The organism is Citrobacter sp. CF971, assembly GCF_006385635.1.
GTDB lineage: Bacteria > Pseudomonadota > Gammaproteobacteria > Enterobacterales > Enterobacteriaceae > Citrobacter > Citrobacter freundii.
This window is the reverse complement of the sequence record NZ_CP041051.1, coordinates 4,833,150-4,890,820: the sequence shown is the minus strand read 5'-3', so window position 1 is coordinate 4,890,820 and position 57,671 is coordinate 4,833,150. Positions and strand designations below refer to the sequence as shown.

The 57,671-nt window shown below is 51.1% G+C and carries 54 protein-coding genes and 1 tRNA gene (2 of these 55 cut by a window edge); 34 read left to right on the top strand and 21 right to left on the bottom strand.

What is annotated here, in order from left to right; translation table 11 throughout:
* The 7 genes from uhpB to nepI all read left to right on the top strand — a co-directional run.
* Window positions 1-1,249 carry the 3' portion of a signal transduction histidine-protein kinase/phosphatase UhpB gene (uhpB, locus tag E6P06_RS27200; RefSeq protein WP_057101855.1) on the top strand. 254 nt of this gene lie to the left of the window's left edge, so 1,249 of the gene's 1,503 nt are visible here — the last part of the coding sequence; its start codon lies off the left edge, out of view; its stop codon occupies window positions 1,247-1,249.
* Between the two features lie 9 nt (window positions 1,250-1,258).
* Window positions 1,259-2,587 (top strand): MFS transporter, encoded by a 1,329-nt coding sequence (locus E6P06_RS27195; protein ID WP_057101854.1) that lies wholly within the window; start codon window positions 1,259-1,261, stop codon window positions 2,585-2,587.
* A gap of 142 nt (window positions 2,588-2,729) precedes the next feature.
* Entirely contained in the window at window positions 2,730-4,121 is a 1,392-nt protein-coding gene (gene uhpT / locus E6P06_RS27190; RefSeq protein ID WP_139935880.1) for a hexose-6-phosphate:phosphate antiporter, read from the top strand.
* Window positions 4,122-4,246: 125 nt separating this feature from the next.
* Complete coding sequence (locus E6P06_RS27185) at window positions 4,247-4,699, top strand: DUF1198 family protein (RefSeq protein WP_003023933.1); 453 nt, start codon at window positions 4,247-4,249, stop codon at window positions 4,697-4,699.
* 100 nt (window positions 4,700-4,799) lie between these two features.
* Window positions 4,800-5,162: a type II toxin-antitoxin system RelE/ParE family toxin gene (locus tag E6P06_RS27180; protein ID WP_049000674.1), complete on the top strand. Its 363-nt coding sequence runs from the start codon at window positions 4,800-4,802 to the stop codon at window positions 5,160-5,162.
* The gene (locus E6P06_RS27175) at window positions 5,149-5,448 is read left to right on the top strand and encodes a helix-turn-helix domain-containing protein (protein WP_049000676.1); all 300 of its coding nucleotides are present in this window, start codon (window positions 5,149-5,151) and stop codon (window positions 5,446-5,448) included. The genes E6P06_RS27180 and E6P06_RS27175 overlap by 14 nt, the downstream gene beginning before the upstream one ends.
* 118 nt (window positions 5,449-5,566) lie before the next feature.
* On the top strand, window positions 5,567-6,760 hold the full coding sequence (gene nepI / locus E6P06_RS27170; RefSeq protein ID WP_003840662.1) for a purine ribonucleoside efflux pump NepI: 1,194 nt from the start codon (window positions 5,567-5,569) through the stop codon (window positions 6,758-6,760).
* 49 nt (window positions 6,761-6,809) lie between these two features.
* On the opposite strand, the gene E6P06_RS27165 is transcribed toward nepI, so the two are convergent.
* Together E6P06_RS27165 and E6P06_RS27160 are read right to left on the bottom strand one after the other, a co-directional pair.
* Complete coding sequence (locus E6P06_RS27165) at window positions 6,810-8,192, bottom strand: glycoside hydrolase family 1 protein (RefSeq protein WP_139935879.1); 1,383 nt, start codon at window positions 8,190-8,192, stop codon at window positions 6,810-6,812.
* 94 nt (window positions 8,193-8,286) lie between these two features.
* Window positions 8,287-8,580 (bottom strand): YicS family protein, encoded by a 294-nt coding sequence (locus E6P06_RS27160; RefSeq protein ID WP_003840665.1) that lies wholly within the window; start codon window positions 8,578-8,580, stop codon window positions 8,287-8,289.
* Window positions 8,581-8,710: 130 nt separating this feature from the next.
* On the opposite strand from E6P06_RS27160, the gene E6P06_RS27155 reads away from it, so the two are divergent.
* The 10 genes from E6P06_RS27155 to nlpA all read left to right on the top strand — a co-directional run bounded on the left by E6P06_RS27155 (window position 8,711) and on the right by nlpA (window position 18,695).
* Window positions 8,711-9,127, top strand: coding sequence for a GNAT family N-acetyltransferase (locus tag E6P06_RS27155; RefSeq protein WP_003023951.1), 417 nt, complete (start codon window positions 8,711-8,713; stop codon window positions 9,125-9,127).
* Between the two features lie 90 nt (window positions 9,128-9,217).
* Window positions 9,218-12,016, top strand: coding sequence for a transcriptional regulator DagR (dagR, locus tag E6P06_RS27150; protein WP_139935878.1), 2,799 nt, complete (start codon window positions 9,218-9,220; stop codon window positions 12,014-12,016).
* A 211-nt stretch (window positions 12,017-12,227) separates the two neighbouring features.
* Window positions 12,228-12,653, top strand: coding sequence for a PTS sugar transporter subunit IIA (locus E6P06_RS27145; RefSeq protein WP_003840671.1), 426 nt, complete (start codon window positions 12,228-12,230; stop codon window positions 12,651-12,653).
* A gap of 12 nt (window positions 12,654-12,665) precedes the next feature.
* Window positions 12,666-13,151 (top strand): PTS system mannose/fructose/N-acetylgalactosamine-transporter subunit IIB, encoded by a 486-nt coding sequence (locus tag E6P06_RS27140; RefSeq protein WP_003023959.1) that lies wholly within the window; start codon window positions 12,666-12,668, stop codon window positions 13,149-13,151.
* 25 nt (window positions 13,152-13,176) lie between these two features.
* A complete protein-coding gene (locus E6P06_RS27135; RefSeq protein WP_003023960.1) occupies window positions 13,177-13,926 on the top strand; it encodes a PTS sugar transporter subunit IIC in 750 nt (249 codons plus the stop codon).
* Window positions 13,923-14,783, top strand: a complete 861-nt coding sequence (locus tag E6P06_RS27130; RefSeq protein WP_005121522.1) for a PTS system mannose/fructose/sorbose family transporter subunit IID — start codon at window positions 13,923-13,925, stop codon at window positions 14,781-14,783. The genes E6P06_RS27135 and E6P06_RS27130 overlap by 4 nt, the downstream gene beginning before the upstream one ends.
* 3 nt (window positions 14,784-14,786) lie before the next feature.
* Window positions 14,787-15,896, top strand: coding sequence for a D-glucosaminate-6-phosphate ammonia lyase (gene dgaE / locus E6P06_RS27125; protein WP_139935877.1), 1,110 nt, complete (start codon window positions 14,787-14,789; stop codon window positions 15,894-15,896).
* Complete coding sequence (locus E6P06_RS27120) at window positions 15,883-16,626, top strand: 2-dehydro-3-deoxy-phosphogluconate aldolase (RefSeq protein WP_057063287.1); 744 nt, start codon at window positions 15,883-15,885, stop codon at window positions 16,624-16,626. The genes dgaE and E6P06_RS27120 overlap by 14 nt, the downstream gene beginning before the upstream one ends.
* Window positions 16,627-16,837: 211 nt before the next feature.
* Window positions 16,838-17,752, top strand: a complete 915-nt coding sequence (locus E6P06_RS27115) for an Rpn family recombination-promoting nuclease/putative transposase (protein ID WP_139935876.1) — start codon at window positions 16,838-16,840, stop codon at window positions 17,750-17,752.
* Between the two features lie 124 nt (window positions 17,753-17,876).
* Window positions 17,877-18,695, top strand: a complete 819-nt coding sequence (gene nlpA / locus E6P06_RS27110) for a lipoprotein NlpA (RefSeq protein ID WP_139935875.1) — start codon at window positions 17,877-17,879, stop codon at window positions 18,693-18,695.
* A 28-nt stretch (window positions 18,696-18,723) separates the two neighbouring features.
* Here the strand turns inward: nlpA and E6P06_RS27105 are convergent, their stop codons facing one another.
* The 3 genes from E6P06_RS27105 to E6P06_RS27095 all read right to left on the bottom strand — a co-directional run bounded on the left by E6P06_RS27105 (window position 18,724) and on the right by E6P06_RS27095 (window position 21,058).
* A complete protein-coding gene (locus E6P06_RS27105) occupies window positions 18,724-19,626 on the bottom strand; it encodes a carboxylate/amino acid/amine transporter (protein ID WP_003023973.1) in 903 nt (300 codons plus the stop codon).
* Between the two features lie 117 nt (window positions 19,627-19,743).
* Window positions 19,744-20,049 (bottom strand): putative quinol monooxygenase, encoded by a 306-nt coding sequence (locus tag E6P06_RS27100; protein ID WP_049015886.1) that lies wholly within the window; start codon window positions 20,047-20,049, stop codon window positions 19,744-19,746.
* Between the two features lies 1 nt (window position 20,050).
* The gene (locus tag E6P06_RS27095) at window positions 20,051-21,058 is read right to left on the bottom strand and encodes a zinc-binding alcohol dehydrogenase family protein (protein WP_016151205.1); all 1,008 of its coding nucleotides are present in this window, start codon (window positions 21,056-21,058) and stop codon (window positions 20,051-20,053) included.
* A gap of 104 nt (window positions 21,059-21,162) precedes the next feature.
* Between E6P06_RS27095 and E6P06_RS27090 the strand changes: the two genes are divergently transcribed.
* Window positions 21,163-22,077 carry a LysR family transcriptional regulator gene (locus E6P06_RS27090; RefSeq protein ID WP_057101849.1) on the top strand — a complete coding sequence of 305 codons (915 nt, stop codon included), beginning with the start codon at window positions 21,163-21,165 and terminating at the stop codon, window positions 22,075-22,077.
* Between the two features lie 349 nt (window positions 22,078-22,426).
* A complete protein-coding gene (locus tag E6P06_RS27085; RefSeq protein ID WP_057101848.1) occupies window positions 22,427-23,263 on the top strand; it encodes a helix-turn-helix domain-containing protein in 837 nt (278 codons plus the stop codon).
* A 60-nt stretch (window positions 23,264-23,323) separates the two neighbouring features.
* On the opposite strand, the gene E6P06_RS27080 is transcribed toward E6P06_RS27085, so the two are convergent.
* From E6P06_RS27080 to E6P06_RS27065, 4 genes are read right to left on the bottom strand one after another with little or no spacing between them, the layout of a single operon-like run.
* Window positions 23,324-24,271, bottom strand: a complete 948-nt coding sequence (locus E6P06_RS27080; protein ID WP_139935874.1) for a fimbrial protein — start codon at window positions 24,269-24,271, stop codon at window positions 23,324-23,326.
* A complete protein-coding gene (locus E6P06_RS27075; protein WP_139935873.1) occupies window positions 24,262-26,724 on the bottom strand; it encodes a fimbria/pilus outer membrane usher protein in 2,463 nt (820 codons plus the stop codon). Before E6P06_RS27075 ends, E6P06_RS27080 begins: the two co-directional genes overlap by 10 nt.
* Window positions 26,725-26,742: 18 nt before the next feature.
* Entirely contained in the window at window positions 26,743-27,450 is a 708-nt protein-coding gene (locus tag E6P06_RS27070; protein WP_044714211.1) for a molecular chaperone, read from the bottom strand.
* Between the two features lie 53 nt (window positions 27,451-27,503).
* On the bottom strand, window positions 27,504-28,082 hold the full coding sequence (locus tag E6P06_RS27065) for a fimbrial protein (RefSeq protein ID WP_044714208.1): 579 nt from the start codon (window positions 28,080-28,082) through the stop codon (window positions 27,504-27,506).
* Window positions 28,083-28,564: 482 nt separating this feature from the next.
* Here E6P06_RS27065 and E6P06_RS27060 point away from each other — a divergent pair, with 482 nt between their 5' ends.
* Window positions 28,565-29,215 (top strand): LuxR C-terminal-related transcriptional regulator, encoded by a 651-nt coding sequence (locus tag E6P06_RS27060; protein ID WP_044714207.1) that lies wholly within the window; start codon window positions 28,565-28,567, stop codon window positions 29,213-29,215.
* Between the two features lie 74 nt (window positions 29,216-29,289).
* Here the strand turns inward: E6P06_RS27060 and E6P06_RS27055 are convergent, their stop codons facing one another.
* From E6P06_RS27055 to E6P06_RS27045, 3 genes are all read right to left on the bottom strand, one after another.
* Window positions 29,290-30,786 (bottom strand): C69 family dipeptidase, encoded by a 1,497-nt coding sequence (locus E6P06_RS27055; protein WP_139935872.1) that lies wholly within the window; start codon window positions 30,784-30,786, stop codon window positions 29,290-29,292.
* 342 nt (window positions 30,787-31,128) lie between these two features.
* Entirely contained in the window at window positions 31,129-31,593 is a 465-nt protein-coding gene (locus E6P06_RS27050) for a hypothetical protein (RefSeq protein WP_003840687.1), read from the bottom strand.
* Window positions 31,593-32,363 carry a winged helix-turn-helix domain-containing protein gene (locus tag E6P06_RS27045; RefSeq protein WP_072271954.1) on the bottom strand — a complete coding sequence of 257 codons (771 nt, stop codon included), beginning with the start codon at window positions 32,361-32,363 and terminating at the stop codon, window positions 31,593-31,595. Before E6P06_RS27045 ends, E6P06_RS27050 begins: the two co-directional genes overlap by 1 nt.
* 577 nt (window positions 32,364-32,940) lie before the next feature.
* Here E6P06_RS27045 and E6P06_RS27040 point away from each other — a divergent pair.
* Complete coding sequence (locus E6P06_RS27040; RefSeq protein WP_003023988.1) at window positions 32,941-33,558, top strand: helix-turn-helix transcriptional regulator; 618 nt, start codon at window positions 32,941-32,943, stop codon at window positions 33,556-33,558.
* A 74-nt stretch (window positions 33,559-33,632) separates the two neighbouring features.
* Window positions 33,633-36,458 (top strand): intestinal colonization autotransporter adhesin MisL, encoded by a 2,826-nt coding sequence (misL, locus tag E6P06_RS27035; RefSeq protein ID WP_139935871.1) that lies wholly within the window; start codon window positions 33,633-33,635, stop codon window positions 36,456-36,458.
* Between the two features lie 115 nt (window positions 36,459-36,573).
* On the opposite strand, the gene E6P06_RS27030 is transcribed toward misL, so the two are convergent.
* The 3 genes from E6P06_RS27030 to E6P06_RS27020 form a co-directional block, all read right to left on the bottom strand.
* Complete coding sequence (locus E6P06_RS27030) at window positions 36,574-36,948, bottom strand: Rap1a/Tai family immunity protein (protein WP_003844485.1); 375 nt, start codon at window positions 36,946-36,948, stop codon at window positions 36,574-36,576.
* Between the two features lie 405 nt (window positions 36,949-37,353).
* Entirely contained in the window at window positions 37,354-37,530 is a 177-nt protein-coding gene (locus E6P06_RS27025) for a hypothetical protein (protein WP_003844487.1), read from the bottom strand.
* A 117-nt stretch (window positions 37,531-37,647) separates the two neighbouring features.
* On the bottom strand, window positions 37,648-37,938 hold the full coding sequence (locus E6P06_RS27020; RefSeq protein WP_139935870.1) for a SymE family type I addiction module toxin: 291 nt from the start codon (window positions 37,936-37,938) through the stop codon (window positions 37,648-37,650).
* Between the two features lie 125 nt (window positions 37,939-38,063).
* Between E6P06_RS27020 and E6P06_RS27015 the strand changes: the two genes are divergently transcribed.
* Both E6P06_RS27015 and E6P06_RS27010 read left to right on the top strand, forming a co-directional pair.
* Complete coding sequence (locus E6P06_RS27015) at window positions 38,064-38,255, top strand: toxin-antitoxin system HicB family antitoxin (RefSeq protein WP_086538653.1); 192 nt, start codon at window positions 38,064-38,066, stop codon at window positions 38,253-38,255.
* Between the two features lie 35 nt (window positions 38,256-38,290).
* Entirely contained in the window at window positions 38,291-39,499 is a 1,209-nt protein-coding gene (locus tag E6P06_RS27010) for a DUF3644 domain-containing protein (protein ID WP_139935869.1), read from the top strand.
* 6 nt (window positions 39,500-39,505) lie between these two features.
* On the opposite strand, the gene E6P06_RS27005 is transcribed toward E6P06_RS27010, so the two are convergent.
* A tRNA-Sec gene (locus E6P06_RS27005) sits at window positions 39,506-39,600 on the bottom strand.
* Window positions 39,601-39,890: 290 nt separating this feature from the next.
* Here E6P06_RS27005 and E6P06_RS27000 point away from each other — a divergent pair.
* The 9 genes from E6P06_RS27000 to E6P06_RS26960 all read left to right on the top strand — a co-directional run bounded on the left by E6P06_RS27000 (window position 39,891) and on the right by E6P06_RS26960 (window position 49,964).
* Window positions 39,891-41,273, top strand: a complete 1,383-nt coding sequence (locus E6P06_RS27000) for a glycoside-pentoside-hexuronide family transporter (RefSeq protein ID WP_139935868.1) — start codon at window positions 39,891-39,893, stop codon at window positions 41,271-41,273.
* A gap of 10 nt (window positions 41,274-41,283) precedes the next feature.
* Window positions 41,284-43,602 carry an alpha-xylosidase gene (yicI, locus tag E6P06_RS26995; RefSeq protein ID WP_139935920.1) on the top strand — a complete coding sequence of 773 codons (2,319 nt, stop codon included), beginning with the start codon at window positions 41,284-41,286 and terminating at the stop codon, window positions 43,600-43,602.
* 322 nt (window positions 43,603-43,924) lie between these two features.
* Entirely contained in the window at window positions 43,925-45,478 is a 1,554-nt protein-coding gene (locus E6P06_RS26990) for a transcription antiterminator (protein ID WP_003844519.1), read from the top strand.
* A 26-nt stretch (window positions 45,479-45,504) separates the two neighbouring features.
* On the top strand, window positions 45,505-45,975 hold the full coding sequence (locus tag E6P06_RS26985; protein ID WP_008786490.1) for a PTS sugar transporter subunit IIA: 471 nt from the start codon (window positions 45,505-45,507) through the stop codon (window positions 45,973-45,975).
* 19 nt (window positions 45,976-45,994) lie between these two features.
* Window positions 45,995-46,315: a PTS fructose transporter subunit IIB gene (locus E6P06_RS26980; protein WP_003844521.1), complete on the top strand. Its 321-nt coding sequence runs from the start codon at window positions 45,995-45,997 to the stop codon at window positions 46,313-46,315.
* A gap of 26 nt (window positions 46,316-46,341) precedes the next feature.
* Window positions 46,342-47,433, top strand: a complete 1,092-nt coding sequence (locus E6P06_RS26975; RefSeq protein WP_139935867.1) for a PTS fructose transporter subunit IIC — start codon at window positions 46,342-46,344, stop codon at window positions 47,431-47,433.
* Window positions 47,434-47,444: 11 nt separating this feature from the next.
* On the top strand, window positions 47,445-48,296 hold the full coding sequence (locus E6P06_RS26970) for a class II fructose-bisphosphate aldolase (protein ID WP_032937159.1): 852 nt from the start codon (window positions 47,445-47,447) through the stop codon (window positions 48,294-48,296).
* Between the two features lie 80 nt (window positions 48,297-48,376).
* Window positions 48,377-49,237, top strand: coding sequence for a ketose-bisphosphate aldolase (locus E6P06_RS26965; protein ID WP_003024018.1), 861 nt, complete (start codon window positions 48,377-48,379; stop codon window positions 49,235-49,237).
* 49 nt (window positions 49,238-49,286) lie between these two features.
* On the top strand, window positions 49,287-49,964 hold the full coding sequence (locus E6P06_RS26960; protein WP_003837587.1) for a D-lyxose/D-mannose family sugar isomerase: 678 nt from the start codon (window positions 49,287-49,289) through the stop codon (window positions 49,962-49,964).
* 42 nt (window positions 49,965-50,006) lie between these two features.
* Here the strand turns inward: E6P06_RS26960 and E6P06_RS26955 are convergent, their stop codons facing one another.
* Both E6P06_RS26955 and xanP read right to left on the bottom strand, forming a co-directional pair.
* Window positions 50,007-51,716 (bottom strand): AsmA family protein, encoded by a 1,710-nt coding sequence (locus E6P06_RS26955; protein WP_139935866.1) that lies wholly within the window; start codon window positions 51,714-51,716, stop codon window positions 50,007-50,009.
* Window positions 51,717-51,837: 121 nt separating this feature from the next.
* Window positions 51,838-53,229 carry a xanthine/proton symporter XanP gene (xanP, locus tag E6P06_RS26950; protein ID WP_003024026.1) on the bottom strand — a complete coding sequence of 464 codons (1,392 nt, stop codon included), beginning with the start codon at window positions 53,227-53,229 and terminating at the stop codon, window positions 51,838-51,840.
* Between the two features lie 225 nt (window positions 53,230-53,454).
* On the opposite strand from xanP, the gene gltS reads away from it, so the two are divergent.
* Window positions 53,455-54,660, top strand: coding sequence for a sodium/glutamate symporter (gene gltS / locus E6P06_RS26945; RefSeq protein ID WP_048233043.1), 1,206 nt, complete (start codon window positions 53,455-53,457; stop codon window positions 54,658-54,660).
* Window positions 54,661-54,702: 42 nt separating this feature from the next.
* Here gltS and recG read toward each other — a convergent pair whose 3' ends face one another.
* The 3 genes in view from recG to spoT are tightly spaced (at most 10 nt apart) and all read right to left on the bottom strand, a layout consistent with a single transcriptional unit that may run on beyond the window.
* A complete protein-coding gene (recG, locus tag E6P06_RS26940; protein ID WP_003837591.1) occupies window positions 54,703-56,784 on the bottom strand; it encodes an ATP-dependent DNA helicase RecG in 2,082 nt (693 codons plus the stop codon).
* A gap of 5 nt (window positions 56,785-56,789) precedes the next feature.
* Window positions 56,790-57,479, bottom strand: coding sequence for a tRNA (guanosine(18)-2'-O)-methyltransferase TrmH (trmH, locus tag E6P06_RS26935; RefSeq protein ID WP_139935865.1), 690 nt, complete (start codon window positions 57,477-57,479; stop codon window positions 56,790-56,792).
* Between the two features lie 10 nt (window positions 57,480-57,489).
* Window positions 57,490-57,671, bottom strand: partial view of a bifunctional GTP diphosphokinase/guanosine-3',5'-bis pyrophosphate 3'-pyrophosphohydrolase gene (gene spoT / locus E6P06_RS26930; RefSeq protein WP_003024038.1) — the final stretch only. The gene runs 1,933 nt beyond the window's last position; 182 of the gene's 2,115 nt are visible here — the last part of the coding sequence; the start codon falls outside the window, past its right edge; the stop codon is at window positions 57,490-57,492.

Here is a 57,671-nt window from a genome sequence, read left to right as displayed (position 1 = left end):
TTTGATGATCGGCAGCTTCCTCACGTTACTCCCGGTGATGCTGATATCGCGATACCGCCACCAGCGTGACTGGCGTACGCTGCTGTTGCAGGGCGCGGCGCTTACGGCGGCGGCATTGCTGCAATCGCTGCCCTGGCTTGGGCAGGGTGAAGAGGCATGGAACGCGCTGCTGCTGACGCTCACCGGCGGATTAACGCTGGCGCCGATCTGTCTGGTGTTCTGGCACTATCTGACCAGCACCACCTGGTTGCCGCTGGGCCCTGCGGTGGTGTCGCAGCCGGTGAACTGGCGCGGGCGGCATCTGGTCTGGTACCTGCTGCTGTTTAGCGTCAGCCTGTGGCTACAGCTCGGTTTACCCGCCGAGCTTTCGCGCTTCACGCCGTTTTGCCTCGCGTTGCCGATCATTGCGCTGGCCTGGCACTACGGCTGGCAGGGGGCGCTGATTGCGACGCTGATGAACGCCATCGCGCTGATTGCCAGCCAGACCTGGCACGATCATCCCGTCGACCTGTTGCTCTCGCTGCTGGTGCAAAGCCTGACCGGGCTGCTGCTCGGCGCGGGCATTCAGCGTCTGCGTGAGCTTAACCAGTCGCTGCAAAACGAATTAGCGCGCAACCATCGTCTGGCTGAACGCCTGCTGGAGACCGAAGAGAGCGTGCGCCGGGACGTGGCGCGCGAACTGCATGATGATATCGGCCAAACCATCACTGCCATTCGTACCCAGGCGGGTATTGTCCAGCGCCTGGCGCCGGAAAACGCAGGGGTGAAGCGTAGCGGGGCACACATCGAACAACTTTCTCTCGGCGTGTACGATTCGGTGCGTCGCCTGTTAGGCCGCCTGCGACCACGCCAGTTGGACGATCTCACGCTGGAACAGGCCATCCGCTCATTGATGCGCGAAATGGAACTGGAAAGCCGCGGCATCGTCAGCCATCTGGACTGGCGAATTGACGAATCTGCACTCAGCGAAAGCCAGCGGGTGACGCTGTTTCGCGTCTGTCAGGAAGGACTGAACAACATCGTTAAGCACGCCGACGCCAGCGCGGTGACGCTTCAGGGCTGGCAACAGGATGAACGGCTGATGCTGGTGATTGAGGACGACGGCAGCGGCCTGCCGCCGGGGTCGAGTCAGCATGGATTTGGCCTCACCGGGATGCGTGAACGGATTAGCGCCCTCGGAGGATCGCTGTCGATTTCCTGTACGCACGGCACGCGGGTCAGCGTGTCACTGCCTCAACGTTATGTGTAAGGAGCGGCCATGTTTGCGTTTTTAAAAGCCCCGGCCAATGCGCCGCTCATCACCGACAAGCAGGAAGTGGATGCCCGCTATCGCTATTGGCGGCGGCATATTCTGACCACTATCTGGCTCGGCTACGCACTGTTCTATTTCACACGCAAAAGCTTCAATGCCGCCGTACCGGATATCCTCACCAGCGGCGTGCTGACCCGCAGCGATATTGGGCTACTGGCGACGCTGTTTTACATCACCTACGGCCTGTCGAAGTTTGTTTCCGGTATCGTCAGCGACCGCTCCAACGCCCGCTATTTTATGGGCATCGGGCTGATCGCCACCGGCGTGGTGAACATTCTGTTTGGATTCTCTACCTCACTGTGGGCCTTTGCGGTGCTGTGGGCGCTGAACGCCTTTTTCCAGGGCTGGGGGTCGCCGGTCTGCGCGCGTTTATTGACCGCGTGGTATTCGCGTACCGAGCGCGGCGGCTGGTGGGCGCTGTGGAATACCGCGCACAACGTCGGCGGGGCGCTGATCCCTATCGTGATGGCGGCGACAGCGCTGCACTACGGCTGGCGCGCCGGGATGATGATTGCCGGGTTGCTGGCGATTGTGGTCGGTATTTTCCTTTGCTGGCGGCTGCGCGACAGGCCGCAGGCGATTGGTCTGCCGCCGATTGGCGACTGGCGGCATGATGAGCTGGAAATTGCTCAGCAGCAGGAAGGTGCAGGGCTGAGCCGCAAAGAGATCCTCACCCGCTATGTGCTGCTGAATCCTTATATCTGGCTGTTGTCACTGTGTTATGTGCTGGTGTACGTGGTCCGTGCAGCGATTAATGACTGGGGCAATCTGTACATGTCTGAGACGCTCGGCGTGGATCTGGTGACTGCCAATACCGCCGTGACCATGTTCGAACTGGGTGGATTTGTCGGTGCGCTGGTGGCGGGGTGGGGCTCGGACAAGCTGTTTAACGGCAACCGCGGTCCAATGAACCTGATTTTTGCCGCCGGAATTTTGCTCTCCGTTGGTTCGCTGTGGCTGATGCCGTTCGCCAGCTACGTGATGCAGGCAGCGTGCTTCTTCACGACCGGATTCTTCGTCTTCGGCCCGCAGATGCTGATCGGCATGGCGGCAGCGGAGTGTTCGCACAAAGAGGCGGCAGGTGCAGCAACCGGTTTTGTTGGTCTGTTTGCCTATCTGGGGGCATCGCTCTCCGGCTGGCCGCTGGCGAAGGTGATGGAGGTCTGGCACTGGACCGGGTTTTTTGTGGTGATCGCCATTGCGGCGGGGATTTCCGCGCTGCTGCTCCTGCCGTTTTTAAACGCCCAGGCTCCGCGCGATCTCAACGAAGCGTGATGCACCTCACCTTTTTGCCCTGAGTGGGGCAAAACTAAGAAATTTTCCCGGTTTCACCTGGACGCTGTCTCAGGCACGTCTCCCGGCTGATTTTTACAATGCCTGCTATTCGCAGGTATAAAAATTAGCTCGGGAGTGTCAAATGCTGGCCTTTCTCAACCAGGTGCGCAAGCCGACCCTGGATCTGCCGCTCGATGTGCGGCGCAAAATGTGGTTCAAACCGTTCATGCAGTCCTATCTGGTGGTATTTATCGGCTACCTGACCATGTACCTGATCCGCAAAAACTTCAACATCGCGCAGAACGACATGATCTCCACCTACGGGCTGAGCATGACGCAACTGGGGATGATTGGCCTGGGCTTCTCCATCACCTACGGCGTGGGAAAAACGCTGGTTTCCTACTACGCGGACGGCAAAAACACCAAGCAGTTCCTGCCGTTTATGCTGATCCTCTCTGCCATCTGTATGCTCGGCTTCAGCGCCAGCATGGGCGCGGGTTCAACCAGCCTGTTCCTGATGATTGCCTTCTATGCGCTGAGTGGTTTCTTCCAGAGCACCGGCGGCTCGTGTAGCTATTCCACCATCACCAAATGGACGCCGCGTCGCAAGCGGGGCTCTTACCTCGGTATGTGGAACATCTCCCACAACCTCGGCGGTGCTGGTGCGGCAGGCGTGGCGCTGTTTGGCGCTAACTATCTGTTCGACGGTCACGTCATCGGGATGTTTATCTTCCCGTCGATTATCGCGCTGATTGTTGGTTTTATCGGCCTGCGCTACGGCAGTGACTCCCCGGAATCTTATGGTCTTGGTAAAGCTGAAGAGTTGTTTGGCGAGGAGATCAGCGAAGAAGACAAAGAGACCGAAGAAAACGAGATGACGAAATGGCAGATCTTTGTTGAGTACGTGCTGAAAAACAAAGTGATCTGGTTGTTATGTTTCTCGAACATCTTCCTGTACGTAGTGCGTATCGGTATTGACCAGTGGTCCACTGTCTACGCTTTCCAGGAGCTAAAGCTCTCCAAAGAAGTGGCGATTCAGGGCTTTACCCTGTTTGAAGTGGGCGCGCTGGTCGGCACGCTGCTGTGGGGCTGGCTCTCTGACCTGGCGAATGGTCGCCGTGCGCTGGTGGCCTGCGTGGCGCTGGCGTTGATTATCGCCACCCTGGGCGTTTATCAGCACGCCAGCAACCAGTACGTTTATCTGGCTTCGCTGTTTGCACTGGGCTTCCTGGTATTTGGTCCGCAGCTGTTAATCGGCGTTGCGGCAGTCGGATTTGTACCGAAAAAAGCGATCGGCGCAGCCGATGGGATTAAAGGTACCTTTGCTTATCTGATTGGTGACAGCTTCGCCAAGCTTGGTCTGGGGATGATTGCCGACGGCACGCCGATTTTCGGCCTCACCGGCTGGGCAGGAACCTTCGCCGCGCTGGACACCGCCGCCATCGGTTGTATCTGTCTGATGGCCATCGTGGCCGTGTTTGAAGAACGTAGAATTCGCCGCGAGAAAAAGATTCAACAATTGAAAGTCGCTTAAGTTAAGTGTGCATTGGTAACTTTTGCCCGCCTTAATGGCGGGCTTTTTTATGCCGTGGCGTTCATCCATCGACAGCGATAAATTTGCCGCTATGATGGGCATCCTGTCTGGTAATGGATGTGCGCATGATTTGGATAATGTTGGCCACCCTGGTGGTTGTTTTTGTGGTGGGATTTCGGGTGCTGACGTCCGGTTCACGGCGGGCAATTCGCCGTCTGAGCGAGCGACTGAACATTGATGTCGTGCCAGTAGAATCGATGATCGATCAGATGGGAAAAGTACAGGGTGAGGCTTTTTTACAGTACCTCCACCGCCCTGATGAATCACATCTGCAAAATGCGGCCCAGGTGCTGTTGATCTGGCAAATCGTGATTGTCGACGGCAGTGAGCCGAATCTGCTGCAGTGGCACCGTTGGCTGCAAAAAGCTCGGCTGGCAGCGCCGATTACCGACGCGCAGGTGCGTCTGGCGCTCGGTTTTTTGCGCGAAATGGAGCCGGACATGCAGGAGCTTAATGCGTTTCAAATGCGCTATAACGCCTTTTTCCAGCCCGAAGATGGTGTGCATTGGTTGCATTGAGAATCAGGTCTGATGGCGAATAAATTATGCAAATAACGATTGATTCAATAGCTAATAAGCTATAATTTCTCTATAGCTTATTAGCTATGAGGGATCGTTGATGTGGGAAGTGGAAACAACGGATGCTTTCGATAAATGGTTTGACGTACAGACCGAAGCGCTCAAGGAAGATATGCTCGCAGCAATGATGATTTTATCCGAGTATGGTCCTCAGTTAGGTAGGCCGTTTGCTGATACGGTAAATGCTTCTGCTTTTTCAAATATGAAAGGGTTGCGAGTACAGCATCAGGGTAGTCCGATTCGGGCGTTCTTCGCGTTTGATCCTTCTCGCCATGGCATCGTGCTATGCGCTGGAGATAAAACAGGGTTAAACGAAAAGAAATTCTATAAAGAGATGATCAGGCTTGCGGATGCTGAGTACCGAAATCACCTAATAAGTAAGGAAAATTATGGCTACCCTTAAAGAATTGATGGCGAAACAAAGCGCGGAAAGCCAGGAGCGTATTACCGAAAAAGTAGAAATACTACGTCAGGCGGTTGCGTTAAATATGTTAAGGGAAGAACTGAATCTCTCTCAGGCTGAACTTGCCTCGGCAATGGGTGTTAAGCAGCCAACAATCGCAAAAATGGAGCAGGCAGATAACGATCCTCGTCTGTCGACGCTCAAGCGTTATGTCACGGCACTGGGTGGTGAACTTAGCATTGATGTTAAGCTACCTACAGGTAAAAGAGTCGCGTTCTATCTTTAAAAATCCGAGTAACAGATATTCTTTGTTAAATGAAACTAGTTGCTGAAACGTTAAATACGTCACAAATTTAATGTTACACTGCGTAACTTTTCTACAATAACCCCACGCAGGTAACAAAATGAGTGAAGCTGTTGAACAAAAATCCCGCGCTGAGGCAAATTCCCGACCTAACTGGTCGGCGGTATTTGCCGTGGCGTTCTGCGTTGCCTGCCTGATAACCGTTGAGTTTCTGCCCGTTAGCCTGTTAACGCCGATGGCGCAGGATCTGGGGATTTCTGAAGGTGTGGCGGGGCAATCGGTGACCGTGACGGCATTTGTCGCCATGTTCGCCAGCCTGTTTGTGACGCAAATTATTCAGGCGACCGATCGTCGCTATGTGGTGATCCTGTTTTCGGTGCTGCTGACGCTTTCCTGTCTGCTGGTTTCCTTTGCCAATTCTTTTTCGCTGCTGCTCGTTGGCCGCGCCTGCCTCGGTCTGGCACTTGGCGGTTTCTGGGCGATGTCGGCGTCGCTGACCATGCGTCTGGTTCCTGCACGTACGGTGCCGAAGGCGCTGTCGGTTATTTTTGGCGCAGTCTCCATCGCGCTGGTGATTGCCGCGCCGTTGGGGAGCTTTTTAGGCGGCATTATCGGCTGGCGTAATGTGTTTAATGCGGCGGCGGTGATGGGCGTGCTGTGCACAATTTGGGTGGTGAGAGCGTTGCCTTCGCTGCCTGGCGAGCCTTCGCATCAGAAACAAAACATGTTCAGCCTGTTGCAGAGACCGGGGGTGATGGCCGGGATGATTGCCATCTTCATGTCCTTTGCCGGGCAGTTCGCCTTCTTTACCTATATTCGCCCGATCTATATGAATCTGGCGGGCTTTGACGTTGATGGCCTGACGCTGGTGCTGCTGAGCTTCGGTATTGCCAGCTTTGTTGGTACGTCGCTTTCGTCGATGATTTTGAAGCGTTCGGTCAAACTGGCGTTAGCCGGTGCGCCACTGGTGCTGGCGCTCAGTGCACTGGTCCTGATTCTGTGGGGCAGTGACAAAGTGGTGGCGGCGGGGATTGCGATTATCTGGGGACTGTTGTTTGCGCTGGTACCGGTCGGCTGGTCGACGTGGATCACGCGCTCGCTTGCCGATCAGGCAGAAAAAGCCGGATCGGTGCAGGTCGCAGTGATCCAGCTTGCCAATACCTGTGGGGCTGCGGTGGGAGGCTATGCGCTCGATACTCTCGGACTGCTGTCGCCCCTGATGCTTTCCGGCAGCCTGATGCTGCTGACAGCGCTTCTGGTGGCAGCAAAAGTTCGCATAAAGGGTATGCAATAAACTAAAGCTCGGTATGCCGGATTGCTATCCGGCATCCTGGTTATTTTTTTTAATTAAAACCATTGTTTTCGGCAGTATGGGCAAACCATTCGCCGCTCTTTTTCACCGTACGTTTTTGCGTTTCTAAATCTAACTGGACAAAACCGTAGCGGTTTTTATATCCGTTGAGCCAGGACCAGTTATCAATAAAAGTCCACATATGGTAGCCAAGACAATTACAACCTTCGCTGATGCCTTTATGTAGCCATTTAAGATGCTCAGAAACAAATTCAATGCGGTAGCTGTCGTTGATCTGGTCATGCTCAACGAAACGCTGCTCATTTTCCACACCCATACCGTTTTCAGAAATAAAGCAGCGCGGGTTGCCGTAATTATCACGAAGATTAGTAATAATATCGTAAATACCAGGCTCATAAATTTCCCAGCCACGGTAAGGGTTCATTTTACGCCCCGGCATTTCGTAATAATCAAACAGCCACTCCGGCATAAACGGCGCGTTTGGATTGACCGCAGTATCACGACATTTCACGCGACGCGGCTGATAATAATTGATACCGAGCAGGTCGATTTTCCCCTCGGCGATGAGCTGACTATCGCCTGGCTGACAGGTTGGTAGCTGATCGTACTCTTTCAGCAATTCGACCAGATCCGCCGGATATTCCCCTTTTAGTACCGGGTCAAGGAAGCAGCGGTTAAACAGCAGATCCGCATGGTGCGCGGCTTTCACATCCGCCGGGTGCTGAGAGCGTGGATAAGAGGGCGTCAGATTTAGGATCACACCGATCTCACCGCCGTAGTTTCCGGCGCGATACGCCCGTACCGCCGTGGAATGCGCCAGTACAGTGTGATACGCCACGGTGGCCGCGCGTTTGAAATCCACCACGTTTGGGTAATGGAAGTCATACAGATAGCCGCCTTCCACCGGGACAATAGGCTCGTTAAAGGTGAACCAGTGCTTCACCCGGTTGCCGAACAATGTAAAACACGTCTGCGCGTAGCGGCCAAACGCCTCAACCACCTCACGGTTTTCCCAGCCGCCTTTCTCCTGCATCACCATTGGCATATCGAAGTGGAACAGGGTGAAAAATGGCGTAATGCCTTGCGCCAGCAGCTCGTCGATGACGTTGTTATAGAATTCGACGGCTTCCGGATTCACCTCGCCGGTACCGTCCGGGATCAGGCGTGACCAGCTCAGAGACGTACGGAAGCTGTTGTGCTTCAGCTGCTTGAGCAGTGCGATGTCCTGTTTCCAGTGCTGATAAAAGGTTGAGGTGTTTGCCGGACCAACCCCCTGGTGGAAACGACCTGGCTGACGGTCGAACCACACGTCCCACGTGGTCTGGCTTTTGCCGCCGTTCAGACTATCCCCTTCGGTTTGCAGTGCCGAGCAGGCACTGCCCCACCAGAAGTTTTCTGGAAAACGGTATCGCATTGTTATTGCTCCATTGCTATTTATACGTTCTGGCAACAATACGTGTTTTTGCGACACAGAAACCGGTTACAGCGCTCATTTTACAACAAGATGCTTATAAATCCGGGCATTCAACTTTGCCAAGTGCTTCCCAGTAGTTGTTCTGGTTATTTCTTTGTATTGCCAGAATAGCCTCGCGGATATGCTGCTGATTACGTGTATCAGACATAATCGTTTTTTCCCACACGTCATCGGATGGCGACCCCTGCGGGGTGCAAATCTTGCGTAAGTCCTTCAATACAGTATTTTTTTCATGAACGGACTGTAGAGAGCCGTAAGCCGAATCGGCCTGCGCTAAACCCGGCAGCGTGAAAAGAATGGCAATAAGCGGTAAAGCGGCTCGTTTCATGATAATAATCCTTGTTGTCGATGCGCATCATCTCAAGAGTAAGTGTAGACGGCATGCGTCTCACTCATCAGCCTGTGTTAATTTCTAAACAAATAATCAGCCAGAAGTTGTAGTTTTTCAGGAGGATAGGATGCAAATACAGATTACAGATACCATTACCGAAGACGATCAAAATGCCCTGCTTGCCGGATTGCGCGCCTACAACCGCCAGTTCCTGAGAACCACCAATTTTGGCGACCTGGCGGTGTACTGGCGCGATGAAAGCAATGAAATTCTGGGCGGGCTGATTGGCAAAATCAAAGGCGAATGGCTGTGTATTGATTTCCTGTGGATGCATGATTCGCTGCGCAAAGGCGGTTACGGCACAAAATTGATGCAGGCTGCCGAGCAAACAGCGCGTGAGAGAGGATGCCTGCATGCATTGGTGGATACCATGAGTTTCCAGGCGCTGCCGTTTTATCAGAAAAACGGCTATCAGCTGCAAATGACCCTCGATAACTTTCCGGAAACCGGCTCCGCGCGGCATTATTTGTCGAAAACGTTTTGATGACCGTAAGGTCTGGACGCCGCCTCACTTTCTTGCGCAGCAGAATAGTGTATGTTCTGAACAATCATTTATTTCTTAAGCGGTAAAGAGATGAGACGGATTGAGATAATACTGGGGGAGCTGGAACGGCTGACGCGAGGACTGAATCTTGCCCATCTGGCGCAGGAAACGGCGTTCACAGCGGAAGCTATCGGCTTTAACCTCGGACTGGCGCGCAACTCGGTCAGTAAAGATCTCAATCAGCTCTGGAACGACGGCCTGGCGATTAAAAGCCGCGGACGCCCTGTCTTCTTTCTGCATCGTCAGGCGATTGAAACGCTGCTGGGACGCAAACTGGATGAGTCCGAGCGCGAAGTGCAAACCGTTGCCGACCTGTTACCTGTTCAGGAAAACCAGGCGACAGACGATCCCTTTTCTGGCCTGATTGGTTACGAGCGCAGCCTGCGCGACGCGGTGGAAAAAGGCCGCGCGGCGGTGCTGTATCCCCACGGGCTGCACGTTCTGCTGACCGGTCCCTCCGGCGTCGGCAAAACCTTTTTTGCCGAACTGATGCACCGTTTTGCCTGCGAACGCGCAGTGGGAGCGTCGCCGCCGCTGGTTTACTTTAACTGCGCGGAATACGCCCATAACCCGGAGCTGCTTTCTTCGCACCTGTTTGGTCATCGACAGGGGGCATTTACCGGCGCAAATGAAAATAAACCCGGTCTGGTCGAGCAAGCCGACGGTGGCTATCTGCTGCTCGACGAAGTGCATCGTCTGCCGTATGAAGGTCAGGAAAAGCTATTTTCTATTCTCGACAAAGGCGAATACCGGCCGCTGGGTTCCAACGCCGTGGCGCGGTCTATTTCGGTGCGTCTGATTTGCGCCACCACCGAACCGGTAAGTTCGGCGTTGCTGCGTACCTTCCAGCGACGTATTCAGGTGTGTATCGATTTGCCCGGCATCCGCCAGCGTTCAGTGGAAGAGCAGGTTGAACTGATCGTTGGCTTCTTACAGCGTGAGAGCCGCAAAATCGAGCGTACGATAAGCATCGACCGTACCCTGCTGCTCTGGCTGCTGAACAAGCCGCTGGAAGGCAACATTGGTCAGCTTAAGAGCGACATTCAGTTTCTCTGCGCCCAGGCCTGGGCCTCGGGGATGACCGAGCACAGCGACACGCTACAACTGGATAAACGTCTGACCGAGATCCCCTTTAACGCCACGCCGGAACAACGTCTGTTGGTTGGAGCGCTGTTCGAAGGCAAAGAACACCTGAGCATCGATGCCCGCACGCTGCCCGCGCTGAAAAATTCGCTGGCCACCGGAGCCGAAATTGAAGAGAGCGATCTTTTCTACAGCTTCCTGACCCGCGAATATATCAACCTGCGTAACAGCAACGTGCCGCCAGCCGAAACGCTGGCAATCCTCAAAAACAAGCTCAGTTCGATATTTGAATATGGTCTCTACAGCCGCGACAGCGTGGCGCATCCTCCGCGCTATGGCGATCAGATTGAAGAGCGAGTCACGCTGTTGATCGGCTGTGTTGAGCAGGTGCTTGGTTTTACGCTGCCGGACAATCTGGTTAACCCGCTGCGCAAACACTTCCTGGCGCTGATTGGCTATGTGCAGCGCGGCCTTATTCCGCAACTTTATTCTTCCAGCCTGATCCTCGATCGCTGCAAAGATGAATACGAAAACGCTACGCTGTTATGCCGAAAAATCAATGAACTGCTGCATATTCAGTGTCCGGCGACGGAGGTGGTCTGGCTGTGCCTGTTCCTCAAAGAGTGTCGCCATTACCGCCAACGGATTGACGCCAGTCCTGACTGCGGGGTGATTTTGATTGCCCACGGTGCGACGACCGCCACAAGTCAGGCGCAGTACGTGAATCGCGTGCTGGAGCGCGAGGTGTTCAGCGCTATCGATATGCCTTTCGAGCAGTCGGTGCATGACACGCTGGAAGCCCTTACGCAGATGATCCAGACCCGGCAATATCGCCGATTGATCCTGATGGTGGATATTGGTTCACTGGTCCATTTTGGCAGCACGATCAGTAAGTTATTCCAGATAGACGTACTGCTAATGCCCAATATCACGCTCACCAGCCTGCTGGAGATTGGGCTGGATTTAAGCTACGAAACCAGCGACTTGCTGCAGCTGGCGGCGTTGATGCAGAGCAAAAATATTCCCTGTCAGCTCTGTACTCCGCAGCAGGAAAATAGCGGTAAAGTGCTGGTTATCTCCTGCATCACTGGGATGGGAACGGCAGAAAAAATCAAAAAGGTGCTGGAAGAGAGCTTCGGTGAGTTGATGTCGCAGGATACACGGATGGTGATCCTCGATTACAACGAAGTTCGCAGCCTGGAGCGTGTTCAGCAGGCAATTAACGCCAGTGAACGCCTGGCGGGAATAGTGGGCACTTTCCAGCCAGGACTGCCGGATATTCCGTTTATCTCGCTCGAGGAGCTGTTCTCTGAGCAAGGCCCCGAGCTGGTACTCAGCCTGCTGACGCCAGATCTCTCCAGCAGCGAACGCCGTCTGGAGATGGAGCGCAGCGCGATGCGCTTTATCAGCGCGTTGACTATGGAGAGCATCATTAACCATATTTCGGTGCTCAACCCGCAGCGTATTCTCAAAGAGATGGAAGGCGTGCTGAATCATCTGACCACCGCGCTTTCGCTCAAACCGAGCCGTCAGGTGACACTGCGCTTCCTGATCCACTGCTGCTGTATGGTCGAGCGTATCGTGATTAACCGCAAACCGTTACAGATGGCGCTGGAGAACAAGCCGGATCTGGATAATCGCGCGTTTAGTGTCATTAAATCCGCTTTCCTGCCGATCGAAGAGGCCTATGCTATTCGCTTATCGGACGCGGAGTATTTTTATATCTACGAACTGCTGTATAGCTAATCCCTTTACTGGCGCGGCTTCCTGCCTCGCCAGCGCTCCTCTCTTCCCCGCGTGACACAAATTCTGGCACAGCCTTTGCTCTTACTTTGATGAGTTTGCCGGATGGCGGCATAAAACGCCTTATCCGGCCTACAAAGCACTTGCCGTAGGCCTGATAAGCGAAGCGCCATCAGGCATTGCAAGTCTCATGTAATCGAGCCAGGAGGCCATTTTGACTACCACTGAATCCTTGCCCCAGATCCTGCTGCTGACCCATGGCGGCTGGGGGCAACAGCTTTGCAACAGCCTGCGCATGGTGATGGGTGAAATCAAAGGCGTGACGGAAATTGCGCTGATGCCCGTTGATACGCTCGGCGAGTTTTATCAGCGCGTTGAAGCCGTAGTGAAAACCATGCCGGAAGGCTCATTGATCCTGACTGATTTTATTGGCGGCACCACCTCCAACGTGGCGGCGCGGCTGAGCGCCGATTATCCGGTGGCTGTTATTTCCGGGCTCAACGCCTCTTTGCTGCTGGAGGCGCTCGACAAACGCGAGCATGGCCGGTTGACCACCTGCGTGGCTGAACTGGTCGACGCCGGGCGTAGCAGTTGCCTGGACGTTGTCGCCCACGTGCGTCAATTACAACAATCACAATAAGGAATAAACATCATGGCAAACATCGTCTTATGTCGTATCGATAGCCGTCTGATTCATGGACAAGTGGTGACCAAATGGGTTGGGCAATCTCAGGCAAACCGGATTGCGGTGGTTAGCGATGAGCTGGATGCCGATCCGTTTATGAAAAACATCTACCTGATGGCCGCGCCGCCAAACATCAAAGTGGATTGTTTCGGTAACCAAAGTTTTGCTGCCGCCTGGAAAGAAAACCAGCTTGGTGACGGCAAAGTGCTGGTGCTGTTCCCTTCTCTGGCGGCGGTTCAGGAAGCGGTCCAGTTGGGGTTTGACGTCACTACCATTCAGGTCGGTGGGCTGGGCGGTGGGCCAAACCGCAAAGCGGTATTCCAGAACATTACGCTGGATGAAAAAGACGTCGGCATTCTGAGCGACCTGAAAAATCGTGGGATTCAGGTGTTCTTCCAGACTATCCCGGAAGATAAGCCTCAGTCGCTGGACGATATCCTGAAAAAATTCTAATTCTTTGATAACAGGGTAACTAATTATGGATACTTTAGTCTTTGCAAGCCTGATGGGGTTGTATTACTGGTTTGCCCGTTTACGCCTTGGCTACACCTTCTCCGCTATGCTGCTACAGCCGGTCGTGATTGCCGTATTCGTTGGCTTGCTGTTAGGCAATATGGAAACGGCGATGATCATCGGTGCCGGTATGCAGCTGGTTTATCTCGGCGTGACCTCTACGCCAGGCGGTAACGTCCCGTCGGATCCGGCGCTGGCCGCCTGTATTTCAATTCCTATCGCTGTGAAGGCCGGAATGGACCCGAACCTGGCTATCGCGCTGGCGATCCCGTTTGGCGTCATCGGCGTGTTCCTCGACCAGTTGCGCCGCACGTTAAACGCAGCGTGGGTGCATATGGCCGACAAGCATGCGGAAACGGCCAATATGGCGGGCATTATGCGCTGTGCATTCCTCTACCCGGCGTTGCTTGGCCTTGTACTGCGTTTCCCGGTGGTTTTCGCCGCCAACTATTTTGGTCAGGACGTGGTGGAAAGCTTCCTCAAGCTGATGCCGCACTGGCTGACGCACTCCTTTGAAATTATGGGCGGCATTCTGCCAGCGTTGGGCTTCGCCATCACCATTATGGTGATCGGTAAAAAGAGCCTTCTGCCGTGGTTTATCGGCGGTTTCTTTGCGGTGCTGTACCTGAAGGTAGACATCATGGCGATGGCAATCTTTGGTACCTGCGTGGCTTTCCTGATTAAAGGTCTGGCGAAAAATGAAGGAGCAGCATGATGAGCAGCGACGTAATGCAACATGAACTGGTGGAGCGTGCGCGTGAAAGCGGCACGCTGACCAAAGCAGACATCACCAAAGCCTGGTTTATCTACTGGCTGGGTGCAGAAGTTTCCAGCTCCTATGAGCGTTTGCAGAGCCTGATTTTCTGCGCCTCGATGACGCCGATCATCAAAAAGCTCTACCCGCAAAAAGAGGAACAGGTAGAAGCGCTGAAACGCCATCTGAACTTCTTCAACTCAGAGCAGACGTTCGGGGCGGTGATTCAGGGGATCTCCATTGCGATGGAGGAACAGAAAACCCGCGGCGAGCCGATCAGCGATGCTTCAATTACCGGGATTAAAACCGGGCTAATGGGACCGCTGGCCGGGATGGGGGACTCGATCATCTGGGCCGCCGTGATGCCGCTGTTAATTGCTATTTTTATCCCATTCGCGGCAAATGGCAGCGCGATGGGCGGAATTGTACCGTTAATCCTCTACCCGGCCATTACGTTGGCAATCAGCTACGGTATGGTGCACAAAGGCTATACGCTGGGACGTGACTCGATAATTGGTCTGCTGCAGGGAGGGCGAATAAAGGAACTGATCTACGGCGCGAACGTGCTGGGCCTGATCATGATGGGTGCGCTTTCTGCGAGCTACGTCAAGATCACCACGCCGTTAAAACTCAGCGCCCTGAAAGGCTCTGAAGTGGTGGTTCAGCAAATCCTCGACTCTATTGCCCCCGGTCTGTTGCCGCTGGCGGCGGTGTTCGCCATTTATTTCTATCTGGTGAAGAAAGGGCCGCGTTACACCACGATTTTGCTATCGATTGTTGCGCTCAGCGTGGTCTGCTCGCTACTGGGAGTGCTGTAAGCCATGACACAGAATATCTACCAACAATTGGGGCTAAAACAGGTGATTAACGCCTGCGGCAAGATGACGATTTTGGGCGTTTCCAGCGTCGCGCCGGAAGTGATGCAAGCCACCGCGCGGGCAGCTTCGGCCTTTGTTGAAATTGACCGGCTGGTGGACCGTACCGGTCAATTGGTTTCCCGCTACACCGGCGCGGAGGACAGCTATGTTACTTCGTGCGCCTCGGCGGGTATTGCGATTGCCGTTGCCGCCGCCATTACCCGCGGTGACCAGGCTAGTGTCACGCTGATGCCGGACAGCGCGGGTATGGCCAATGAAGTGGTCATGCTGCGCGGGCATAACGTTGACTACGGTGCGCCCATCACCAGCGCGATCCGCTTAGGCGGCGGACGCGTGGTGGAGGTTGGCTCAAGTAATCTGGCGGCCCGCTGGCAGCTGGAGAGCGCGATTACCGATAACACCGCCGCGCTGCTGTACGTGAAATCGCACCACTGCGTGCAGAAAGGCATGTTGAGCATTGCAGACTTCGTACGGGTTGCGCAGGTTCATAACCTGCCGCTGATTGTCGATGCCGCCGCCGAGGAAGACTTATACGCCTGGGTGGCGAGCGGGGCGGATATGGTGGTCTACAGCGGGGCAAAAGCCTTTAACGCGCCGACCTCCGGGTTTATCACCGGAAAGAAACAGTGGATTGCCGCGTGTAAAGCGCAGCACCACGGAATTGCTCGGGCGATGAAGATCGGCAAAGAGAATATGGTCGGGCTGGTGTATGCCCTGGAAAACTATCATCAGGGGCAAACTGTGGTCACCGCTGAAGAACTGCAACCTGTGGTGCAGGCGATTTCAGCGATTCACGGACTAAAGGCGGATATTGAGCAGGACGAAGCCGGGCGCGCCATCTGGCGGATTCGTATTCGGGTGAATGCACAAGAGCTGGGGATGGATGCTTACGCCGTAGAAGCGCAGCTGCGAGAGGGTGATATCGCGATTTACGCTCGCCGTTACAACCTTCATCAGGGCGTCTTTAGTCTTGACCCGCGTACGGTTGCAGAAGGGGAAATGGCACTGATCGTGGCCCGACTAAAGGAGATTGCAGACCATGCAGCACATTAATTTTTATCGCAATAAAGTGGCTATTAACGTGCTGGCGAAGGATATCGCCAACGCCCGGGAAATCTATGACGCTGCCGAAGGTCACGCGGTGATCGGCATTCTTTCGGCGCAGTTCTCCTCGGTTGAGGAAGGGGTTAAGGAAGTGAAACGCTGGATGGTCGACGTGCCGTCGATTTCCGTGGGGCTGGGGGCGGGCGACCCGGCGCAGTATTACAAAGCGGCAATGATTGCCTCACAGGTCCATCCGGCACACGTCAACCAGACCTTTACCGGTTGTGGGTTTGCGGCAGGCGCCTTGGCGGCAACGGGCGGTGAACAGACCCATATCAACGCGTTAGTCAGTCCCACGGGCACGCCGGGGGAAGTGTTGATCTCCACTGGCGTCAGCAGCAGCCAGGGCACGCCAGCCCACGTTTCCTGTGATGCAGCGGTACGTATGATGCTGGACTCTGGCGCGCATGCGGCGAAGTTCTTCCCAATGGGCGGTGAGCAGTCCCTGCCTGAGTTGTACGCACTGGCGACGACAGCGGCACGCAACGGCATGACGTTGATTGAGCCGACCGGCGGTATCGATCTCGATAACTTCGGCATTATCCTGCAATCCTGTCTGGAAGCAGGAGTACCGCGCGTCATGCCGCATGTTTACAGCTCGATTATCGACCCACAGACCGGTAATACCCGGCCTGCAGATATCATCAGGTTGATGGAGATAGTCAAAGCCCTGGTGTGATGTTGCTATCGCCGGATGGCACACAAAAAATGCCCGGTAAGCGTTAGGTGCTACCGGGCATTTTTGCGAACACCCTTCCCTGAAAATGAATATATTGCACCAGCATGTATTTATCCTCGAAAGCGCCTCGCAGAGAGATAATTTCCCTGATGTCGTCTGTGCCACTGGCGAGTAATGTCCCGTCATCTTGTTCTTCCGGTGACGGACCGCCATGCAAAAACCAACAACATCTACACCGCATGATGCGGTGTTTAAAAAATTCTTAGGCCATCCAGATACGGTGCGGGATTTTCTTGATACCTATCTTCCTGCGTCATTACATGAGCTTTGCGATCTGGATACACTGAAACTGGAACCCGGGAGTTTTATTGAGGAGGATCTGCGTGCCAGTTATTCCGATATTCTGTGGTCGCTAAAAACTAGAACCGGTAAAGGCTATATCTACGCGTTGATTGAACACCAAAGCTCGCCAGATGCTCATATGGCATTCAGGATGATGCGTTATGCCATTGCTACGATGCAGAAGCATCTTGATGCAGGACACAAAACGCTGCCGCTGGTGGTGCCGATACTTTTTTATCATGGCGTTGACAGCCCGTATCCATACTCGCTGTGTTGGCTGGATGAATTTGATGATCCACAAACTGCGCGGCAGCTTTATGGTTCTGCCTTCCCGCTGGTAGACATCACGGTGGTGTCTGATGATGAGATTATGCAGCATCGGCGGATGGCGCTACTTGAACTTGTCCAGAAGCATATACGTGAACGTGACCTGATGGTGCTGGTGGATAACCTGGTTGCTCTGCTGGTTAAGGGATACGCTAATGACAGCCAGGTAGAAACGCTATTTAATTATCTGATGCAGTCTGGCAGCGCACCGCGTTTCGAGGCGTTTATTCGCGAGGTGGCTTTACGCGTTCCCCAACACAAGGAGAGATTAATGACTATTGCAGAATGCTTACGCGAGTCGGGGCGAAGAAGGGGTTTATTAGAGGGTAAACTCGAAGGTAAACAAGACGAAGCGTTGCGGATAGCCCATGCCATGCTGGAGAAGGGTATTGATCGTGAACTGGTGCTGATTATTACCGGACTTTCGTTGGACGAACTGGCGGCACATTCAGACTAATCCTTCTCTTTCCCTGTTATGCCTTTTTCTTCTTGCTGATGCTTTTTCGTTTTTTAAACCGCAGCGACCTTGCCGCTATAGTCATTTCATTACTCATCAGGCGGTTATTGCAAAAGGATAGAACGTGAAGCTGAAGATACCTTTTTTTGGGGCCGGGGCGGCGGTATTACTGGCGGGGTTATTGCTGGCAGGATGCGATCAACAGAGCAGTGATGCAAAGCATATCAAAGTGGGTGTGATTAACGGTGCCGAGCAGGATGTGGCGGAGGTCGCGAAGAAAGTCGCTAAAGAAAAATATGGCCTTGAGGTGGAGCTGGTGGGTTTTAGCGGTTCTCTGCTGCCCAACGATGCCACTAATCATGGTGAGCTGGATGCCAACGTCTTCCAGCATCGTCCGTTCCTCGAACAAGATAATAAAGCACACGACTATAAGCTGGTTGCGGTGGGCAATACCTTTGTGTTCCCGATGGCAGGGTATTCGAAGAAAATCAAAACCGTCGCTGAACTAAAAGACGGTGCAACGATTGCGATACCTAACGATCCAACCAACCTCGGGCGGGCGCTGTTGCTGCTGCAAAAAGAGAAGTTAATTACGCTGAAAGCGGATACCGGCCTGCTGCCAACAGCGTTGGATATCACTGATAATCCGCGGCATCTGAAAATTATGGAACTGGAAGGCGCGCAGTTGCCGCGCGTATTGGACGATCAGAAAGTGGATGTAGCGATTATCAGTACCACCTACATCCAGCAAACCGGGCTTTCCCCGGTACATGACAGCGTATTTATCGAAGACAAAAACTCACCGTACGTGAACATCCTGGTGGCGCGAGAAGACAACAAAGATGCCGAGAATGTGAAAGAATTCCTGCAATCTTATCAGTCACCGGAAGCGGCAAAGGCGGCAGAAACTATCTTTAACGGCGGCGCGGTTCCGGGTTGGTAATCGTGACCCGTTGCCGCGCCGGTTGGGGTTAAACCGCTCTGGCGCGGCGACGTGAGTCCATTGAGATCAGTACTACCGATGAGAGGATTAAAAGCGTGCCCAGCCAGTCTGGCAGGGTAAAGGTAATACCTAACAACAGTAGTGACAGCAACGCGCTGCTCAACGGTTCTGCGCAGCTTAAAATGCTCGCTTTCGGTCCGCCAATCATCTGCGCGCCTTTCAGGTACAGGCTAAACGTCAGCGACGTGCCGATGACCACCAGATAGAAAAACGCCAGAATCAAACTGCCATTCACCACGAAATTAGTGCCCTGTCCGGCATAAAACGGCAGCAGGATCATGCCGCCGATTAACATACTCCAGCCGACAACCGGCAGCGTGCCGTAGCGCGCGATAAGCGTTGAGGGGTAGGTGGTGTAGAACGCGGCGGCAAACGCCGAGGCAATTCCCCAGAACAGCGCGGCAGGTGATATAGACAGCGACGTTGGGTTACCGTGGGTGACCAGTAAGAAGGTGCCGATAAGCGAGGTGAAGATTGCGGTCAGCACTAAAATCCCCGGTCGAGCTTTGCGCACCACGGAAAACCACGCCACGATAATGGTCGGTGACAAAAATTGCAGCACCGTCGCGGTAGCGGCGTTGGATTTTTCAATGGTCAGCAGAAAGGTGAGCTGTACGGTGAGCGCTCCAACTACGGAAAAAATCAGCAGGCTGATGGCGTCTTTGCGGTTTTTGATAATGGAGAACACTTTGTCGCCGTGAACGAAAGAGAGCATCAGCAGAATCAGCCCGGCGAAAATCAGACGTGTCATGGTCAGAAACTGCGACGACATCTGACTTTGCTCCATGATGTACTGCGCGCAAACGCCTGAACTTCCCCACAATACGGCGGCAATCAGGACGTTCATCATCCCTCTTCTGGTGGAACTCATCTTTCCCTCGGCATGTTGTTTTGTTTTATTTGTGTGCAGGCATCATAGCAGAGATAGCGAAGCGAGTGAGACATGACTGGTGTAGCCCCCACGCGGCAGGGGGCTTCGGCAGTTATTTTATGGCGCAATCGGCGTCAGATAATCCAGCCGTAGCGGTTCGGCTAGTAGAGCGTTCATTTGTAGAATGAACGCCTGGAAATGTGGCAGAGCGATATGCTCGTCCAGACCGGCCTGACCGTGCCAGGATTCGCGCACGTAAAACACATCCGGCGTGTCGCGTAACTGGAACAGGGCATATTCAATATTGCCCGGCTCCCGGCGAGTAGGCAGTAACAGAGCCTGCAGTGCCTGTTTCAGTGCATCGATTTTCCCTGGTTTGGCTTTCAGTACCGCAATAATTGAAATCACTTCTGAATCTGACATGCTAAAACCCCTCCAGCACAATCTTGCCGACCGAACGACCGGTTTCAATTTGCGCGTGGGCTTTTTGCAGATTTGCCGCGGTGATCGCGCCAAAATGTTCGCCCAGCGTGGTGCGGATGGTGTTGCTGTCGATCAGCTGTGCCACGCGGGTCAGTAACTGATGCTGCGCAATGATGTCGTGGGTGGTAAACATCGAACGGGTAAACATAAACTCCCAGTGCAGCGAAATGCTTTTGGCCTTCAGCGGACGCGCATCGAGAGTGTGCGGATCGTCAATCAACGCCAGTTTGCCCTGCGGTGCCAGGGCGGCAATAATTTGCGAATAGTGCTGCTCGGTATTGTTCAGGCTGGCAACGTGCGTCACCTCTTTAATGCCTATCCGTGCCAGCTCTTCCGTCAACGGCTTGCTGTGGTCAATCACATGATGAGCGCCCGCTTCACGAACCCATTTCTGGCTCTGCGGACGTGATGCCGTACCGATGACGGTCATTTTGGTCAGCTTACTGGCCAGTTGCGTCAGAATAGAACCGACGCCGCCAGCCGCGCCAACGATCAATAACACATCATCTTCATTGCTATTTTCCTCAACGCCCAGACGGTCGAACAGCATTTCCCAGGCGGTGATGGCGGTCAGCGGCAGCGCCGCAGCAGAAGCATTATCCAGTGTTTTTGGCTTCAGCGCGGTAATACGTTCATCAACCAGCTGAAATTCACTGTTACTGCCAGCGCGGCCCAGCGCTCCGGCGTACCAGACTTCATCGCCAGGTGTGAACAGGGTGACGGCTTCACCCACGGATTTCACCACGCCAACGGCGTCCCAGCCCAGAACGCGCGGCACATCGGCGTTAAAACCTTCGCGAACCTTGGTATCAACGGGATTGACGGAAATGGCTTTCACTTCAACCAGCAGATCGTGCCCGGTAGCGACTGGCATGGGCAGGTCAATCTCTTGTAAAAATTCAATGTTATTGCCGTCGGTCGCGGCGCGGGTAATAGCGATGGCTTTCATGGTCTCTCCGGTCACAGGAATCAGTTGAATAATTCGATGGTAAACCGGTAGCAGAACGGGAAAAATAGCCCTACGGCGACAGGACTTATACTCGGGGAGTGAAAATGTTCCGGCTTGAAGATCTCACGTTGTTTGTCCGCGCCGCGGCGCTGAATAGTTTTAGCGATGCTGCGCGCGAAGTCGGCGTTCAGCCTGCTCAGGTCAGTTCAGCTATCAAGCGGCTGGAGTCTACGTTGGCTATCCGCTTGTTCGCCCGCTCCACGCGCAGCCTACGCCTGACGCCGGAGGGCGAGGTCTGGCTACCCTATGCCCGCCAGATGCTGGACGTGATGCATGCCGGGCTGCAAAAAATTCAGACCCCAGAAGATGAAGTTTCTGGCACGCTGCAAATCGCCGTGCCTTCCGATCTTGGCCGTAACCTGCTGCTGCCGGTTTTTCAGTCGTTTCGACGCCGTTATCCTGCGTTGCGCCTGCGGATCTTTTTCTCCGATCAGGTGACGGATGTCTTTAAAGACCCCGTCGATGTTGCGTTTCGCTATGGCAATACCGAAGACGCGTCTTACATTGCGCTGCCCGTTGCACCGAGTAACCGACGTGTGCTGGTGGCATCACCGGAATGGGTTACACAAAACGGCGCGCCGCAAACCCCGGATGATTTAACACAGCTCAACGCCATGACCTTCGTTTTACGCGGCCGTCTGCACGATCGCTGGACGTTTACGCGCAACGGCGAGGTCAGTAGTGTGCAGGTTAACGGCACCATTATGAGCGACGATGCGGAAGTGATCCGACGGCTGGCAATTGCCGGGGAAGGTGTGGCGTACAAGTCGTGGCTGGATGTCAGCGAAGATGTGCGTGACGGTCGATTACAACTGCTGATGCCGGATTATCAGGGGGAGAAAGTCCCGCTGAATATGATTTGTCCCCATCGGAAGCAGCTTTCAAGAGCAGTCCGTCTGCTGCACGACGCAGTGAAGGCGCGGTGTGAAATGCTGAGCATTTCCCCTGGGCGTGTCTAACTGAAGGAGTATTATTTTTTATCGATACTCATAAATAATAGCTACTCTCTATTTTTAGCATTAAACTGATCGGAACTCCGATCAGTTTATGATAATTATTCTTGATTATAGTAACCTCGATAAATATTATTCTTTTAATTAATGAGGCATTTATAATATGCTGGTTAATAAATTCCCGGTCATTGGTTAAATGAATTGTATATTTATCAAAATATATTTGACGACATGCTGTTGCTACGATATAAGAAATAATCGCCCTGCTATATAACTATTTCTTTACCTAATTGTTAAATGGACTGACGCTTTTTGTTATTGCGTTTTTTATTGTTATTAGGTAGGAGAGGGGCCATTGAAGACAAAGACTATAAATGATGTGTTGTATTATATAGAAGATAATTTTGTTTCGGGCATCGATATTGATGATATTTCACGGTTTTCTGGATATAGTCGAAGGCATATTCAGAGTGTTTTAAAACAGCGAATCAATATGCCCGTTGGATTGTATATTCGTAAGCGACGCGTAACCAAAGCGGCAAACTTGTTACGTCTTACCTATATGGATATTATTGATATTTCAGTGCGGGTAGGATTCGATTCCCAGCAATCTTTCTGTCGTGAATTTAAAAAACTAACAGGTTATACTCCCACAGAATACCGGAAAAATTCCAGTTGGGATCTCGCACCATTACTGTCATTTGTACAGCGCTGTGATGTTGTTGTCAGCGAATTACAACTTCGTACCTTGCCTGCTGATATCGTTCACGGATTTCAGTATAACTATGATACACCAATCCCACCCGCCAGTGATTCGCATCTGCATCGATTAAATTTGATATTTGAGCAACTTACCAGTTCAAAACAAAATGTGTGGGCATTAACCGATTTCTCTTCCAATCCAAACTCAATGATGCGATTGAAAGTAAAGAGTATCATTGGCAATAAAAATCATCATTCGCCAAATATCTATAATCGTTATGACTGTCCTTCGGGGGTTTATGCCTGTTTTTCATTCAGGTTTAAGAAAGAGGACTATCCATTCTATTCAAGATATATTTATTTGAAAATGCTACCAGAGAGTAAATTAAAAAGAAAAACAGGTTATGATATTGAAATATTTAAATATAATCAAGAAGATATTAACAATAAAACAATTACCTGTGAACATTACATTCCCATTGATATGTAATGTAAAAAAGCTCCACTTACGTGGAGCAAAGACTACGCAGTACGCCTAAATTAGGAACGATTATTGGTATTCAGCATTGAAATACAAGACTGAGCGCACAATTCCAGGACTAACTTTGTTAGTTGTTTGATAATATTGTGCATAAAATGGGATAGAGTGGTTTCCTTTATTCTGATGCGCTAAATGGATATACGTGGTATTTTTTAAGTTGATAACTCTTTGTTGTTGATCCAAAACCTGAATACCTATACCAACCGCACCTTTGGGGTGGATGTTCTGTAGTACACCATTATTACTGCTGTGATTATTCTCTATGCCGCTCCAGCTTAGAATAATCTGAGATGGTGTTGTAAAATCACTTTTACAAAAAAGGTCGATAGTAAATGGTTTTCTTCCTGCCGTGCTGCCAGGGCCGCTAAACTGCTCAAGTGCTACACTGGGGAGTTTTACGTTGATTGTACGGTTACCTTTGATCGTGCATGACCGGTTGAGCATAGTAATATATTTTGCCGGCACAATAATATCCACCACGGGCAACGATTGAGTTGCACTTCTGATTTGCAGGTTGATCGCACCCGCAGCAGGCCCGGCCGCAAGCTGATTATCCAGCTTGATTAGCTCAATATTAATTTTGCTGTTTCTGAACTCATCTGCCGTTGCTTTGAAATCGGATGGCCACTGGATCTTTCGTCCGGTTGAGGTTTCCAGGGTGACTTTAATGCCAATACCGCTCACATTGCTACGTATAATACCGGGCTGTTTCATTGCGGACAGATCCCCAATAATCTGGGCAGAAAAAGGCTGGCTGTCATTACAACCTGACGACTGAATATTCTGTAGTGAAAGTGTGCGCGTCTGAATAACCCCTCCGGACTGGATTGACTGTTTATCGTTAACGATTTCCGGTGACAAGATAATCTTTTGTGTGTTCAGGGTACATGCAGCACTAGCTGTCTGATGAATGCCCATTACACACCCCAGAATTAGAACGATACGTATTATCGACATGTGGCCTCCTGATTTTTTAACACGATCGTGCATTTCCCCGTTTCCAGTGAAACGAACACTTCTGGTGAGGTAGTTTCATCAATATAAAGCGCACCACCTTGCCCAACGTAGCCGACATGATTATTAGCTTTGTCGCGGATGATGGCGCCGAATGGCATTTTCTGCTGACCCTGCAGACGAGGATAAATAATATTCTGTTTTCTTAGTATCGTTTCAAAAGTGACTGGAATGACATTACCTTCATACGGCGCAATCTTGGCCTGGGTTTTGGTAAAATTTAGGCCTTCAGTTGAACCTTTTGGATCGATAGTGACGTCGTTTACGCGCCATGGACGAAGCCAGGGCAGAATAGCGTAGCCATTTTTATCGAAGCGGGTTCCAGGCACGCCATCAAGATGCGCGCCATACGCATCAGGCGCATGGACTAATGCGACGGTATCTGAGCGCTCTGGAGAGAACGTTATTCCCCCCGCGTGGCCAACCAGCATTCCACTCATTCCCCCGCTGACCTGATGCCATGAGTTGCTTTGGCTCCACGTTCCGCTCAGAGAGGTATAAGGCGTACGTACCATGCCGTTTGTCCCCCATTCCACATCACCACCACGGGCATAGCCAGTATTTACGCCCCAAACGATATTGTTTTCTTCATCAGACGACGTCGTGAAGCCGAGGCGTGTATTGCTCGCTTTGCCGTTATTGCTGTAGCTATCAGAGGAGATTTGCGTAAAACCGGCGTTATCCCGGGGCAGGAAATAGCTGAATGAGAGCATGATTTGGTCGTCTTTGGTGACGGAGCCCTGTTGGTCCTCATTCCATAAACGCTGGGCGGATATGCTCCAGGTCAGGTTGCCCCTGGCATTGGTGTAACCCATGGCATATTGGCGATAGTTATCCTGTTGATCCCAGAACTTCTTAAGAGAGCCAGATAAATAGAATGAGCCCCAGGTGTCGGATAACGGCTGATTAATACTGGCGCTAAACGACTGCTTTTCGCGTAATGAGAGGTATTGGTTGACGGATGCTTGTGTATCCAGGGCATCCAGCGCATCACGTTGACCGTAAAAGTGATGTGAACTGTATTTAGCTTCCAGCCAAAACGAGGTTTCTGACCAAGGGAGAGTGCGATTCCATGTCAGACGATATTGTTGTCCTTGTTGGCGATCGTCCTCAAGATTCAGGCGAGATTGGGTGACATCAAGGGCGAATGCGCCAAGCTGGGAATTGAGGCCGCTACCGATGAAGGCTGACTGATAGCGCTCGAATCCGGATGCCCCCGTATACAACGTTAAATAGTTGTTCAGGCCATACTGCCAGTAGGCCTGTGCGGCAAACGGATCTTTATCATAATTATCTTCATTGACGGTCCCAAGGGTGATGCCATAGCGCGAAACGCCGGGTTTTAGTAGTTGTGGTACTGAAGAGTATGGAACGGTAAAACGGCGGATACGTCCGTCTGATTCCTGAATCGTGACCAGCAATTCGCCGCCAGTATTCGCGGGCAACACTGATTCAATCGAGAATGGCCCAGCTGGAACCGAAGACTGATGAATAGTTTGGCCATCTTGGGTAACGGTGATGCGGGCATTGGTCTCTGCTACGCCACGAATGATTGGCGCCCAATTTAGTGTGCTGTCCGGGCGCATTAAATCCTCAGAAGCCAACCCCATCCCGAGAATAGCAATACTGTCGAACATCTGGCTATCAGTATAGAACTTGCCAGCGCTGAACATGGATTTCCAACTAGTGATTGGCCGCTTTAGCGTTGTACGATTATTCGTGTAATGGCTGCCCATTTTGCTGTCCCAATTTTGGCTACCAAAATGTTCAATTAGCCACCCGCCAGCGGAGCTGCGGATATCCATTCCCAGCCAGGCGCTGTCCGTACTTGAGCGATTGCTACCGCGTTGCTGAGTACTGTAATAATCTGCGTTGTAGCCGAAATTAATCGCCGGAACTCCCGGTTGCCATAATTCAGGCTGGATATAATTAGTTTCTATACTGTCGAGATAGGCTTGGGGGACGGTGATGTGCAGTTCAAGTTGGCTGGTATTGAGCCTCTCCGTTGCTTTCCCGCTGGTGTCCCAATCCGCAATGGCGCCGCAGCGTGTAGGGTGGGTTGTCAGCGTTTGACTCATTTTTTCAGGGTTAATTCCCACACTTTTAAGAAATGCTTTTGGATAGCAACTAACCAAATCGCCGTTATTATCTTTTTTGAATAAGAGTTCACGGCGTCCTCGCCAGCTATCATTAATATAAATATCTACGATATATTTTCCTGGTAATAATCCTGCGGCATTGAATGATTGTAAATCGTTAAGTGTGGCATTTCCCATCAGAATAGCATTGTCAAATTTATAACGGTTAGTGCTGTCTGCATGAAGCATGGCTGAAAATAACGAGCCATATAAAACTACGCAGCCATGTAATGCTAAGCTCCGTTTACGTAAACTCATTCTGCATTCCTTTTTCTTCTATTTATTGATGGCCTTTTTAAATTCCACGACGCTGCCGTAATCGCTGACCGCCTGTAAAATAATAGGTTCTCCAGGTTTTATCTTTTGTTTTGAATTGACCTGAACTTTACTTTTAGGTGCAACCATGATGCTTTCTTGCAACAACCCGTTTCCTGAGGTGCTAACAATATCTACAACTGTGATAAAAAAAGGCGTCGGGTTTACCAACGTAATACCGTCAGAAGTAGCTATAAACTCCATCTTGCTTTCGGCATTTTGACGATCTCCTAAACCGATCGGGCGCCAAAAAAATTTAAATCGAGAACGAATGGCCAAATTAAGAATGGCTGCATTTTCCGTAGCGTGGTTTTTATCTATGGAGGGGATGTCCAGAATATTTAACCACCATAATGATTCTCGATCGGTAGCTGCAATGCGTTTATCAATAGCTTTTTTGATTCTTATTGATTGTCCATTATTTGCATCAATGCGAGCAATCGGTGGTGAGATAATAAATGGAGTGGAAATTTCTTCGGGTAATTTCCCAGCGTCCCCTTTATCCAACCATACCTGAGCCAGTGAAGGTGAGTCTCCTGAATTGGACATTTGTATCGTAATTTCAGTAGTCTCTTCAGAGTATATGAATCGGGTACCATTTACGATGATGTTATTTGCATGTGCAAAAGAAATATAAAAAAGAGCAAGCAGAGAAAAGATTATTTTCATATGACCTCTGGCAAAAAAAATGCCATAGCAACAAGTGCTACGGCATTATGTGGTTAGAGATAGGTAATGCTGTAGTTTGCTTGGGCAGTGACCGGCCCTGTAGTAACACGTTCCCACAAATTGCTATCACGCGGTTTGATATAGCCGACACTGAATGTGTATGTTAGTGGGGAATCATTATGACCGATTGATTGATAATTATCTGGCTCAAAACGATTAGCTTTTTCGTTTAAGTTAATCTTGCGTCCATTTTTATCTATTAACACTAATGCAACGTTTTTTGCACCAGCAGTATCAGTGTTTTTTAGATAACCTTCACTCGTCAAATTAATGTTATTAACCCATGCTAATTTAGGGATTAATTTTGCGTGGGTATAACAATCTTTAACCTTAATGGTAAAATTCTGCTCCTGCACTGAAATTATATGCTTAACGTTATTATTTAATACCGGGTTTAATCTAACGTTTTTATTATCATCGTCATTTGTAATTTTGCAAGAACTGGAATAAACATGACCTGTGAAATTCACTTTGCCTTGCGGATCATGGTTATTACTGCCCAAACCTATTGCCATTGCTGAAGGAATTGATACTGCATATGTAATTAACATCACACTTAATAATTTATTCATAATGCATTCCTCATTTAGAGATAAATCGTCCCTATTATCAGTAACATTGTTCGGGCACATTTTGTCTTGCACCCTATAAGGCTGTCGCCCGCTATCAATTATGTTAGATAAATTATTGTTGTACATCGTAGATTGGACGTATTTCACTAATCCTATGATATTAACAATGATCGTTAAATATGAGTCTTAATGAATTGTTATCATCAGTAAGATGATTGTAGCTAAGATACTTCTTAACTCAATGCGTGAAGTTAAAACATATAAAATACAATGTGCTAAGTTGTTGATTTTAAAATTTTCAAATTACTGTAAACAAAAATCGAACTTTGCATTCGGAAAAAGCGAATGATCGTATTGCACAATTAGCTAAATTTCCGTAATTCAATCAGATTATCTTTAATCTTAAGTAATGACTTGTTATTGGTTTTCCATGCAATAACAATAGGGAATATTGTCAATCCTCATTTGAATGAAGGCCACATATGCTTAACATGGATAGTAAGATAATACTGATTAGTAACCAATCAATACAAACGCAGCTGTTGCTGGATTATCTCAATAAGCAAAGCAATATACTGGTTGATTTTGTTAACATTAGCAGACCGGATATGTCGTTTATCGCTGAGGAAAGTATCATCCTCTATGATATTCAGGCATCTAGTCGTAAATTAAAAAATATCTGGTCAAAACTACTTAATGAAAGCGCATGTGGTTTGCGTGTTTATATTATTAATTGCCTGCGATCGCTCCCGCTATATGAGAACATGCTATGGCCAAATTTTGAGTCGATCGTACCAAATAATTGCTCTATTGAACATTTATTAACGCTTCTTAAAGAGGGGCGTAAGACTTCTCGTCCACCACGCTCACTATCACCGCCGCAAAAAAATATAAACCTCATGCCATCCTATAATGACAACGGAGTTTTAACCGAAAGAGAATATGAAGTTCTGACTGAATTGTCGAAAGGGGCATCAAATGTTGAAATTGCTAACGCATTTTTTATCAGTGAAAATACAGTGAGAACGCATATTTATAATATTTTTAAAAAAATCTCTGTGAATAACCGAACACAGGCCGCCTGCTGGGCCAACTCGCATCTTAGAAGCCCGGTTCTAGAACAACTACCCTGACAAGAAATGTAAGCCATACTGCTGGCACAAAGTTCTAACGTTGACTTTGTGCCAGAATACTATCGCGTCGTTACTCAGTCTTTTTTCGCAGCGTTTGCAAAGAAGATATCAGACTGAATGTCTTTGGTGCGGATGGTAAATAGCTGATTAGTCAGATCTTCCGTCAGCTTCTCGGCGTCGGCCATGATGCGCAGGTTGAAGTCATTCAGCATCTTATCGGCGGCTGGTTTATCGGTTTTCGCCATCTTCAGATACTCTGCTTCAACCTCTTTTTGCTCCTTGGCCACTTTGTCTTCCCACGCTTTGTAGGCTTTTTTGACGATTGGCGCGAGCTTCGGATAATCGGTCATCGTCAGCGTTTGTAATTTACGATATTTCCAGTAGATAGACTGATCGTCCGCTTTATCGGTACCCATCGTATAGTTAGCCGGATACGCTTTCAGACCGCTGTAGTACGGAACAAAGGCGGTGAGATCAGCCATGCCCAAACCAATGTAGGTCGTTTCACCGATTTCTTTTGGCAACCACGGACGGACCTGCATAACATGCGCTTCATAGGTGCGGAAGACGCTGACCGGACGCCATGGCTCTTTGCCGTTCAGACCGTTGGTGTAGGGGTCATGGCTGGTGCCTTCATAATGGTTACGCAGTACGGCCTTCACATCGTCCAGTGTCATTTTCTTCTCTGGCGTCATGAAGACCGGGAATTCGCGCCCTTTGGCCATATCCTGGTTTACGGAAGGATTGAACTCTTTCTGGATGGTCCAAACGCGAGGGTCGTTATACGTGCGGTCACGCTCATCATCACGGGTATAGGCTTTGGAGAAGTTGAATTTGCCATCTTTTGCCTGTTCGTACAGACCCTTTTCGGTCGCAAATTGAATCAGGTTTTTTGACGCCATCATGTCCGGGTTTTTCGGATCGTAATCCTGTAAGCGGCCCTGGTTACCGGTGGCAAAATACTGGTTATTTGGCAGACGCTGCGCCATCCACTGATGGCCGCTGCCGGTTTCCAGATACCAGATCTCGTTATCGTCGACGACGGCAACGCCAAATCCTTCGCCTGCGCCGACGGTCTCAACGATATGGCCCAGTAGCGCCACGGCTTCACGCGCGGTTTTACTCTGCGACAGCAGAATATCCGGAATATCGTCTTCGGTGATCCCTTTATCCTCAACGTACGGGTCGGCGGCCAGCGCTTTTGGTGAGGCAAAAATAGATTCTGTGCCGCTCACGCCAACGCCCAGCTCGTTAAATCCGGTCGCGCCGTGCAGTTGGGTTTTCCAGTTTGGAACAGTGGTATAACGCAGCGAGTTTTTGGGTAGCGGCCAGGTAAAGTCATTCGCACCGTTATGTGCTTTGGTGCTGTATACCCCGGTCTGATTCTGTTTTGCCGGGTGAATGACAAAATGTTGCGCTTTCAAGGCATCGCTGTCAGCGCTACGGGCAACCAGCATCGAGCCGTCCGCTGATGCTTCGTTACCGACCAGCAGGGTCGTACAAGCAAAACCTGATGAAACAACGGCCAAATTTATAGAAAGTGCAATCAGGCACTTTTTAAAAGTAAACATTACGTATCCCTCATATGTACGCCAAAAATACACCGGAAACATACCGTTTCCTGAAATGCGATAACGCCTGAACCTTCAGACATTGCTCGCGAGAGAGATAAACGCCCCTGCCCACGCCTTCTCCAAATATCCATCCGTAGATTGAAGTCTTCTGGACAAAATAAAACGCCCATTTCGCTTAATTATTACGCAATGGATATCGTGATATTCAGGATGTTTCCTGATTCGGGATGAAGAATAGCAATGGGTTATTAGAGGATTCAGTGACCCATGTCGCGTAAGTCGATGATGGCAAATATGAATTCCATTGAGGGGGCGCGATTTTTGTTTCCGGATATGACGTTACCTCTTGCGGCAATACAACGAGGGTACATTGGAGCTGGCAAAGATCCATGTGCCCTTATACTCTTCCATGACCAGACTGAGGGTTCGTCCGCTTTGGCGGTAAAAACCGGGTAAGGTATTGTTAATATCCGTTTCATCGGCGCTGTCTGCGAAGGTTTTGACCACCTGCATCGCTTGTAGCACCCGGGCTTCGTGCTGTCTGGTGTAGTTGAAATAAATGTTCCTGCTGATGTCTGAGGTATTACGTCCGTACAGTTTTCCGGTAATGGTGGCCAAACCTGCATTATCGTACATCCGAAACGCTAACGTACCGGCAAAGCGATTGCTGCCAATATTCCATTCCACGTTGCCGATGCAACTCAGCGGCTTTTCGGCAAAGCGTGAATACCATAGCCACCCGCCTGAACCGAGCAACGTCGCCAAACCGATTACCAGCAGAATAAGGTGATGTATTTTTTTCATTACCCGCGCATCCAGTAATAGTGGGTAGTACAAAACGCGTTAGCATCTATCCGCGCATCTTTATCACAGACAAACGCCACGATCCTCTCCGCTTTGCGGTAGCCGGAAAGGAAGACGTGCTTGTTGTTTTCGCAGAGATAGGGATGCAGTTGCATCAGATTGAAATAATTCTCCTGGTCGTGCTCATTTGGTGAGTAATAAATTTTACAGTTTTGCCGAGAGGGAACTTGCATAGAAACAGACACGAATTTACTAAACGGCATAACAGGACGCGTCTGATACCACTCCAGCCAGATAATCAGGGTGGCAATAACGATGCCCGTGCTAAATATAATGTACCACCAGGGTCCCCGCGTCGTTTGTTGAGGCGCGGGAGCAATTATCTTTGGGGGCGCGTAATCCTCTATAACCGGTGGCTGGTAAACTTCACTTTGAGGATGTGTTATCGCCTCAACCTGCGTATTTTCATTTAATGCAAGCCCGCGCCGGGAAATTGTTTTTACCGTATCTCTCGGCAGACCCACATCCGCCAGAGCATTACGTAGCGTCAGAATAGCCTGGTAAAATGTGTTGGTGGTGGTCACATTATTTCTCTCACCCCAGCCCACTTTAATCAACGTGTTCTGAGAAACAATGTCACTTGCGTGAGTAATTAAATAGAGAAAACAGAGCGAGGCTGGTATCTGTAGTTGAATTGCTCGCCCTGTCTGTCGATTGACCAGGCTTTTGTTATCAGGATTAAATTCGACCAACTGATTGATAAGGTACAATTGCCCAGCCCTCAGTAACCTAAACGTATCACCGCATGTGCCAACACTTACCTTAAATTTTACATCCAAATTGATAATATGCCTCACTCTTTGTACGTGATCGCAGATAAGAATTTCACTTAAGATTTAAATGTTCTTTACATACAACGTGTTAGCTGATCAAGTTCTTAGGTAAAATTAACTAATGTTAGATAATGAGAATTCATTACAGGTTTATCTGAATTATCATTATATTTATCCACAGCACTTCAAGGGTGATTGAGTTATCAGTATTGTGTAATTAATGAGCATTGTTTACATCGGTTGTTTTTTTAGCAAATAGTGCTTTTTTAAGATTTATCCTAGGATTTTAATTTATGCATAAAATTCCTAATGCCCAGACTGTTATTCTGAGATAAGGCACAAAAAAGCTTAGCGCAATCGTATTAATCACAGTCCATACTTATTAGCACATCAGGAGTTTATTACATTTTATTAGCGCCACTGTTATTAGCTGACAAGGAATGTCGTACGTGTCGGATTGACACATTTATTTACCAATGAAATATTTATGGAAAAATAACAGGAGTCATTTTTGATGAAGAGATCACCATCACAGAGTGTTCGTTGCATAAGCTGTGAATTATCCTGTCAATTATTTCCGGATGCTGCGGTTCGCGCCAGTTACTGTCACCGTGCCGCTTTTGCTATCTGGCCTGAGGGAAATGGCTTTCTGCAAAAAGGAATTATTGAAAAACTTCTGCTTAATAATCAAAACCATTTGTCGCGCGGGTTTATTTTTGTGGACTTCTCTTTCCCGAACCTGCGCCTGTTTGCCGACCCGCAATGGGTTGATCGTCTGGCTTATAGCGGCATGCATATTGTTTTGATAGCGGACCGGAACCTGGCGCCGTTAGCCAACTACTGGCTGTCGAAAAGCAATAAAATACAAGGAATTATATATTCTGATGATGATGATGACGTACAGCATCAGAAAATGAGACGATTATTTACCGGTCATCTCGCTAACAGTAAACGTGGGCGCACACTCAACTATACAGAAATGATATTACTGAAGCGATTTGTCTCAGGAAAAAGTATTCAGCAAATTACCCAAATAGATAATATTGATATTAAGAAAATATATGTCTATAAGCTCCGGCTTGAAGATAAGTTGGGCCATAGTATTCATAAAATACTATCGAATATTTTATAACGCATTTCTGATTTTTAATATTTCACATCCTTGCGATGTGGTGGACGCTCTACGCCTAATAGCAGGAGGCTAATATGCCAAATCCCAAATCTTACTCTCGTATTGCCATCGCGGTTTCAGCCGCATTAACTTCTATGGTATTTTCGGCCCATGCAGCCTGGATTGATGTTGATAGTCTTCCTTCCAGCGGTCTGGTTAGCAGTCTGTCCCCGGAGTTGCAGGCTTTATTTCCTGCACAGGCGAATGCAAGTTTCGCTAAAACCAGCGCTACGCCGAATTATGTTTATCAATGGAGTGCTGGCACCATTCCTGTTTTTGGCAATGGGTTAACGCTCAATGGGCCAGGAGCAGAAGCCTTCGAGCACTCCATTACCGTTATTCAGAATAGCGCGACGGGTAGCCCAGGCGTTATTTTCGGTGACGACCTGACGATTCGCACACAGTCGAAGAATGCCGCTAATAATGGTAAAGATGTTGACGGTATCCGTACGCACGGGGCCAATACGCCGGATAACCCGGTTTTTATCATCACCGGAGATCGCACCAGCATTTATGTGGACGGTCAGGATGGTGACGGTATTAACGCCGGTTACAACTCCTATAGCCAGGGTTGGAAAGGCTCAGCCAGCATTTACGTCGGCGACGATCTGTATATTCAAACCACCGGTTATCAGGGGCGTGGTATCACTGCAAACGCAATGAAAGACGCTACGCAGGCCAAAAATACGATTGTCGTCGGCGATCGGGCACACATTGTGACGATCGGTGACAGTTCAGAAGGTCTTCGCACCGGGCAGAGCGGCTCCTCGATCCGCCTTGGTGATGACGCCACTATCGAGACGTCGGGCGCGTCCTCGACAGGGATCTATGCCGCCTCATCTTCCAAAACGGAACTGGGCAACAATGCCACGATTACGGTCAACGGCGTCAGCGCCCATGCGGTTTATTCCACCAATGCAACCGTGAATCTCGGCGAAAACGCGACGATCAACGTAAACAATTCGGCGAAAGCGGCGTCTTACAGCAAAGCGCCACGCGGTCTGTATGCGACTTCACGCGGGGCAATAAACCTGGCTGGCGGCGCCGCCATTACTATGGCGGGCAATCACAGCAATGAAAGTTATGCCATCAGCACCGAAACGGGCGGCTCCGTAGACGGCTCCGCTGGCGGGCGCTTCCTTATCGACGGCGATCTTCACGCCGCTGGCGCGACTGCCGCGACCAGCAGCCTGCCGCAGCAAAACAGTACCATTACGCTCAACATGACCGACAACTCGTTGTGGAGTGGGGCGTCATACATCACCAGCGTCACGGCCGGAACGGGGGTTATCTCGCTGCAAATGAGCGATGCGACCTGGAACATGACCAACAGCTCAACACTCACCGACCTGACGCTGAACGGCGGGTCAGTGGTGAACTTTGGGCATACTGATGGCGAACCGTGGCAGACGCTTACCATTAATGAAGATTTCACCGGCAACGGCGGCAAACTGGTTTTCAATACCGTCCTGAATGACGACACCTCCGAAACCGACAAGCTGAAAGTGCTCGGCAACACCGCGGGTAATGCGTTTGTGGCGGTGAACAACATTGGCGGAACCGGGGCGCAGACCGTTGAAGGTATTGAGATCATCGAAGTAGCCGGTAATTCTGACGGTACTTTTGAGAAAGCAGGTCGTATTGTTGCCGGTGCGTACGACTATAACGTGGTGCAAAATGGCAGCAACTGGTATCTGACCAGCTTTATTCCTGCTCCGCCGGATCCGGAAGAACCGGACCCGGTCGATCCGGACCCGGTAGATCCCATCGACCCAGACCCCGTTGACCCGGATCCGGTTGACCCTATTGACCCAGGTCCTGTCGATCCAGACCCGGTCGATCCGATAATCCCTGAGCCGGAAATACCTGTCGCACCTCCGGTCACCGAGCAGCAATACCGCCCGGAAGCAGGCAGTTATCTGGCGAACAACTACGCCGCTAACACGCTGTTTATGACCCGACTGCACGATCGTCTGGGCGAAACGCAGTACATCGACATGCTGACGGGCGAGAAAAAAGTCACCAGTATGTGGATGCGTAACGTCGGGGCGCATACCCGCTTTAAAGACGGTAGCGGGCAGTTGAAAACCCAAAGCAACAGCTATGTGTTGCAGCTGGGCGGTGATCTGGCGCAGTGGAGTAGCGACGGCCTCGACCGTTGGCACATCGGCGCAATGGCAGGTTACGCCAACAGCCAGAACCACACGCAGTCCAGCCTGACCGGCTACCATTCACGTGGTCAGGTTACCGGTTACAGCGTGGGGCTGTACGGCACCTGGTATGCCAATGGCGCAGACAAGACCGGCACTTACGTAGACACCTGGATGCTGTACAACTGGTTTGATAACAAAGTGATGGGCCAGGAGCAGGCGACGGAGAAATATAAATCCAGCGGGATTACTGCTTCGGTCGAAGCGGGTTATAGCTTCAAACTGGGTGAGAACGAGCGCAACAGCTACTGGCTGCAACCAAAAGCGCAGGTGGTATGGATGGACGTGCAGGCCGACAGCCACCGCGAAGCGAACGGTACCCGCGTGAAGGATGACACCGATGGCAACCTGATGACTCGTCTGGGCGTGAAAGCCTTTATCAACGGTCACAACGCCATCGACGACGGTAAATCACGCGAGTTCCAGCCGTTTGTCGAAGCCAACTGGATCCACAACACGCAGACGACCAGCGTGAAGATGGATGATGTGAGCAACGACATGCGCGGCACCAAAAATATCGGCGAGCTGAAAGTCGGCGTTGAAGGTCAAATCACCCCGCGTCTCAATGTGTGGAGCAACGTGGCTCAACAGATCGGCGACAAAGGCTACAGCGATACCCGCGGTATGCTGGGCGTGAAATATAACTTCTGACGGGATTGTAAGTAACAGAAAAGCCGCTGATTAATAGGTCAGCGGCTTTATTTTTTGGGGAGGCGGTAGGTCGGATAAGCGTTAGCGCCATCCGGTAAATAAGCTGCGTACAGCGCTAGCTATTACTATTTTTGTTACAAGCAAGTTCTTTGCCCAAAGCAATCATGGCCAATTCAGAAGGACTGTATTTTGTTCGTTCTTTAGGATGGGTCTGGAGGTAATTACCAACAATATCAGCTTCCTGTCCAATGGTTATGCTTTCATTACAGATGATATTTTCTTTTGATAGTGTCCCCGCTACACCGGCAACAAAAGACATATACATCACTGCTGTCTGTTCATCCCGAACATTCAAATAATCAAAACCTTTCTCATACAACTGATAGCCGTGATAAAGCGAGTTGCCGTCGATATTCAATGTCGATTTTGCCAGTACAGGCGTTGAAAAAAAGAGCAATAACAAGACAGGAATGGCAATTTTACTGATCATACGAGCACCAGCCGCCCTTATGGTGTGAGCCAGTACCGCCGTGCGGGTGTTCTCCTTTCGGGCATGCGAAAACAGTAGATGATGCGGTGATAGTGACGAGAGCGATAACCATTGCCATGAATACGTTTTTCATATGTAACCCAATAATCTAATTTATTAGAAACGAGGCTGTCCCTTCCTGATTAAAGAAAAAGGATGCCTGTGTATTTTTAGCGGGATTATAATATGGTGTTTATTGTGCTGTCATGTTTATCGTTTGGCATAGGCCATCAGGATAGTATTTTTATTATGATTTTTAGTGTAGTGGTTGAATGATTTCTAATGCGTTTCTGATTCATGGATAATGAGTTGCTGCTTCAAATATCATAATTATTGATTATTGCCCGTAAGTTTATAATGCTTTTTTCATTTATTAGGCTCCATTAATTCATCAAAGAAATTATCGCCGTTAACAATATTATCAGAATGAATATCACATTGTGCACATTGAATCTTGGCTTTCAGTAACTGAATTTTTATTTCTTCGACTTTTTCATCGTCGTCAATCGAAAAGATGGTGTCTGGTTTTTCGTGGTGATTCATTTGTTTGGGTTCCCGTTACACTTTGGCTTCATTTTCCAGGAGAGTAGGCCGGATAAGCGCAAGCGCCATCCGGCACCAAGTGAACCTGTAAGTAACGCTTACAGGTTCAGCCGTACTTCACTGGAGAGTCGCCAGCGTGCTCTCAATTCTGTTCAGCTTCTGATTTGCCTCTTGCAGCTCATCCTGCAATCGTTGTTCCTGCTCGCCGTAGACCATCAGGACGATACAGCCGTTCATCACTTTTACGGTAATCTGTTGCCCGGTATCAAACCCTGCCGCACGGAGCCATTTGCCGGAAAGAATAATTTTGGGTATAGATTTGTCGAAAACATTCGGGCGATATCCCACAATTACCGAACGCTCGGTTCCGGATTGGTCGCTGTCTGGGGTAGAATGCGAATCAGCCATAATCAACTCCTTGATAGTGGTGAGGTTAGACGCTCCGGCTGTGTTCCCGCACAACGGGGCGTTGCTAGTGTAGAAGGCTTTTAGGTGGCCTCCTATATAGTGAGAGTAATTGGATAGGTGGCCCCATGTCAATCATATCGCGCGAAAAAAAACCAAAAGGCGGCGGTCAGTCACCGCAGTTCAAAATGCGTATTGATCCGGCATTGAAGGAGCAGTTGGATGCAGTAGCTGCTGAAGAAGGGGTAAGTCTCGCCAGTTGGTTGAAGGAACTGGCGAGGGAGGCGTTGCGGAGGAAAGGTATTAAACCCAATGGGTAAGTTCATAGGCATTATTATTTGAGAGGGAATTTGAAATGGCTAGAACAGCTAACCAATTGAAGTTATTGGATGTGCTAAGAAGATTTGAAAAGTCTAGAAAGTTATTCACGATTACTGAGTTAGCTACTGAAACTGGTTATACTGAAAACAGTATAAGAAAATATATAAATGAGAAGTTGAATGGAATATATTTAAATAGTTTGAATGGTAAGCTATGGAAGTGTGAAGGAATACAGACGATATCAAATGACGATTTTATTTGTTTGATGTCTCAATCTTTAAGAGCAAAAAATCTTACACCAGAAACAAAAATTTATAAATCTCTCCTGAAAAGAAGTTTGGATGCATTTGTTTTGTCATTGGAGGTATATAATAGGCCAACACTAGATAATAGAGTTGAAGCATTTTGTATACTATCAGTCAATGCTTGGGAGCTATTGTTAAAAGCAGAATTACTTAAGTATTTAGGCATGGATGCAGTTTTTAAGAAAAATGGATGTTCTGTAAGTATAACTGATGCAATTAATAAAAGGTTGCAGCAAAATGATCCTGTTAAGAAAAATCTAGATACTTTAATTGAACTTAGAGATGGGGCTATACATTTATTATTACCTGAGTTACAACCGGAGCTTTCTCGTCTTTTTCAGGCTAATGTTTTAAATTATCAACAACGTTATTTGAAAGAAACAGGTATGTCACCATTAGCTGGACAGAGCGTTGGAATGTTAAGCTTAGTTGTAGATGGCCCTAAAAGTGATATATCCACTATTAAAGAAAACTATGGTGAGATGACTGCAAATGTTGCACGTGAGTTTCTGACAAGATTTCATAAAGCTTCTAAAGAACAAAACTCAAATGAATTTAGTATATCAATTGACTATAAGCTTACACTTACTAAATGTGAGAAAGATAGTGATTTATCATTGGGTTTAGGAAACCAAGGTAGTAATGCAATAATTATTCGAGAAACTAGAGATCCTGATATAACTCATCCTTATTATCAAGGTTCAGCAATTGAGAAAATAAATAGTCAACAGAAGAATGTTGTACTCACGAAATTTTCTTTCACCGCAATAATTAAGAAGCATAATATACAGAAAGCAAAACGATCTGATATGCATTATACCATTGATAATAGACATCGTTATTCTGAGAAATTCATACAATGGGTTATTAAAAACTTAGAACAACCTGGATGGCTAGAAGAGTCAACAACCCATTACAAAAAAATCATCAAAAAATAGGAATTTTGGCGGAAGATCACAGGAGTCGAACCTGCCCGGGAACGCTGGCGCCCCCAACTGGATTTGAAGTCCAGCCACCTCACCGGAGATGACGATCTTCCGCGCCTCGATTGCTACATGGAGGCGGGGCGCATTATAGCTACTTCCTACGGTTTCCACACCCCCTCACTCACTTTTTTAACTTCCCTTTTGTCTTGCCATGATCGGTTTCATATAAATCCTCAATAAATCCGGTAGTTACATTTCATCACATTTTTCGACGCAACTCTGATCACAGAAAACAAGAATCGTAATTTGATAACGAGATATCGGAATACCCGCGCTCACAGGGATGGTTTACAAGAACTGTAACCGGTATCAGTGCGTGTGAAAGTGCTAACAAGGATGCGTAATGAAAAGTGAGATTTTGTCCGTTAAAGAGAAGATTGGCTACGGAATGGGCGATGCGGCGAGCCACATTATCTTCGATAACGTCATGTTATATATGATGTTCTTCTATACCGATATTTTTGGTATTCCGGCCGGATTTGTCGGCACCATGTTCCTGCTGGCCCGCGCGCTGGATGCTATCTCAGACCCTTGCATGGGACTGCTCGCCGACCGCACCCGGTCGCGATGGGGGAAATTTCGCCCGTGGGTACTGTTTGGCGCACTGCCGTTTGGTCTGGTCTGTGTGCTCGCCTACAGCACACCGGATCTCAGCCTGCATGGCAAAATGATTTATGCCGCAATCACCTACACGCTGCTGACCCTGCTTTATACCGTGGTGAATATTCCCTATTGTGCGCTGGGCGGCGTGATCACCAATGACCCCACGCAGCGCATCTCCCTGCAGTCATGGCGCTTTGTGCTGGCGACGGCGGGCGGCATGCTCTCCACCGTGCTGATGATGCCGCTGGTGAATCTGCTTGGCGGTGAAGATAAGGCGCTGGGTTTCCAGGGTGGGATTGCCGTGCTCTCGGTGGTGGCATTCCTGATGCTGGCATTCTGCTTCTTTACCACCAAAGAACGCGTGGAAGCGCCGCCGAGCACCACCTCAATGCGTGAAGACCTGCGCGACATCTGGCAGAACGACCAATGGCGCATCGTCGGCCTGCTGACCATTCTCAACATCCTTGCTGTCTGCGTACGCGGCGGGGCGATGATGTATTACGTCACCTGGATTCTGGGCACGCCAGAAGTGTTTGTCGCCTTCCTCACCACCTATTGCGTCGGCAATCTGATCGGCTCTGCGCTGGCGAAGCCGCTGACCGACTGGAAATGCAAAGTCAGCGTCTTCTGGTGGACCAACGCCGCGCTGGCGGCCGTCAGTCTGGCGATGTTCTTCGTACCGATGCACGCCAACATTACCATGTTCGTCTTCATCTTCGTGATTGGCGTACTGCATCAGCTCGTGACGCCAATTCAGTGGGTAATGATGTCCGACACCGTGGATTACGGCGAGTGGTGCAACGGAAAACGTCTGACGGGGATCAGCTTTGCGGGCACGTTGTTCGTGCTCAAGCTGGGCCTGGCGCTCGGCGGGGCGCTGATCGGCTGGATGCTGGCAGGTGGGGGCTACGACGCCGCAGCGAAAACCCAGAACGGCGCCACCATTAGCATCATCATCGCGCTGTTCACCATAGTCCCGGCTATTTGCTACCTGCTGAGTGCCGTGATCGCCAAACGCTTCTACACCCTAAAAACCCCGTATCTGACTGAAATCATGAGACAACTGGCGCAGGGCGCGCGCCGCAATCAGCAAGATTTCACGACGAAAGAATTACAGAACTAAGGAACCGATGATGAAAATTAGCGATGGAAACTGGCTGATTCAGCCCGGTCTGAACGTGATTAACCCGATTCAGGTGTTCGAGGTTGAACAGCAGGGCAATGAGATGATTGTCTACGTTGCGCCGCGCGATGTGCGTGAACGTACCTGGCAACTGGATACCCCATTGTTTACCCTGCGCTTCTTCTCGCCGCAGGAAGGCGTGGTCGGTGTGCGTATGGAGCACTTCCAGGGGGCGCTGGATACCGGTCCGCATTACCCGCTCAATGTGCTGCAGGATGTGAAGGTCGAGATGCGCAACACCGCTGAGATTGCCGAACTGAAGAGCGGTAACCTGAGCGTGCGCGTAACCAAAGGGGAATTCTGGTCGCTGGATTTCCTGCGTAACGGCGAACGTATTACCGGCAGCCAGCTGAAAAACAACGGCTACGTGCAGGATACCAACAGCGGGAAAAACTATATGTTTGAGCGCCTGGATCTCGGCGTCGGGGAAACGGTATATGGCCTGGGCGAGCGCTTTACCGCGCTGGTGCGTAACGGGCAAACGGTAGAAACCTGGAACCGTGACGGCGGCACCAGCACCGAGCAATCTTACAAGAACATCCCATTCTATATCACCAACCGCGGTTACGGCGTACTGGTGAACCATCCGCAGTGCGTGTCGTTTGAAATCGGCTCTGAGAAAGTGTCGAAAGTGCAGTTCAGCGTGGAAAGCGAGTATCTGGAATATTTCGTCATCGACGGCCCAACGCCGAAGGACGTGTTGAACCGTTATACCCAGTTCACTGGCCGTCCCGCGCTGCCGCCCGCCTGGTCGTTCGGCCTGTGGCTGACCACGTCGTTCACCACCAATTATGACGAAGCGACGGTCAACAGCTTTATCGACGGCATGGCCGAGCGCAATCTGCCGCTACACGTTTTTCACTTTGACTGCTTCTGGATGAAAGCCTTCCAGTGGTGCGACTTTGAGTGGGATCCGATGACCTTCCCGGATCCGGAAGGCATGATCCGCCGCCTGAAAGAAAAAGGGCTGAAGGTCTGCGTGTGGATTAACCCGTATATTGGCCAGAAATCGCCAATATTCAAAGAGCTGAAAGAGAAAGGCTATCTGCTCAAGCGGCCGGACGGTTCCCTGTGGCAATGGGATAAATGGCAGCCGGGCCTGGCGATTTACGACTTCACTAATCCGCAAGCCTGTGAGTGGTATGCCAATAAGCTGAAAGGTCTGATGGATATTGGCGTCGACTGCTTCAAAACCGACTTTGGCGAACGCATTCCTACTGACGTTCAGTGGTTTGACGGTGCCGATCCGCAGAAAATGCACAACCACTATGCGTACATCTACAACGAACTGGTGTGGAACGTGCTGAAAGAGACTGTCGGTGAAGAAGAGGCGGTGCTGTTTGCCCGTTCAGCTTCGGTCGGCGCGCAGCAGTTTCCGGTGCATTGGGGCGGCGATTGCTATGCCAACTATGAATCGATGGCCGAAAGCCTGCGCGGCGGGTTGTCCATTGGTCTGTCCGGCTTTGGCTTCTGGAGTCACGATATTGGCGGCTTTGAGAATACCGCCCCGGCGCACGTCTACAAGCGCTGGTGTGCGTTCGGGCTGCTCTCCAGCCATAGTCGTCTGCACGGTAGCAAATCCTACCGTGTACCGTGGGCGTACGATGACGAATCCTGCGATGTGGTGCGCTACTTCACCGAGCAGAAATGCCGCATGATGCCGTATCTGTATCGCGAAGCGGCGCGCGCCAATGAGCTAGGAACGCCGATGATGCGCGCAATGATGCTGGAGTTCCCGGACGATCCGGCATGTGATTATCTCGACCGCCAGTACATGTTGGGCGATAGCGTGATGGTTGCGCCGGTGTTTAGCGAGGCGGGCGATGTGCAGTTTTACCTGCCGGAAGGACGCTGGACGCATCTGTGGCGTAACGACGAGGTGTCTGGCAGTCGCTGGCATAAACAGCAGCATGACTTCCTGAGTCTGCCGGTCTACGTGCGCGAGAACACCCTGCTGGCGCTGGGCAGCAATAACCAGAAGCCGGACTACGCCTGGCATGAAGGAACCGCGTTCCAGCTGTTCCATCTGCAGGAGGGCCGGGAAGCGGTGTGTGAAGTGCCTGCGATGGACGGCTCGGTTATCTTCACGCTGAAGGCGACGCGTGTAGGTAATACCATCACTGTGAAAGGGAACGGTGAGGCACGTAACTGGACGCTGTGCCTGCGAAATATTCAGGAAATTGGCGGCATTAAATGCGGGTCGCATATGGGCAGCGAGCTGGGTGTAGTTATTACTCCACAGGGCAGTGAGCTGACGATTACCTTGTAAGTATGTGTCGACGTGGTGCCGGATGCGTTTTATCCGGCCCACGCTGCGAGCAGCATTCCAGATCTGAAAATCCAAAACATCCTGAATTAAATTTTTATCTCTGCATATTTGCGAGCGGTATCACTCTGATTCCCGCGAAAAATGTGATCTGCGCCGTAAATATCTCACTATTTCCTCTTTTTGTCTTATTTCTGTCCGGATTACTGGACACGATTTAGTATTGTTGACGCATCGTAGTCCTCTTATATTTATCATCACGGATTACACGTGGAGCATAAGCGCTTCTTTAGCTATTTAATCTGGTGTGTGATAAGGGTAAATAATGCAAATGATTACCTCGCGACAAAACAGATTATTAAAGTTTCTTCTGTCTAAGAAGGAATATGTCACGCTGCTGAAAATTGCCGAGTATTTATCTGTTTCAGAGAAAACTGTGCAGCGCGATCTGCGTTTACTGGAACCATGGTTATCAGAATGGAAAATAACCATCGATAAACGTGCTGGTGCTGGGGTGATATTAAGTTCCGATAATATTACCGACCTTTTATATATGGATCAGTTATTAGGATCGGAAGGTGATGATACTGACGGCATGATGAATAATTCACGGCGAGTCAAGATAGCCTCACAGTTATTAAGCGAAACGCCGCATGAAACGTCGATCAGTAAATTATCCGAACGTTATTTCATTAGTAGCGCATCGATTGTTAACGATCTGAAAGTAATTGAATCCTGGATTACCCCACTGGGCCTGTCGTTGATTCGCAGTCAGAGCGGCACGCATATCGAAGGCAGCGAGAGCGGTGTACGCCAGGCGATGGCGTCACTGATTAACGGCGTGATTAACCATAATGAACCTGGTAACGTGGTTTATTCACGCCTTGACCCGGGCAGTTATAAAGCCTTAGTGCATTACTTTGGTGAAGAAGATGTTTTATTTGTCCAGACGTTATTGCAGGAAATGGAGAACGACCTGTGCTGGTCTCTGGGCGAGCCTTATTACGTCAATATCTTTACCCATATTTTGATCATGATGTACCGCATCACGCGGGGCAATGCGCTGCCGAGAAAAGATGAAAATATCACCTCATGTGACGAGAATATTTTTTCCATTGCCAGCCGGATGATTCAGCATATTGAAAAACGCATTGCCCACCCGCTGCCGGAAGACGAAGTCTGGTTTATTTATCAATACATTATCTCTTCCGGCGTGGTAATTGAAGAGCATAACGACGTGAGCGTGATTGGCCATATGCACTCCAGCGACGAAGCGCGTTTGATTACCCATCGGTTGATTGCCTCCTTTGCCGAGATGGTCGACAGCGATCTTAGCCAGGACACGGCGCTTTATGACGGATTGCTGATCCACATTAAGCCGCTGATTAACCGCCTGAACTACCAGATCCGCATTCGCAATCCATTGCTGGAGGATATTAAAGGCGAGTTGCAGGACGTGTGGCGTCTGACCCAGTGCGCGGTGAATCGGGTGTTTAGCAGCTGGGGCGAGCGGGCCGTGTCGGAAGATGAGGTGGGATATTTAACCGTGCATTTTCAAGCCGCAATGGAGCGGCAGATAGCGCGTAAGCGCGTGCTGCTGGTCTGCTCAACCGGTATTGGCACCTCTCACTTACTCAAAAGCCGTATTCTGCGCGCCTTTCCGGACTGGACTATCGTCGGCGTGGTATCGGCAGGCAGCCTGCCCTCCGTACTGACTGACGATATTGAACTGGTGGTATCGACGATAAATTTACCTGCCGTTGCTATGCCGGTCGTGTATGTCACCGCCTTTTTCAATGATGCAGATATTAAGCGGGTAACAGAAACGGTTATTACGGAAAAATTACATCGGGCGACGTCGCTGGTCGTCGAAAATTAATGTCTGAACTCCATGAGGTATGATTGATGGACATCACGAAAATACTCAATACAAATCGCGTTATTTTGGACATGAAGGCCACAAGCAAAACGGAGGCTATTGAGGAACTGACGGATATTCTGCAAAAAGATGGGGCAATTAGCTGTCGGGAAACGTTTATTCAGGATGTCTGGCAGCGTGAATCAGAAGGCTCGACCGGCTTCGAAAATCATATTGCGATCCCGCACGGGAAATCCTCGGCGGTGGTCAATACCACGCTGGCAATTGGGCGTACCCGCCAGGATATTCCCTGGGAAACCCTGGATGGCAGCAACGTGCGCTGCATCATTCTGTTTGCCGTACGCCTTGAGGATCAAAATACTACACATATTCGTCTGCTTTCGCAGGTTGCCGGCGCGTTGGCGGATGACGACATTATTGAACAACTGTTAGTCGAAAGCAGTCCACAGAAAATTATTGAGCTTTTTAGCCAATATGCTGAATCCAATGTCTGCTAAATAAAAAGTGGAGCATGTTATGAATATTGTTTGTGTTGCCGCCTGTACGGCGGGTATTGCGCACACCTATATTGCCCGTGAGAAGCTAATTAAAGGTGCTAAAGCGCTTGGTCATAATATAAGAGTTGAAACCCAGGGAACTATCGGCACGGAGAACGAACTGCTGACAGAGGATATTTCTGCAGCTGATGTCGTAATTCTTGCTGTCGATGTCAAAATAAAAGGGGAGGAACGATTTTCAAATAAACGCATTGTGCGAGTGAAAACCGAAATCGTCATAAAATCGCCCATTCAGTTTCTTGAAAAGGTCGAAAAATCATTAGTTAATAATAACCAGTAGCGATCCTCATTCTGGAGGGATTTCACATGAGTGAAAATAAAATTCCGCTATCTCAGGAAATAAAAAGACATTTATTAACGGGGATTTCGTGGATGATCCCGTTAATTGTCGCCGCCGGGATCTGTATTGCTCTCGGGCAAATACTTGGCGGCACTAACGTGGGTGAAAAAACAGGAACCATACCTTGGATGCTCAACCAGATTGGCGGCTGGGGGATGGGGTTAATCGTACCGCTGATTAGTGCGGCGATTGCGTACTCCATTGCCGATCGTCCCGGATTTGCGCCGGGCCTGATTGTCGGCTTTGTTTGCGGCGAAATTCATACCGGTTTTATCGGCGGGATGCTGGGCGGGTTCCTGGTCGGTTATACCGTACTGCTACTTAAGCGCTATATCCGTTTGCCACAGTCGATGCAGGGGCTGATGCCCATCATGGTGTTGCCGGTACTGAGTACCGTCATTGGCGGCCTGTTGATGATGACGCTGATTGGCAAGCCGATAGCCTGGCTGCAGGACGCGTTGATTCATCTGCTGGAGTCCATGCAGGGCGGATCCCGCTTTCTGATGGGCGCTATCCTCGGTGCGATGGCGACATTCGACTTCGGCGGACCGGTGAATAAAACCATGTCGCTGTTTGCTGACGGCATGCTGGTCAGCGGTGTGTACGGTCCGGAAGCGGTGAAGTTTGTTGGTTCGATGATCCCTCCGTTCGGCATTACGCTCTCTTTCCTGCTGACGCGTCACAAATACACCCGTGCGGAGCGCGAGGCGCTGAAAGCGGCATTCCCGATGGGGATCTGCATGATTACAGAAGGGGTCATTCCGATTGCAGCGCGTGACCTGTTGCGCGTGGTGGGCTCCTGCGTGGTGGCCTCGGCGATTGCGGGCGGCCTGATTATGGTGTGGGGTGTCGAAAGCCCGTTACCGCACGGCGGCATGTTTGTGGTTCCGCTCTTTACGCATCCGCTGCTGTTTTGCCTGGCGCTGGGGATCGGCACAGTGATTTGCGGTGTCATGTTGTCGCTGTGGAAGAAACCGGTGACCGAGCGTGACGAAGAGTTTGATGAACTCAGCGATCAAAAATTGAAAGACGAAGAGATCACCTTCACCCTGGAATAACCGGAGGCCGTATGTTTGCCGATATGAAAAGCATGGTGACGAAAGCCTGGCGTGAGCAGTACGCGCTGCTGGCCATTAACTGCATGAACCTGGAAAGCGCCCGCGCGGCGGTTCGGGTGGCAGAGAAACACCGTGCGCCCATCATCCTGAATCTGTATCAGGGGCATCTGGAGCATTTTCCGGCCCCGATAGCCGCTGCGGTCGTCAAAACGCTGGCAGAGGAAGCCTCAGTACCGGTCGCGCTGGCGCTGGATCATGGAAAGGATCCTGTACGCATTCGTCAGGCTTTTCGCGCCGGATTCAGCGGGTTAATGATCGACGCCTCCGCCTTTGCGCTGGAGGAGAACATTCGCCAGACCCGTGCAGTGGTCGAGCTCGCAGCCAGCGTTTCTCTGTGCGTGGAAGGTGAGCTGGGTCATCTGGCCGATGCTCCGCGCTATGACCATGCCGCTAACGCTGATTTGATGACTCAGGCCGCCGACGTGGAACCCTTTATCCAACAGACCGGGATCGATTTGCTGGCGGTGTCGGTGGGTACGGCACACGGCATGTACGCGCCGGGTATCACACCTGCTATTGATTTCCTGCGGCTGGAGGAAATAGCCCGGTTATCAACGGTACCTCTGGCACTGCATGGCGGCAGCGGGACGCCGTTTGATCAGCTACAGCGTTGCCCGACGTTTGGTGTCGCCAAGATAAACGTTGGTGCGGCGGTTTTCGAAGCCGGAAAGGCTGCGCTACTGCATACCCTGTGTCGTGACACATCCGGTGAACTCGTTAATGCCCTGGCCCTGATGGAACAGGCCTGCGAGGAAGCCATTATTCCGTACCTGCAGGCCAGCGGCGCTATCGGCAAAGCCTGATTCATTTTCTGTAACGCCTTCTATGCCTCTGCGATGACGCACTGGCAGGGCTTTCTACACCCTGAAACTGGAGAATTAACATGTTAGTTTCGATGAAAGAATTACTGCAACCTACTCGTCAGCACGGTTTTGCTATCGGCGCATTCAACGTGGCGGACAGCTGCTTTGTACGTGCAGTAGTGGAGGAAGCGGAAGCGACCAATACCCCGGCGATTATCTCTATTCACCCCAGTGAACATGATTTTGTCGGCGATGCGTTTTTTAGCTATGTCCGCGATATCACTCTGCGCAGCCCGGTTCCCTTTACTCTGCATCTGGACCACGGCGCTTCGGTTGAGCATGTACTGCGGGCGATTCAGTGTGGGTTTACCTCGGTGATGATTGATGGCTCGCTGCTGCCGTATGAAGAGAACGTGGCGCTGACCCGCGAAGTGGTCAAGCTGGCGCATGCGGTAGGTGTTTCTGTGGAAGGGGAGTTGGGTACGATTGGTCAGACCGGGACGTCAGTGGAAGGCGGCGTGTCGAAGGTTACTTATACCGATCCTGCTCAGGCAGAGGATTTTATCGCCCGAACCGGTGCAGACACGCTGGCGGTGGCGATTGGAACCGCGCACGGGATCTACCCGAAAGGGATGCAGCCAGAGCTGCAAATGAACATCCTGCGCGACATCGCCGGGCGTGTGGATATTCCGCTGGTGCTTCACGGTGGTTCCGCTAACCCGGATGCGGAAATTGCCGAATCCGTGACGCTGGGCGTGGGTAAAATCAACATTTCCAGCGATATGAAATACGCCTACTTCCAGAAAGTCCGCGAAATCCTGGCAAAAGAAACCTGGTGGGACCCGAACGTAATCTACCCAGAAGCCATTAGCGCCGCGCGGGACGTGATCCGCCACAAAATGAAATTGTTCGGTTCAACCGGCAAAGCATCACTTTACTAACGGCATGCAGGCGGGGCGACCCGCCTCTTTCGCAACAAGGAAAAGTGGAATGAAGCGTTCACATATTAATTATGCCGTCGATAAAGCGCATGCCATCGCCGAGACTTTTCGGGTCTGTCTGCCTGATTTTGCGTATTTTACGATCGATGCCTGGCGGCAACAGGATCAATCTCTGTGGCGTGAAGTGCGCGATCTCCAGCTGGGCTGGGATATTACCGACTTTGGGCGTGGAGATTTTGCGCAAACGGGACTGACGTTACTGACGTTGCGCAATGGTCAGCCAGGGTCAGCTAATTACCCCAAACCGTATGCTGAAAAGATGCTGCAAATTCAGCAGGATCAGCAAACGCCATGGCATTTTCATCGCCATAAAATGGAAGATATCGTGAATCGCGGCGGCGGTGACTTATGTATGCAGCTGGCATGGGCCACGCCTGATGATGGGTATGACGCACGGCGTATTGTTGAAGTTAGCGTCGATGGTCAGCGGCGTACCGTTGACGCTGGCGAGACGCTGGTATTGAAACCGGGACAGGGGGTGTGCCTGCCGCCGCGCTTGTATCATCGCTTTTGGGCGGAGAAGGCGTTCGTGCTGGGCTGGGAAATCTCGATGGTCAATGACGACCAGCATGACAACCACTTTCTGGAACCTGGCGGTCGCTTCCCGGCGATTGAAGAGGATGAGCCGGTGAAGTGGCTGTTGTGCAGTGAATATATTCGTTTATGAGCGTGAGTAAGCCCGGTAAGCGAAGCGCCACCGGGCAATAAATTATTGCGCAGGTGGTGGTGCTGTGACTTCACTCCCTGAAACCACACCCGCCTGCATAGTCTGCGTGACCTGCTGTTTCTCCACGTTCACCGCATGCAGTTGCCCGCTGACCGTTGGCTTGAGCGGCGCATCGGCCTGAATATTGCCGCTGGCGGTAAGCTGAATATTACCATCGCCGGAAAGCGGCAGTGCGGGCCAGCCCCACTGCTGCAGGATCGTCATTGGCACGCCGCGTCCGTTCAGGCTGATCTGAGCCTGGCGCTGAGGCAACTGAGAAATGCTGGCGGTGGCCTCCAGCAGCCCTTTTTCCGTATAGGCGCTCAGTTCGCTGATATTGATGGTGCTGTTGTTCGCCGTCAGCGCCAGCGAAGGACGACGTACATCCGTGCGGTTAAAGGTAGCAGCAGCGGCGTTGAGGGTGGCGCTCCCGCTCCAGATCCCCCACTGATTGTTCTGTACCAGCCCGAGGTTAGCGCCGTAACCGTCAAGCGCGGTGAGCTGCCACGGGAAACTCGGGTCGATATCAATTACCAGATTGCGGCTGGCGCTGAATTTCTTCAGCGTCAGGCTGTTTAGCCATGTTGGCAGAGGTTTCATCCACTGCTGCTTCCAGTTTTCCGGCAGCGTGTATTCCAGACCGGCAATCGCGGCATCATCGAGGACCAGCGCTTTGTTGCTGCGTAGCCAGTTTCCGGATGTTCTGACCATACCGCCTTCCCAGCGGGTGGTGAACTGGCGCAGCGCAATGCCCTGTGGTGAGAACTCGGCGTTCAGAATCGGATCGAAGAAGTGCAGAGAGCCGTAGATAAACTCGCTGGCGTTCATCGACAATTTTCCTTCCTGAGTTTGCCAGTCGTCCTTGCTGAAGGTCATGTTGCGCAAGCTCAGATCGAGATCCGTCACCGCCCAGTCAGGGCCTTGCAGACGGGCATCCGTTACTTCCAGACGACCAATTTGCAGGGAAGGAATGGTGCTTAACGGGGCAAAAAAGTCGGCCAGCGATTTGTCGCTTTGCAGCCGGATATCGTTCAGGCGCAGATTCTCCACTACCCAGCTCCCGTCGGCATTGCGTTGCGCTACGCCGGTTAATGCTCCACGCGCCACGTCTGCGCCAATATTGCTAAGCGTCACCCGGTCATGGTCAATGCTGCCTTCAATCAAGACGTTGGTGGTCGGGACATCGTTGAGCGTCAACGAACTGGCGCTGAGCTGAATTTGCGCTTTGCTGCCGAGAATTTTACCTGCCTCAGGGCTCCAGGGGATGACACCTCCGTTAACGCGCTGGGCGCTGAGGTTCCACTCGCTACCGGGGCTGTTAAGCGCCATATCCTGCAATTGCAGGCGATCGGCCTGAAACGGCAACGGCGCGGTTTGCTGGGAAAGATTCAGTGTGCCGTTTTGCAACAAAATGGTGTCTACGTGCAGCGGGTCGGTGATTTGGCGGCTACTGAGTCCAATATCGACCGTTTTGGCGACCAGCGTGGCGGGCTGACCATCCCGGCCAAAGGTGACGTTTTCCAGCAGAATATGGGAAGGGGAAGAAAACCGGTGATCGATGGCATCAAAGGCCAGATGGTAGCTGCTGTTCTGTGAAACCCAGGCGCTGACGTGCTCTGCGCCCCAGCGGGTTTGCAGTAGAAAATAAAGGCCGAGGATCGTCACTGCAAGGGCGATCAGCACGTAAAGAAGCAGCTTTCCAATAAATTTCATGGTCTTCCATCCCGCGAAGTGCACATAGTCAAGTTATGCACGATTTAGACGCAATGCTCAAGGCGGGAATGGTGAAAGAGCGTTACAGCGGCGTTGATTCAGAATCAACGCCGCTGTTTGCTTATTGCTTTTCTGGTGGGAACACCAGGTTCAGAACGATAGCGGTAATACCGCCTGCGGCAATGCCGGAAGAGAGTAGGTTTTTCACCCAGTCCGGGGCGAACTGCAGGATCAACGGCTGCTGGGAGACGCCCAGGCCGACGGCCAGCGACAGCGCGATAATCAGAATCGCGCGACGGTTCAGCGGCTCGCGGGACACAATACGCACGCCGGATGCGGCGATAGTACCGAACATTACCAGCGTTGCCCCGCCCAGTACTGGCTCAGGAATATGCTGTACAAAACCGCTGACCGCCGGGAACAGGCCCAGCGCGATCAACATCAGCGCCACCACAAAACCGACGTAGCGGCTGGCAACGCCCGTTAACTGAATAACCCCGTTGTTCTGCCCAAAACAGGAGTTCGGGAAGGTGTTGAACACAGCGGAAACAAACGAGTTCAGACCGTTCGCCAGCACGCCGCCTTTCAGGCGTTTCATATACAGCGGACCAGAAACCGGCTGCTCGGAGACATCAGAGGTGGCCGTAATATCGCCGATGGTTTCCAGCGAGGTGATCATAAAGACCAGCATCAGCGGCAGCAGTAAACTCCAGTCGATACCCAGGCCATAATACAGCGGCGTTGGCACCATTAGCAGGTCCTGGCTTACCGGTGCGGTATTTTGCGGCAGCATGTCCATAAACCAGGCCAGCAGATAGCCTGCCGCCATCGCAATCACCAATGACGCAACACGCAGGTAAGGGTTGCGTTGACGGTTAAGCAGGATGATTAGTGCCAGTACCACGCCTGCCAACAGTAAATTCTTCGGTGCACCAAAGGTGTTGTCGCTCATTGCGGCATAGCCACCACCAATCGATGTCAGACCCACCTGAATCAGCGACAGGCCGATAATCATCACCACCACGCCTGAGACCAATGGGGTAATGATCCGCCGCGCCAAATGCAGTACGCGTGAGATAACCATCTCGGTGCAGCTTGCCAGCATCAACGTACCGAACAGCGCCGCCATCATGGTTGGGACATCTGCGCCACCGGTTTTTAGCGCCGTACCGCCCATAATCAGTGGCGCAACAAAGTTAAAGCTGGTGCCCTGAATGGATAGCAGCCCTGAGCCTACCGGCCCCCAGGCTTTGATCTGAATGATAGAAGCTACGCCGGAGGCGAACAGCGACATACTGATAATGTGTTGAGTATCCTGAGCCGGTAAACCAAGCGCCTGGCAAATTAACAGAGCGGGAGTAATTACCGCGACGAACATGGCCAGCAGATGCTGACAGGCGGCAAATAAGGTCTGGGCTAACGGGGGGCGATCTTCAAGACGGTAAATCAGTTCACTGTTGTGAGTCTGCGCAACCGGTTGCGCATTTGTTGACTCTACGGCGTTAACGGACATCAGAGGCAATCCCATGGTGGAAAAGCGGTGATTTTATCTGACCAGGGCGGAAAAGCAAACGTTTGCTAGCAGGTATTCTTAATATTTAAAACGGATAAACAAACATTTTTATATAACTTTTCATCATTTTCTGCTTAAAATCCACCCCGAAAACTCAATAAGAGCTAAAAATCGGTCTGGAATGCATCGTGCGTGATTGTGCTAAACGCACTAATGGAGCTGTAAATGTTTTATCTCGATACGTTATCAACGCTGGTTGCGGCAACCCTTGTGTTGCTGCTGGGACGTAAGCTCGTCCAGTCTGTTTCCTTCCTGAAAAAATACACCATTCCCGAACCCGTAGCGGGCGGCCTGCTGGTGGCGATTGCGCTGCTGGTGCTGAAAAAAAGCATGGGCTGGGAAGTGAACTTCGACATGACACTGCGCGATCCGTTGATGCTGGCCTTCTTCGCCACTATCGGTCTGAACGCCAATATCGCCAGCTTGCGTGCTGGCGGCCGCGTGGTGGGTATTTTTCTGATTGTGGTTGTTGGCCTGTTGCTGATGCAAAACGCCATCGGTATTGGTATGGCGACCCTGCTGGGTCTGGACCCGCTGATGGGTCTGATCGCTGGCTCGATCACCCTCTCTGGTGGACACGGAACCGGGGCCGCATGGAGCAAGCTGTTTATTGAACGTTATGGCTTCACCAATGCGACTGAAGTGGCGATGGCTTGCGCAACGTTTGGTCTGGTATTGGGTGGGCTGATTGGTGGCCCGGTGGCACGCTATCTGGTCAAACACTCCACCACGCCAGACGGTATGCCGGACGATCAGGCTGTGCCGACCGCATTTGAAAAACCGGACGTCGGACGTATGATCACCTCACTGGTGCTGATTGAAACCATCGCGCTGATCGCTATCTGTCTGACGGTGGGGAAAATCGTTGCGCAAATGCTGGTTGGAACGGTACTGGAACTGCCGACCTTCGTTTGCGTGCTGTTTGTGGGGGTGATCCTCAGCAATGGTCTGGCGCTACTGGGCTTTTACCGGGTGTTCGAACGTGCGGTTTCTGTGCTGGGTAACGTTAGTCTGTCACTGTTCCTGGCGATGGCGCTGATGAGCCTGAAGCTATGGGAACTGGCTTCTCTGGCCTTGCCGATGCTGGCAATCCTGGTTGTGCAGACCATTTTCATGGCGCTGTATGCGATATTCGTTACCTGGCGCATGATGGGTAAGAACTACGATGCCGCTGTGCTGGCTGCCGGACACTGCGGTTTTGGCCTCGGCGCGACGCCGACGGCGATTGCCAACATGCAGGCGATTACCGAACGCTTTGGGCCATCCCATATGGCGTTTCTGGTGGTGCCGATGGTGGGGGCATTCTTTATCGATATCGTCAACGCGCTGGTGATTAAGCTGTATCTGCTGTTACCGATTTTTGCGCCATAACGGCTGTGCGGCGGGGTAACATCCGCCGCCACTATGAATCGACTATGCGTTGGAGTAGCGTTCGGTTTCCGGCATCCAGCGCTCTATTAGCGCTACGGCCTGTTGCGGATAGCGTTCGTGAATATGGCGAGCAATGCGCTGAACTTCCGGGATAATCGCCTGATCACGCAGTAAATCTGCGACCTTGAATTCTGCCGTTCCGGTCTGGCGAGTACCTAACAGTTCGCCGGGGCCGCGAATCTCTAAATCTTTTTGCGCAATCACGAACCCGTCGTTGCTGTCTCGCAGAACCTGCAAGCGTTTCTGCGCGGTTTTAGACAGCGGCGATTTGTACAGCAGGACGCAGTGGGAGGCTACCGCGCCACGACCTACGCGGCCACGTAGCTGATGCAGCTGGGCCAGGCCCAGGCGCTCCGGGTTTTCAATAATCATCAGGCTGGCGTTTGGCACGTCCACGCCCACTTCAATCACCGTGGTGGCAACCAACAGATGCAGTTCACCCTGCTTAAAGGCCGCCATTACTGACTGCTTCTCGGCGGGCTTCATACGGCCGTGTACCAGGCCAATATTGAGTTCTGGCAGCGCAATCTTAAGCTCTTCCCACGTTGCTTCTGCTGCCTGAGCTTCTAACAGATCAGACTCTTCAATCAGCGTACAGACCCAGTATGCCTGGCGCGCTTCGTGGGTACAGGCGTTGCGCACGCGATCAATAATATCGCTGCGGCGGGTATCCGGAATCGCCACCGTGGTGACCGGGGTACGTCCCGGTGGGAGTTCATCAATTACTGAGGTGTCGAGATCGGCATAGGCGGTCATCGCCAGCGTGCGCGGGATTGGCGTGGCAGTCATGATGAGCTGGTGCGGGTGGAAGCCCTGCTGCTGACCTTTTTCCCACAGCGCCAGACGCTGATGCACCCCGAAGCGGTGCTGTTCGTCGATGATAACCAGTGCCAGACCGTTGAACTGAACCTGTTCCTGGAAAATTGCATGGGTACCGACAATCATCTGCACCTGACCGCTGGCGATGGCTTCCTGTTGCGCCAGACGCGCTTTGCCTTTCTGCTTGCCCGCCAGCCAGCCCACTTCAACGCCCAGCGGCGCGAACCAGCTGCGGAAGTTATTCGCATGTTGTTCAGCCAATAATTCGGTGGGGGCCATCAGCGCAACCTGCTTACCATGTGCGATAGCGCGCAGGGCGGCTAACGCCGCAACCAGCGTTTTACCTGAGCCGACATCACCCTGTACCAGGCGCATCATTGGGACATCCAGTGCCATATCACGTTCGATCTCCGCGGTAACGCGAGCCTGTGCGCCAGTCGGTTTAAATGGTAGCGCCGCCAACAGCTTATCTTTCAGCGCATTGTTTGCGCTCAGCGGCTGGGCATGAAAACGCTGTGCCCCGGCGCGTAGTGCCAGCATGCTGAGATTATGCGCCAGCAGTTCTTCGAGAATCAGACGTCGCTGCGCCGGATGTTGTCCTGTTTCCAGATCGCTGAGTTGCAGCGACGGTGGGGGGCGGTGCAACGTGCGCAGTGCTTCGGGCAGGCTCATCATGCCCTGTAACAGTTCTGGCGGTAGCAGTTCGGCAATGGCGCAAGTATCGAGCAGATCCAGTGCCTGATCGGTCAGCTTGCGCAGCGTGGCCTGCTTCACGCCTTCGGTAGTCGGATAAACAGGGGTCAGCGTTTCCTGTAATTCCGGCGTGCTGAGATCGCCCTGCACACGGTATTCCGGGTGGATCATCTCTGCGCCGTATTTCCCGCGTTTGGCTTCACCGTAGGCCAGCACCCGGCGACCGGTGGCGAGGCTGTTTTTCATTGCTGCGCTGAAGTTGAAAAAGCGCATGGTGAGAATGCCGGAGCCATCGCTGATCTGACAGGTCATCATCCGGCGGCCACCGAAGGTGATATTGCAGTTCAGCACTTCGCCTTCAACGGTGGCATAGACGCCCGGCAGCAGTTCGCCAATTGGGTACAGATGGGTACGGTCTTCGTAACGCAGGGGGAGGTGTAGCAGGAGGTCCTGTACGGTGTGCAGGCCAATTTTCGCCAGTTTACTGCTTTGCGCTGCGCCAACGCCGGTCAGAGAGTTGAGTGGGATGGCATCCAGTAAACGGCCTTTCATCGCGTTTATCTCGCAGACTGCATAGTGGCCCACCACGTTGCATCGGCTTCAATTTCGCCCTGCGTGTTTACGTGAGGGTAGGGAAGACCTTTGCGCTTAGCGACATTCGCCAGCACCGGATAACCGCCTTCAAACAGTAAGCGCTGCTGCTCGTCTTGTAGCAGCATGCTGTTTTCTCGTCGGTACATCCCAGCGTTTTGCCGCTGGCGTTGTGCTTCGTACAGAATCAGCGCGGAGGCGACCGAAACGTTCAACGACTGCACCATGCCAGTCATGGGAATGATGATGTCCTGATCAGCCAGATCCAACGCTTCCTGAGTGATGCCGGTTTTCTCCTGGCCCATCAGGATGCAGGTGGGGCGTGTGTAATCAATCTCGCGAAAATCCACGGCTTTATCTGACAGATGAGTTGCCAGAACCTGCATGCCGCGGTTTTTTAAATGTGTGACCGCATCGCCAATAGTAAGGTGAGTTTTCACCTGCACCCAACTGTTGCTGCCTGCGGCAGAAGAGGCCATGGTGCGCATACGGCTACCCGGCCAGACGGCGTGGACTTCATGCACGCCGACCGCATCTGCAGTACGAATGATAGCGGAAACGTTATGAGGTTTGTGGACCTCTTCCATGCAGACGGTCAGATCTGGCTGACGACGTGCGAGCATTTCGCGGATACGTGCATAGCGCTGTTCATTCATAAAACGCGTTCTAGTTACGGTTACGGGTGACTTTTATCACGTCCGGCATGACGCGGATTTTGCGCATGATATTCGCCAGGTGCACGCGATCGCGAGCGGTCAAGCGAATAAAGGCGCTATAGACGCGACCATCTTTCTCTTCCGTATTCAGGCTTTGAATATTGGAGGTGGTCGTGTTGATTGCCGCCGTCA

Bases quoted from the DNA above. Each gene is read 5' to 3' on its own strand.
- E6P06_RS27095 (WP_016151205.1), bottom strand. From the start codon at position 21,058: ATGAAAGCCATCGCTATTACCCGCGCCGCGACCGACGGCAATAACATT.
- E6P06_RS26980 (WP_003844521.1), top strand. From the start codon at position 45,995: ATGAATATTGTTTGTGTTGCCGCCTGTACGGCGGGTATTGCGCACACC.
- E6P06_RS27020 (WP_139935870.1), bottom strand. From the start codon at position 37,938: ATGGCTGATTCGCATTCTACCCCAGACAGCGACCAATCCGGAACCGAG.
- E6P06_RS27065 (WP_044714208.1), bottom strand. From the start codon at position 28,082: ATGAATAAATTATTAAGTGTGATGTTAATTACATATGCAGTATCAATT.
- E6P06_RS27060 (WP_044714207.1), top strand. From the start codon at position 28,565: ATGCTTAACATGGATAGTAAGATAATACTGATTAGTAACCAATCAATA.
- trmH (WP_139935865.1), bottom strand. From the start codon at position 57,479: ATGAATGAACAGCGCTATGCACGTATCCGCGAAATGCTCGCACGTCGT.
- E6P06_RS27115 (WP_139935876.1), top strand. From the start codon at position 16,838: ATGCAAAAACCAACAACATCTACACCGCATGATGCGGTGTTTAAAAAA.
- E6P06_RS27175 (WP_049000676.1), top strand. From the start codon at position 5,149: ATGGCTACCCTTAAAGAATTGATGGCGAAACAAAGCGCGGAAAGCCAG.
- E6P06_RS27155 (WP_003023951.1), top strand. From the start codon at position 8,711: ATGCAAATACAGATTACAGATACCATTACCGAAGACGATCAAAATGCC.
- E6P06_RS26955 (WP_139935866.1), bottom strand. From the start codon at position 51,716: ATGAAATTTATTGGAAAGCTGCTTCTTTACGTGCTGATCGCCCTTGCA.
- uhpT (WP_139935880.1), top strand. From the start codon at position 2,730: ATGCTGGCCTTTCTCAACCAGGTGCGCAAGCCGACCCTGGATCTGCCG.
- E6P06_RS27070 (WP_044714211.1), bottom strand. From the start codon at position 27,450: ATGAAAATAATCTTTTCTCTGCTTGCTCTTTTTTATATTTCTTTTGCA.
- E6P06_RS26990 (WP_003844519.1), top strand. From the start codon at position 43,925: ATGCAAATGATTACCTCGCGACAAAACAGATTATTAAAGTTTCTTCTG.
- E6P06_RS27195 (WP_057101854.1), top strand. From the start codon at position 1,259: ATGTTTGCGTTTTTAAAAGCCCCGGCCAATGCGCCGCTCATCACCGAC.
- E6P06_RS27090 (WP_057101849.1), top strand. From the start codon at position 21,163: ATGTTCCGGCTTGAAGATCTCACGTTGTTTGTCCGCGCCGCGGCGCTG.
- E6P06_RS26985 (WP_008786490.1), top strand. From the start codon at position 45,505: ATGGACATCACGAAAATACTCAATACAAATCGCGTTATTTTGGACATG.
- E6P06_RS27000 (WP_139935868.1), top strand. From the start codon at position 39,891: ATGAAAAGTGAGATTTTGTCCGTTAAAGAGAAGATTGGCTACGGAATG.
- E6P06_RS27100 (WP_049015886.1), bottom strand. From the start codon at position 20,049: ATGTCAGATTCAGAAGTGATTTCAATTATTGCGGTACTGAAAGCCAAA.
- dagR (WP_139935878.1), top strand. From the start codon at position 9,218: ATGAGACGGATTGAGATAATACTGGGGGAGCTGGAACGGCTGACGCGA.
- xanP (WP_003024026.1), bottom strand. From the start codon at position 53,229: ATGTCCGTTAACGCCGTAGAGTCAACAAATGCGCAACCGGTTGCGCAG.
- gltS (WP_048233043.1), top strand. From the start codon at position 53,455: ATGTTTTATCTCGATACGTTATCAACGCTGGTTGCGGCAACCCTTGTG.
- E6P06_RS27160 (WP_003840665.1), bottom strand. From the start codon at position 8,580: ATGAAACGAGCCGCTTTACCGCTTATTGCCATTCTTTTCACGCTGCCG.
- E6P06_RS26970 (WP_032937159.1), top strand. From the start codon at position 47,445: ATGTTTGCCGATATGAAAAGCATGGTGACGAAAGCCTGGCGTGAGCAG.
- E6P06_RS27180 (WP_049000674.1), top strand. From the start codon at position 4,800: ATGTGGGAAGTGGAAACAACGGATGCTTTCGATAAATGGTTTGACGTA.
- E6P06_RS27165 (WP_139935879.1), bottom strand. From the start codon at position 8,192: ATGCGATACCGTTTTCCAGAAAACTTCTGGTGGGGCAGTGCCTGCTCG.
- E6P06_RS27055 (WP_139935872.1), bottom strand. From the start codon at position 30,786: ATGTTTACTTTTAAAAAGTGCCTGATTGCACTTTCTATAAATTTGGCC.
- misL (WP_139935871.1), top strand. From the start codon at position 33,633: ATGCCAAATCCCAAATCTTACTCTCGTATTGCCATCGCGGTTTCAGCC.
- E6P06_RS27120 (WP_057063287.1), top strand. From the start codon at position 15,883: ATGCAGCACATTAATTTTTATCGCAATAAAGTGGCTATTAACGTGCTG.
- E6P06_RS27075 (WP_139935873.1), bottom strand. From the start codon at position 26,724: ATGAGTTTACGTAAACGGAGCTTAGCATTACATGGCTGCGTAGTTTTA.
- E6P06_RS27080 (WP_139935874.1), bottom strand. From the start codon at position 24,271: ATGTCGATAATACGTATCGTTCTAATTCTGGGGTGTGTAATGGGCATT.
- E6P06_RS27030 (WP_003844485.1), bottom strand. From the start codon at position 36,948: ATGATCAGTAAAATTGCCATTCCTGTCTTGTTATTGCTCTTTTTTTCA.
- E6P06_RS27040 (WP_003023988.1), top strand. From the start codon at position 32,941: ATGAAGAGATCACCATCACAGAGTGTTCGTTGCATAAGCTGTGAATTA.
- E6P06_RS27050 (WP_003840687.1), bottom strand. From the start codon at position 31,593: ATGAAAAAAATACATCACCTTATTCTGCTGGTAATCGGTTTGGCGACG.
- E6P06_RS27015 (WP_086538653.1), top strand. From the start codon at position 38,064: ATGTCAATCATATCGCGCGAAAAAAAACCAAAAGGCGGCGGTCAGTCA.
- E6P06_RS26975 (WP_139935867.1), top strand. From the start codon at position 46,342: ATGAGTGAAAATAAAATTCCGCTATCTCAGGAAATAAAAAGACATTTA.
- E6P06_RS27185 (WP_003023933.1), top strand. From the start codon at position 4,247: ATGATTTGGATAATGTTGGCCACCCTGGTGGTTGTTTTTGTGGTGGGA.
- yicI (WP_139935920.1), top strand. From the start codon at position 41,284: ATGAAAATTAGCGATGGAAACTGGCTGATTCAGCCCGGTCTGAACGTG.
- E6P06_RS27130 (WP_005121522.1), top strand. From the start codon at position 13,923: ATGATGAGCAGCGACGTAATGCAACATGAACTGGTGGAGCGTGCGCGT.
- E6P06_RS27140 (WP_003023959.1), top strand. From the start codon at position 12,666: ATGGCAAACATCGTCTTATGTCGTATCGATAGCCGTCTGATTCATGGA.
- E6P06_RS27135 (WP_003023960.1), top strand. From the start codon at position 13,177: ATGGATACTTTAGTCTTTGCAAGCCTGATGGGGTTGTATTACTGGTTT.
- dgaE (WP_139935877.1), top strand. From the start codon at position 14,787: ATGACACAGAATATCTACCAACAATTGGGGCTAAAACAGGTGATTAAC.
- E6P06_RS27105 (WP_003023973.1), bottom strand. From the start codon at position 19,626: ATGAGTTCCACCAGAAGAGGGATGATGAACGTCCTGATTGCCGCCGTA.
- nepI (WP_003840662.1), top strand. From the start codon at position 5,567: ATGAGTGAAGCTGTTGAACAAAAATCCCGCGCTGAGGCAAATTCCCGA.
- E6P06_RS26965 (WP_003024018.1), top strand. From the start codon at position 48,377: ATGTTAGTTTCGATGAAAGAATTACTGCAACCTACTCGTCAGCACGGT.
- E6P06_RS27010 (WP_139935869.1), top strand. From the start codon at position 38,291: ATGGCTAGAACAGCTAACCAATTGAAGTTATTGGATGTGCTAAGAAGA.
- recG (WP_003837591.1), bottom strand. From the start codon at position 56,784: ATGAAAGGCCGTTTACTGGATGCCATCCCACTCAACTCTCTGACCGGC.
- E6P06_RS26960 (WP_003837587.1), top strand. From the start codon at position 49,287: ATGAAGCGTTCACATATTAATTATGCCGTCGATAAAGCGCATGCCATC.
- E6P06_RS27025 (WP_003844487.1), bottom strand. From the start codon at position 37,530: ATGAATCACCACGAAAAACCAGACACCATCTTTTCGATTGACGACGAT.